At 71.3% G+C, this 57,671-nt stretch carries 37 protein-coding genes (1 of these 37 cut by a window edge); 17 read left to right on the top strand and 20 right to left on the bottom strand.

Translation table 11 applies throughout. The features are described 5' to 3' along the window. Nucleotides 1–108: 108 nt before the first annotated feature. Nucleotides 109–1,917, bottom strand: coding sequence for a signal peptide peptidase SppA (gene sppA / locus WMF39_RS02155; RefSeq protein ID WP_437743896.1), 1,809 nt, complete (start codon nt 1,915–1,917; stop codon nt 109–111). Between the two features lie 343 nt (nt 1,918–2,260). Here sppA and WMF39_RS02150 point away from each other — a divergent pair, with 343 nt between their 5' ends. From WMF39_RS02150 to WMF39_RS02140, 3 genes are all read left to right on the top strand, one after another. Next, complete coding sequence (locus WMF39_RS02150) at nt 2,261–3,952, top strand: ribonuclease J (protein WP_437743895.1); 1,692 nt, start codon at nt 2,261–2,263, stop codon at nt 3,950–3,952. Beyond that, nucleotides 3,949–5,034: a CHAD domain-containing protein gene (locus tag WMF39_RS02145; RefSeq protein WP_437743894.1), complete on the top strand. Its 1,086-nt coding sequence runs from the start codon at nt 3,949–3,951 to the stop codon at nt 5,032–5,034. Before WMF39_RS02150 ends, WMF39_RS02145 begins: the two co-directional genes overlap by 4 nt. 174 nt (nt 5,035–5,208) lie before the next feature. Continuing rightward, nucleotides 5,209–6,312: a hypothetical protein gene (locus WMF39_RS02140; protein ID WP_437743893.1), complete on the top strand. Its 1,104-nt coding sequence runs from the start codon at nt 5,209–5,211 to the stop codon at nt 6,310–6,312. A gap of 68 nt (nt 6,313–6,380) precedes the next feature. Here the strand turns inward: WMF39_RS02140 and WMF39_RS02135 are convergent, their stop codons facing one another. The 4 genes from WMF39_RS02135 to WMF39_RS02120 all read right to left on the bottom strand — a co-directional run bounded on the left by WMF39_RS02135 (nt 6,381) and on the right by WMF39_RS02120 (nt 9,974). Further along, nucleotides 6,381–6,950, bottom strand: a complete 570-nt coding sequence (locus tag WMF39_RS02135; protein WP_437743892.1) for a peptidylprolyl isomerase — start codon at nt 6,948–6,950, stop codon at nt 6,381–6,383. Between the two features lie 161 nt (nt 6,951–7,111). Continuing rightward, nucleotides 7,112–8,323 carry a thiolase family protein gene (locus WMF39_RS02130; protein ID WP_437743891.1) on the bottom strand — a complete coding sequence of 404 codons (1,212 nt, stop codon included), beginning with the start codon at nt 8,321–8,323 and terminating at the stop codon, nt 7,112–7,114. 218 nt (nt 8,324–8,541) lie between these two features. Further along, nucleotides 8,542–9,348: a TPM domain-containing protein gene (locus WMF39_RS02125; protein ID WP_437743890.1), complete on the bottom strand. Its 807-nt coding sequence runs from the start codon at nt 9,346–9,348 to the stop codon at nt 8,542–8,544. Continuing rightward, nucleotides 9,348–9,974 carry a LemA family protein gene (locus WMF39_RS02120; RefSeq protein ID WP_437743889.1) on the bottom strand — a complete coding sequence of 209 codons (627 nt, stop codon included), beginning with the start codon at nt 9,972–9,974 and terminating at the stop codon, nt 9,348–9,350. Before WMF39_RS02120 ends, WMF39_RS02125 begins: the two co-directional genes overlap by 1 nt. Nucleotides 9,975–10,188: 214 nt before the next feature. Here WMF39_RS02120 and WMF39_RS02115 point away from each other — a divergent pair, with 214 nt between their 5' ends. The 5 genes from WMF39_RS02115 to WMF39_RS02095 all read left to right on the top strand — a co-directional run bounded on the left by WMF39_RS02115 (nt 10,189) and on the right by WMF39_RS02095 (nt 15,430). After that, nucleotides 10,189–10,725: an ureidoglycolate lyase gene (locus WMF39_RS02115; protein ID WP_437743888.1), complete on the top strand. Its 537-nt coding sequence runs from the start codon at nt 10,189–10,191 to the stop codon at nt 10,723–10,725. A 14-nt stretch (nt 10,726–10,739) separates the two neighbouring features. Further along, on the top strand, nt 10,740–11,576 hold the full coding sequence (locus WMF39_RS02110) for a TrmH family RNA methyltransferase (protein ID WP_437743887.1): 837 nt from the start codon (nt 10,740–10,742) through the stop codon (nt 11,574–11,576). A 13-nt stretch (nt 11,577–11,589) separates the two neighbouring features. After that, entirely contained in the window at nt 11,590–12,288 is a 699-nt protein-coding gene (locus tag WMF39_RS02105; protein ID WP_437743886.1) for a hypothetical protein, read from the top strand. 211 nt (nt 12,289–12,499) lie between these two features. Further along, a complete protein-coding gene (locus WMF39_RS02100; protein ID WP_437743885.1) occupies nt 12,500–14,896 on the top strand; it encodes a (Fe-S)-binding protein in 2,397 nt (798 codons plus the stop codon). A gap of 378 nt (nt 14,897–15,274) precedes the next feature. Beyond that, entirely contained in the window at nt 15,275–15,430 is a 156-nt protein-coding gene (locus WMF39_RS02095; protein WP_437531283.1) for a hypothetical protein, read from the top strand. Nucleotides 15,431–15,499: 69 nt separating this feature from the next. On the opposite strand, the gene WMF39_RS02090 is transcribed toward WMF39_RS02095, so the two are convergent. Next, nucleotides 15,500–17,863, bottom strand: a complete 2,364-nt coding sequence (locus WMF39_RS02090; protein WP_437743884.1) for an autotransporter assembly complex protein TamA — start codon at nt 17,861–17,863, stop codon at nt 15,500–15,502. 245 nt (nt 17,864–18,108) lie between these two features. Here WMF39_RS02090 and WMF39_RS02085 point away from each other — a divergent pair, with 245 nt between their 5' ends. The 3 genes from WMF39_RS02085 to gspC all read left to right on the top strand — a co-directional run bounded on the left by WMF39_RS02085 (nt 18,109) and on the right by gspC (nt 21,779). Beyond that, entirely contained in the window at nt 18,109–18,696 is a 588-nt protein-coding gene (locus WMF39_RS02085; protein WP_437743883.1) for a ubiquinol-cytochrome c reductase iron-sulfur subunit, read from the top strand. Beyond that, entirely contained in the window at nt 18,693–20,486 is a 1,794-nt protein-coding gene (locus WMF39_RS02080) for a cytochrome b N-terminal domain-containing protein (RefSeq protein WP_437743882.1), read from the top strand. Before WMF39_RS02085 ends, WMF39_RS02080 begins: the two co-directional genes overlap by 4 nt. Before the next feature lie 333 nt (nt 20,487–20,819). Next, on the top strand, nt 20,820–21,779 hold the full coding sequence (gene gspC / locus WMF39_RS02075; protein WP_437743881.1) for a type II secretion system protein GspC: 960 nt from the start codon (nt 20,820–20,822) through the stop codon (nt 21,777–21,779). 26 nt (nt 21,780–21,805) lie between these two features. Here gspC and WMF39_RS02070 read toward each other — a convergent pair whose 3' ends face one another. Beyond that, nucleotides 21,806–23,407, bottom strand: a complete 1,602-nt coding sequence (locus WMF39_RS02070) for a serine/threonine-protein kinase (RefSeq protein ID WP_437743880.1) — start codon at nt 23,405–23,407, stop codon at nt 21,806–21,808. 165 nt (nt 23,408–23,572) lie between these two features. Next, nucleotides 23,573–24,175, bottom strand: a complete 603-nt coding sequence (locus tag WMF39_RS02065) for a hypothetical protein (protein ID WP_012232997.1) — start codon at nt 24,173–24,175, stop codon at nt 23,573–23,575. A 436-nt stretch (nt 24,176–24,611) separates the two neighbouring features. On the opposite strand from WMF39_RS02065, the gene treS reads away from it, so the two are divergent. Together treS and WMF39_RS02055 are read left to right on the top strand one after the other, a co-directional pair. After that, nucleotides 24,612–28,004: a maltose alpha-D-glucosyltransferase gene (gene treS / locus WMF39_RS02060; RefSeq protein ID WP_437743879.1), complete on the top strand. Its 3,393-nt coding sequence runs from the start codon at nt 24,612–24,614 to the stop codon at nt 28,002–28,004. 16 nt (nt 28,005–28,020) lie between these two features. Continuing rightward, nucleotides 28,021–28,599, top strand: a complete 579-nt coding sequence (locus tag WMF39_RS02055; protein ID WP_437743878.1) for a hypothetical protein — start codon at nt 28,021–28,023, stop codon at nt 28,597–28,599. Nucleotides 28,600–28,622: 23 nt separating this feature from the next. Here WMF39_RS02055 and WMF39_RS02050 read toward each other — a convergent pair whose 3' ends face one another. The 8 genes from WMF39_RS02050 to WMF39_RS02015 all read right to left on the bottom strand — a co-directional run bounded on the left by WMF39_RS02050 (nt 28,623) and on the right by WMF39_RS02015 (nt 38,887). Then, nucleotides 28,623–30,254 carry a protein kinase domain-containing protein gene (locus WMF39_RS02050; RefSeq protein ID WP_437743877.1) on the bottom strand — a complete coding sequence of 544 codons (1,632 nt, stop codon included), beginning with the start codon at nt 30,252–30,254 and terminating at the stop codon, nt 28,623–28,625. Nucleotides 30,255–30,829: 575 nt separating this feature from the next. Next, nucleotides 30,830–31,756: an alpha/beta fold hydrolase gene (locus WMF39_RS02045; RefSeq protein ID WP_437743876.1), complete on the bottom strand. Its 927-nt coding sequence runs from the start codon at nt 31,754–31,756 to the stop codon at nt 30,830–30,832. 14 nt (nt 31,757–31,770) lie between these two features. Then, a complete protein-coding gene (locus tag WMF39_RS02040) occupies nt 31,771–31,968 on the bottom strand; it encodes a hypothetical protein (protein ID WP_044963725.1) in 198 nt (65 codons plus the stop codon). A gap of 507 nt (nt 31,969–32,475) precedes the next feature. Further along, nucleotides 32,476–34,122: a fumarate hydratase gene (locus WMF39_RS02035; RefSeq protein ID WP_437743875.1), complete on the bottom strand. Its 1,647-nt coding sequence runs from the start codon at nt 34,120–34,122 to the stop codon at nt 32,476–32,478. 125 nt (nt 34,123–34,247) lie between these two features. Next, the gene (locus WMF39_RS02030; RefSeq protein ID WP_437747938.1) at nt 34,248–35,021 is read right to left on the bottom strand and encodes a thioesterase II family protein; all 774 of its coding nucleotides are present in this window, start codon (nt 35,019–35,021) and stop codon (nt 34,248–34,250) included. A gap of 42 nt (nt 35,022–35,063) precedes the next feature. After that, nucleotides 35,064–36,014: a hypothetical protein gene (locus WMF39_RS02025; protein ID WP_437743874.1), complete on the bottom strand. Its 951-nt coding sequence runs from the start codon at nt 36,012–36,014 to the stop codon at nt 35,064–35,066. A 177-nt stretch (nt 36,015–36,191) separates the two neighbouring features. Then, a complete protein-coding gene (locus WMF39_RS02020) occupies nt 36,192–37,196 on the bottom strand; it encodes a PEGA domain-containing protein (protein WP_437743873.1) in 1,005 nt (334 codons plus the stop codon). Then, nucleotides 37,193–38,887, bottom strand: a complete 1,695-nt coding sequence (locus tag WMF39_RS02015) for a serine/threonine protein kinase (protein WP_437743872.1) — start codon at nt 38,885–38,887, stop codon at nt 37,193–37,195. The genes WMF39_RS02020 and WMF39_RS02015 overlap by 4 nt, the downstream gene beginning before the upstream one ends. A 199-nt stretch (nt 38,888–39,086) precedes the next feature. Between WMF39_RS02015 and WMF39_RS02010 the strand changes: the two genes are divergently transcribed. Further along, entirely contained in the window at nt 39,087–40,583 is a 1,497-nt protein-coding gene (locus tag WMF39_RS02010) for a hypothetical protein (protein ID WP_437743871.1), read from the top strand. A gap of 34 nt (nt 40,584–40,617) precedes the next feature. Here the strand turns inward: WMF39_RS02010 and WMF39_RS02005 are convergent, their stop codons facing one another. The 4 genes from WMF39_RS02005 to WMF39_RS01990 all read right to left on the bottom strand — a co-directional run bounded on the left by WMF39_RS02005 (nt 40,618) and on the right by WMF39_RS01990 (nt 47,382). Next, nucleotides 40,618–42,585, bottom strand: coding sequence for a 4-alpha-glucanotransferase (locus tag WMF39_RS02005; RefSeq protein WP_437743870.1), 1,968 nt, complete (start codon nt 42,583–42,585; stop codon nt 40,618–40,620). Between the two features lie 112 nt (nt 42,586–42,697). Further along, on the bottom strand, nt 42,698–44,569 hold the full coding sequence (locus WMF39_RS02000) for a GAF domain-containing sensor histidine kinase (RefSeq protein WP_437743869.1): 1,872 nt from the start codon (nt 44,567–44,569) through the stop codon (nt 42,698–42,700). 25 nt (nt 44,570–44,594) lie between these two features. Continuing rightward, entirely contained in the window at nt 44,595–45,692 is a 1,098-nt protein-coding gene (locus WMF39_RS01995; protein ID WP_437743868.1) for an FIST signal transduction protein, read from the bottom strand. Between the two features lie 616 nt (nt 45,693–46,308). Continuing rightward, nucleotides 46,309–47,382: a hypothetical protein gene (locus WMF39_RS01990; RefSeq protein WP_437743867.1), complete on the bottom strand. Its 1,074-nt coding sequence runs from the start codon at nt 47,380–47,382 to the stop codon at nt 46,309–46,311. 30 nt (nt 47,383–47,412) lie between these two features. On the opposite strand from WMF39_RS01990, the gene WMF39_RS01985 reads away from it, so the two are divergent. The 3 genes from WMF39_RS01985 to WMF39_RS01975 all read left to right on the top strand — a co-directional run. Continuing rightward, nucleotides 47,413–48,654, top strand: a complete 1,242-nt coding sequence (locus WMF39_RS01985) for a class I SAM-dependent rRNA methyltransferase (RefSeq protein ID WP_437743866.1) — start codon at nt 47,413–47,415, stop codon at nt 48,652–48,654. Between the two features lie 458 nt (nt 48,655–49,112). Continuing rightward, the gene (locus WMF39_RS01980) at nt 49,113–49,694 is read left to right on the top strand and encodes a cupin domain-containing protein (RefSeq protein WP_437743865.1); all 582 of its coding nucleotides are present in this window, start codon (nt 49,113–49,115) and stop codon (nt 49,692–49,694) included. Between the two features lie 562 nt (nt 49,695–50,256). After that, a protein-coding gene (locus tag WMF39_RS01975; RefSeq protein ID WP_437743864.1) for an amino acid adenylation domain-containing protein crosses the window boundary here: on the top strand, nt 50,257–57,671 show its 5' portion. The gene runs 4,159 nt beyond the window's last position; 7,415 of the gene's 11,574 nt are visible here — the first part of the coding sequence; its start codon is at nt 50,257–50,259; its stop codon lies off the right edge, out of view.

The following is a 57,671-nucleotide window of genomic DNA, read 5'->3' as shown; positions in this document are numbered from 1 at the left end:
CCCGCGAGAAAATCCGCCTCTTCCCGGGAACGCGCCTAACCAACCACCAGCTCTTCCATGGAGCCGTGGGCGTGGGCGCGTGCTGGGGCCCCGCCCGGCCGTCGCCATCTAGTCCAGGTCGTCGGCCTCCGCGCAATACGCGAGCACCCGCTCCCCCTCGCAGTGGATGGCGAGCGCCACCTCCTGGGCGATCCCTCGGAGCCCGACGAGCTCGAGCAGCGTGGGCACCGGCGCCGGCAGCAGCGGTGGAGGTGGGATGTACCGCGACGCGCGCACGATGGCCGGCTCGATGGCCGCCGCCTTGGGCCCGATCATCTGGCGCAGCTCGTGGAGCGCCCGCTCGAACCCGCCGAGCATGTCGACGAGGCCGCGCGCCTGCGCGTCGGCGCCGCTGTAGACGCGCCCCTGCGCGAGCGGCTCGATCTCCTCGACCGGGCGGCGGCGGCCGCGGGCGACGACGCGGAGGAACGCGGCATAGATCGCGTCGAGCTCGCGCTCCACCACCGCCCGCTCCCCCGCGTCGAGCTTGCGCGACGGCGAGAACAGGTCGGCCCGCGCGCCGCGCTTCACGACGTCGGTCGAGATGCCGAGGCGCTCGAGCAGCGGACCGAGCGCGAAGCGCGCCGAGACCACGCCGATGCTCCCCGTGATCGTCTGCGGCTGCGCGACGATCGCGTGCGCGGCCGCCGCCACGTAGTAGCCGCCGCTCGCCGCCACGTTCGACAGGCATGCGACGACGGGCTTCACCTCCGCGAGGCGGGTGACCTCGTGGTGGATCCTGTCGGACGCGAGCGCGGAGCCGCCTGGCGAGTCGACGTGGAGGATGACCCCCTGGACGCGCGGGTTCTGCCGCGCCGCGCGCAGGCTCGCGACGAGCCGCTCCTCGCTGGCCAGGGAGGCGCCCCGGAAGCGGGCGCGGCTGACGATCGCGCCGTGCACCTCGATGACGCCGAGGACGGGCCGAGGCCACACCGGCGTCATCGAGAGGGCGCGCCGCGCGCCCAGGTAGCGGCCCGCCGCCACGAGGCGGCTCTTCGAATGCCGCGCGGCGGCGCGAGCTCCTGCGCCTCCTCCACCCGATGCGCGGTCCGCGTTATCCGCGCCGATCTCGGCGCGGCGCGGCGCCGCGGTCGCGCAGGGGAGCGACCCCGCCGCGAGCATGTGCTCGAGCTCGTCCTCGTACGCGACCGCGTCGACGATGCCTCGCGCGACGGCCTGCTCCGCGCCGAAGGGGGCCTCGTCGATCCACAGCGCGGCCGTCTCGCGATCGACGCGGCGCCCCTGGGCGAGCGCCGCGGTCAGGTCCCCGAGGCGCCCGTCGAGCAGGGCGCCCACCTGCTCGCGCTGCGCGGCGCTCATCGTGTCCCGCACGAGCACCTCGCCGGCGTTCTTGTACATCCCCTTCGCGAACACCTCGGGCTCGACGCCGACCTGCTCCAGGGCGCGGCGCACGTAGCGGCCCTCCACCGCGAACCCGAGCGGCGACACCATCGTCTCGGGCCCGACGACGATGGCCCGCGCGGCCGAGGCGAGCAGGAGCATCGTGGTGTCGGCGCCCATCGGCAGGTAGGCGACGATGTCCTTGCCCCCCGCCCGGATCTCGAGGAGCGCGTCCCGCAGCGAGGCCGCCACCGCCGGCCCCGCGTGCACCGACCGCATCCGGAGGAGCAGCCCCGCCGGGCGCGGATCCTTCATCAGGTGCTTGCCGAGCTCGCGGACGCGCTCCACCGAGAGCGGAGCCCTCTTCCTCGGACGCCACGGGAGCGCGAGGCGGACCCGGGGGGGCTGCAGGTCGACCACGCGGCCATCGATTTCGAGGACGACATACCCGCCCCGGGGTGCAGCAAACGCCCAGCGGAGCGCGCTGACGGGGAGCAGCAGCAGGCGGAGGAGATTGACGAGCAGGGCAGCGATCACCGGAGGCTCCTCGGAATCAGGGGATGGGCGACGGAAAGGCGGCTCGGCGTCCGCCGGCGGTCACGATGGGGTGGGGGGAGACAGGGTGTGCAGGAACCGGTCCGCGCGGCACGAGATCCGGTGGTGAGGTCGGCGCCGCCTGGCCCCGGCGGTGGAACTGGAAAGAGAGAGCGTGACGCAAGGGGCCACCCTGTGGCTACACTGTCGCTCCAAGTTTCGAAGGGGACGGCGAGCCGATGTGGGTTACGTCTTGAAGAAGTCGTCCTCTCTCTTTCAGACCAGCTCAGCAAGCCGCGGGCCGTAGGCCCCCGGCGCCCTGGGTGGCAGCCCCCCTCCACCAAACGTGCATCCCGAGCAGAGCGCCCCCGCCCCGAGCCAGCTCCCCCCGCCAGCGCCGTCCACCCTGCGGCTCGTGCCCCTCGGAGGGCTCGGCGAGGTGGGGATGAACTGCCTCGCGCTCCAGCAGGCCGATGGGCTGCTGCTCATCGACTGCGGGGTCACGTTCCCGAGCACGGACCTCGGCGTCGACGTGTATCACCCGCGCTTCGATCACGTGCTCGCGCTCCGTGATCAGGTGCGCGGCATCGTGCTGACGCACGGCCACGAGGATCACATCGGCGGGCTGCCGTTCCTCCTGCGTCACCTCGACGTCCCCGTCTGGGGCCCGCCGCACGCGCTGGAGCTTGTGCGCTACCGGCTCGCGGAGCACGCGCTCGAGGACAAGGTGCGCCTGCTGCCCACGCAGGTCGGGCGCGAGGTCGCGATCGGCGGCTTCGTCGTGGAGCCGCTCCGGGTGACGCACTCGATCGTCGACGCGACGGCGCTCGCGATCCACACGGCCGCGGGGCTCGTCGTCCATACCGGGGACTTCAAGCTGGACCCGACGCCGCTCGACGGCGAGCCGACCGACGAGGCCCGCTTCCGGGCGCTCGGCGACGCCGGCGTCCGGCTGCTCCTGTCCGACAGCACCAACGTGGACTCGCCCGGCGAGGCGGGGAGCGAGCGCGCCGTCGCCCACGCGCTGGCGGAGCTCGTCGAGACCGCGCCGGCGCGCGTCGTGGTCGGCGTCTTCGCCTCGAACGTCCAGCGCCTCCTCGCCCTCGGTCAGGCCGCGATCCGCGCGCGCCGCAAGATCTGCCTGCTCGGCCGCAGCGTGCAGACGCACGTGCGGGCCGCGCAGGCCGTGGGGAGGCTCCCGTGGCCGAGCGACCTGCTCGTCCCGCCCGAGGTCGCCTCCTCGATGCCGCGCGAGCGGCTCCTCGTCATCGCGAGCGGCACGCAGGCCGAGCGGGCCTCCACGCTGACGCGGTTCGCCTCGGGGACGCACCCGCTCCTGCGCCTCGAAGAGGGGGATCGGGTCGTGCTCTCGAGCCGCGTCATCCCGGGCAACGATCGCCCCGTCGTCGATATGATGGCCGGGCTGCTCCGCCTCGGCGTCGAGCTCGTGACGTGGTCGACGGATCGGCGCGTCCACGCGAGCGGGCACGCGCACCGGACGGAGCAGGCGCGCATGATCGACCTCACCCAGCCGCGCAGCTTCCTCCCCGTGCACGGCGCGCTGCACCACCTGACGCGGCACGCGGAGCTCGCGCGGGAGCGCGGCGTGGCCGAGGTGCTCGTCGCCGAGAACGGCCACGTCGTCGAGATCGGCAAGGCGCAGCCGCTCGGCCGGAGCGGCCGGGCCGTCACCGGCCGGGTGGCGACGGCGGGCGGCGAGGAGCTCGGGGAGGAGGTCCTCCGGGAGCGAGCGAACCTCGGTCGCTCCGGGGTGGCCTTCGTGTCGCTGGTCGTCGATGTGCACGGCGCCCTCGCGGCGCCGCCGCAGGTCCTCGCCCGCGGGGTCACCGGGGAGCTCGAGGGCGGCGCGCTGAGGGCAGCGGCGCGCGCGGTCGCGCAGGCGGTGAACGACTGCGAGCCGCGCGCGCGGCGCCGCGACAACGACATCATCGAGATCGCCCGGCTCGCGGCGCGCCGGACGCTCGAGGCGAAGCTCGGGAGGCGCCCGCTGGTGACGGTGGCGCTCACGCGCCTGTGACGCCGCTCGAGGGGAGCCCCCCGCCCTCGGGCGACGATGGCGCCGGAGCCAGCGACGGCGGCGGCGCGAGGCTCTCCGCGCGAGATTTCCTGGATCCAGTGCTGCTCTCCCACATCGAGCGCGTCCGCGCCGATGCGCGGCGCGTCGTCGCCGCGAGCGAGCAGGGCGAGAGCGCGGAGCCGGACGCGGAGGCGGTGCACGACTTCCGGGTCTCGCTTCGCCGGCTCCGGACGCTGCTCAAGCCGGCGCGACGCATCTACGGCACGAGGCGGCTCCGCCCCGTGGCCGAAGGGCTCCGTGAGTTCGCGCGTGCGACCGGCGCGCTGCGCGACGAGGAGGTGCTGCGCGAGACGCTCACCGCGCTCGATCTGGACGAGGCGGCCCGGGCGGCCGTCGCAGGATGGGTCGCGCAGCGCGCGCGCCTCGAGCGCGAGGCGAGGGCCCACATCGTCGAGCTACTCCGGCAGGATCGCCCGGGCGGCGCGGGCGCGACCCAGGCCGACGCGCCGGCCGCGGGCGACGCGGGCGCGGCCCAGGCCGACGCGCCGGCCGCGGGCGACACGGGCGCGACGCAGGCCGACGCGCCGGCCGCGGGCGAGCGGCTCCGGCTGGAGCCTCACCTCGCGCGCCTCGAGCGGCGCATCTCGCGCCGGAAAGCGAGGAAGCGCGGCGCCGAGGCGCTCGCGAGGCGAGCGATCGGTGATGCCCTGGACGACGTGCGCGCGCTCGCCGCGAGCGACCCGGGCGACGGCGCGGCCATGCACGCGCTCCGGATCCGCTTCAAACGGCTGCGCTACTCCGCCGAGACGTTCTCGCCGCTCTTCGGAGAGCGCGCCGAGCGCACCGCGAAATCCGCGTCACGGATGCAGCGCCGCCTCGGCCAGCTGCACGACGCCGACGAGGCGCTCGCGCAGATGAGGAGCGCGGAGGAGCTGGCGCCCGACGCGCGCGCGGCCGTCATCGAGGCGCTCATCGCAGAGCGGGCGCGGCTCGCTCACAAGGCGACCGAGGAGCTCGCGCGGGAGCTCGAGACGCTCACATCGCTCTGGTCGGGCGATCCCCGCGCGCTCCCGAGCGGATGACGCAGCGCACGGGGCGCGGTGCAGCAAGGAGCGCCGCAGCAGGCGCGCTTCGGACGGGGCGAAGGGTCACCGGGATTGCCGGCTGCGGAGCTCGCCGTGCGGGCGGGCGCTTCGTGGTACCGTCGGTCGGGCTCCTTCGAACCGAGGCGAAGCCCGCCGATCCCGGAGGTCGTGTTGCGCCGCTCTGCCTTCCAAAGCGTCACCGCGCTCGTCGCTCTCCTCGCGGCGAGCGCCTGCACCCAGGACTTCGACCAGTTCGAGCCCGAGCTCTTCCCGGCGCCGTCCGGGAGCGGCTCCGGCGGGGCCAGCAGCTCCGGCGGAGCTGGAGGAGGCCAGACGGCGGCTGGGAGCACCACGAGCAGCAGCAGCAGCGGCGGCGCCGGCGGCGGCGAGCGGTGCACCAACGGCGAGGATGACGACGGCGATGGCGCCGTCGACTGCGCCGACGACGACTGCGGAGGGTTCGCCTGCGTCGCCGTGCCCGAGGACTGGCAAGGGCCCGGCCTCCTGTACCAGGGCCCCGAGGCCGCGGACGTCGCCTGCCCCGAGGGCTTCTCCGAGCGGGTGGACGTGGGCGGCCGCGATCCCCTCGACACACCCGCGACCTGCAGCCCGTGCGCGTGCGGCGCGCCGACCGTGGAGTGCGAGGCGCCCGCGGTCACGGTGTACGTGGACGGCGCGTGTGACGGGGGGAGCGCGACGCTGCCGGTGCAGGCGGAGAACTGCATCAACCTCGGCGACTTCCAGCCCGGCAGCTACAGCGGCGAAGCGCCCAACGTGGATTCGGCGGCGTGCGCCGCGTCGGGCGGCGAGGCGATGTTGCCGCCGCCGCGCTTCGGTATCGAGGGGCTCGTGTGCGCCCCCGGGGCGGACGCCGGCGGATGTGAGGCCGACGAGGCCTGCGCCCCGCGAGAGATCGATGCGCCGTTCGAGCAGGGCGTCTGCGTCTGGCGCGACGGCGAGCGGAGCTGCCCCGAGGGGTTCGGCGAACGACACGTGTTCGCGAGCTCGATGGTCGACAACCGCGGCTGCACGCGGTGCACGTGCGGCACGGACGGCGTGCGCTGCGCGGCGACGCTGACGCTCTTCGAGCAGACCCGCTGCCGGGGGCCCGCCGAGACCGTGCCGTTCAACGGGGACTGCGTCGGCGATCCGTCCCCCGCCGCCTCGGTGTCGATCGAGGTGACCGGAAGCGGCAGCTGCCAGCCGCGCGGCGGCGACCCCAGCGGCGAGATCGAGGAAGGCGACGACAGGATCACCGTCTGCTGCGCCCGCTGAACGAGCGAAGCACCGCGCTGGCCGCGCGGCGCTGAACGGCGCCGCGCGGCGCGCAGCGCGCAGCGCGCCTACTGCCGGAAGATCTCGACGCGCTCGAGGACGACGTCCTGGTTGGGCCGATCGCGCGTGGTCGCCACGTTGGCGATGCGGTTGACGATGTCCTGCCCGCTCACGACCTTGCCGAACACCGTGTGGCGGTTGTCGAGGTGCGGCGTCGGCCCGTCGGTGATGAACCACTGCGCGCCGTTCGTGTTCTTGCCAGCGTTGGCCATGGAGAGCACGCCGGCGCCCTCGTGCCTCAGCGAGGGGTTGAACTCGTCGGCGAACTTGTACCCGGGGCCGCCCGTGCCCCAGAGCTGCGCCTTGTCCGAGTAGCGCGAGAGCGGGTCACCGCACTGGATCATGAACCCCGAGATCACGCGGTGAAAGCGGACGCCGTCGTAACAGGGCGTCCCCTGCATCCCCTGGCCGGTCTTCGGATCGGTCCAGTTGATGGTGCCCATGGCGAGGCCGACGAAGTTCTTGACCGTGTTGGGGGCGCCCTCCTCCTCGAGCCGGACCGTGATGTCACCGAGCGAGGTCTTGAGCCGAGCGTGAAGCTTGCCGGTGCCGGGCACGTTGATCGGGGGGAATTCCATCAGGCCTTCTCCTTATTCTTGGCCGCCGAGGCGGCGCCGTCAGTTCTTGGCCGCCGAGGCGGCGGCATCAGCCGAGGGAGGTGAGCCGCTGGCCCCCCTTCCTGCGTTCTGCTGCGGCGGTCTTATCTCATCTGGCGCCGCGAACGAGCGGCGAAATGACCTCACGCGCGCTCGAAGAGCGTCGCTATGCCCTGGCCGACGCCGATGCACAGCGAGGCGACCCCGACCTTGGCGCCGCGCGCGCGCATCGCATGCACGAGGGTGCACGCGATGCGCGCGCCCGAGCAGCCGATCGGGTGCCCGAGCGCGATCGCTCCGCCGCGGACGTTGACGCGCGCCGGGTCGAGCTCGAGCGCGCGCGAGCACGCGAGCGCCTGCGCCGCGAACGCCTCGTTGAGCTCGAAGAGGTCCACGTTGGGGACGCGCAGCCCGGTCCGCTGGAGGAGCTTCTTCACGGCCGGGATCGGCCCCTCCCCCATGAGGTTGGGATCCACCCCGGCGGTCGCCGTCGCGATCACCCGCGCGCGCGGCGTCGCGCCGGCGGCCTGCACGGCGTCGCCCGAGGCGAGCAGGAGGGCCGCGGCGCCGTCGTTGAGGGGCGACGAGTTGCCCGCCGTGACGGTCCCGCCTTCGCGGAAGGCCGGCTTGAGCTTCGACAGCGCCTCGAGCGAGGCGTCGGCGCGCACGCCCTCGTCGCGCTCGAACAGGACGGGCTCGCCCTTCTTCTGGTGGACGAGCACGGGGACCACCTCGGCGGCGAAGCCCCCCGACTCCCAGGCGAGCGTGGCGCGCTCGTGGGAGAGGAGCGCGAACCGATCCTGCTCGTCGCGGCTGATGCCGTGCTTCTTGGCCACGTTCTCGGCCGTCTCCCCCATCGACTGGAGCTCGAACCGCGCGGCCATCTTCGCGTTCGGATAGCGCCAGCCGAGGGTCGTATCGTAGACGGTCGGCGCGCTCCGATCGAAGCGCTCGGCCTGCTTGGGCATCGTGAACGGCGCGCGCGTCATGCTCTCGACGCCCCCCGCGATCGCGCAGTCGGTCTCTCCGGTGGCGATCATCCGCGCGGCGTCGGCCACCGCCTCGAGCCCCGAGCCGCAGAGGCGATTCACCGTGACGCCCGGGACCTCGTAAGGGAGGCCGGCGAGCAGCGCGGCCATGCGCGCGACGTTGCGGTTGTCCTCTCCGGCCTGGTTCGTCGCGCCGAAGACGACGTGATCGAGGCGCGGCGCAAGCGAAGGATTGCGACGCACGAGCGCGTCGAGGACGTGCGCTGCGAGGTCGTCGGGGCGAACCGTCGCCAGGGCGCCGGCGTAACGGGCGATCGGGGTCCGGACAGCGTCGACGACGAAGACAGGGCGCAGGGCAGCAGCCATGACGAGAGCGTAGCGTCGCCTGGTCAGCGCGCAGCGGGAGATCGCGCGCGCCCTGGAATCTCCGATCGGTTCGACCCGCGCCGCGCCGGCGTCGATGTCGTGTGTGCCCGCCCGGTCACGCCAGGGGTGAGCACAGCGGCCGATCGAAAGGCCGGCGCGGACGCCGACCGATCGGCCCGATCCGTCCTGCACAGGGTGAAGAGGCGGCGCGCAGCGGCTCAGTAGCTATCGCTGGATCCGCCCCCGCCGGAGCGACCGCCGCCGCCGCCACCGAACCCGGACCCGCCGCCGCCGCTGCGGCCGCCGCCGCCACCTCGGAAGAGGATCGCCTGGAGGACGAGCCACAGGAACCAGCGGAAGGAGGGCGAAATCAGCGCCAGCACGAGCGCCGCCACGATGGCGATGACCGTCACGCCGACCTTGATCGGCGAGACCGGAGCGGGCGCCGGCCGGGCGTCGGGCGCCGGGCGCCGTTCCTCCTCGGGTGTCCCGGCGACGAGCGTCCTGGCGATCTCTGCCGTTCCCTGGTCGATGGCGTCGCGGAATCGATCCTGCCTGAGCAGCGGGTTGATGGTCTGCCGGATGATGTCGTTCGACTGGAGATCCGTGAGCGCGCCCCCCACGCCCTTGCCCGTCTCGATCCGGACGCGCCGCTCGTTCGGGGCGATCACGAGCAGAACGCCGTTGTCGGCCCCGCGCTGGCCGAGCTGCCAGGTGTTGAAGGCCTCGTAGGCGACGTCCTCGATCGTCTCGCCTTCGAGGGATCCGGCCACGAAGGCGACGATCTCGAACCCTGTCTCGCGGCGGATGCGATCGAGCTTCGCGTCGAGAGCGCGGATGTCGGGCGGATCGAGCCGCCCAGCGGTGTCGATGACGTGCCCCGTGAGCGCCGGCGGCGTGAAGTCGGCCAGGGCCGGCCGCGCGACGAGCGCGCAGACCAGCGCGAACGCGGCCGCGACGGCCCTGGCCACGGCCCGCAGCCGCGCCCCGCTCGTGCCGACCCGGCGCATCGCCGCGCCCCTCATCAGAACGAGACCTTCGGCGCCGACTGGACCTCGGGAGAGGCGGTGAAATAGACGCGCGGCTTGAACGGCTGGCCCGTCGCCTTGTTCACCACCTGGCCCCGGATCTTCAGGAGCTCCGCGTTGTACTCGCGCGCTGCCTGGTTGTACTCCTGGCGCGCTCGGAGGATCCGGTTCTCGATTCCCTCCAGCTGGACCTGGAGGCTGTGGAAGCCCTGGTTCGCCTTGAGATCAGGGTATTGCTCCTGCACCATGAGGAGCCGCGAGAGCGAGCCGCTGAGCTGCTCCTGCGCCTTCTGGAAGGCCTGCACCTTCTCCGGATCCGTCAGATCGTCGGCCTTGAGCTGGACGCTGGTCGCGCGGGCGCGCGCCTCGGCGACGCTCGCCAGCGTCTGCTCCTCGTGCTTGGCCGACCCCTTCACGACCGCCACCAGGTTCGGGACCAGGTCGTAACGCCGCTGGAGATCCGCCTCGAGATCGGACCATTTCTGGGCCGCGATCTGATCTTTCTCGACCAGCACGTCGTAGCGCTGGCAGCCGACGACGGACGTCATGACGGCGAGCACCGCCAGGAACAGAGAGGCCACCGCGAGGCGCTTCCGAAATGTCGATTTGTGAACAATCCGCATGACTGGCTCCAGGGTCGCTTGCATCACCCGTCGGGTAAGCGTCGCGAGGCGCCCTGCAAAACCCGGCCCCATGGCGCTCGCGGCGGGCTGGCGTGCTGCGGCGCGCCCGCGACGTGATACCCTTTCCCTGTCGTGCCCTCGGCCGGCGCGCCCCATGCACCGCGCAGGAGAGCCTCAGGGAAGCCACACGCGTGGCAGGCCGCCACAGCCGCCCATGACGATGAGCCACCGCCCGCGCATCGCAGCCCATTCGCTCAGCCCCGCAGCTTATGCGCCGTATGGCGACATCCTCATGGCCTCGCCGCACGGCGAGCCCGGCAGGCCTGCCAACCAGGGGACGGCGCGGCGCTTCGATCACCTCGCCGCGATCGAGAACCTCCGCCCCGGGCACGCCTCGCTGAACGTCTCGGTGTTCCGCTGCGCCCCGCGCTCGAGCTTCCCGCTCCCGATCGCCCTGCTCGAGAAGCACCCCGGCTCGACCCAGGCGTTCGTGCCGATGAGCGCGCGGCGCTACCTCGTCGTCGTGGCCCTCGGCGGCGACAGGCCCGAGCTCACGACGCTCGGCGCCTTCATCGCCCACGGCGCCCAGGGCATCACCTATCGCCCCGGCGTGTGGCACCACCCCATGATCGCGCTCGACGCCGAGGCCGACTTCGTCTGCCTGGCCTGGGAGGACGGCTCTCCCGGCGACTGCGCCGTGGTCGAGTACGCAGAGAGCGAGCGGATCGCGGTCGCGATCGACCTGCTATAGAGGCGCCCCCCGCCATGCGCCGCTCGACCCCCAATTGCTCGTTCGTCGCGCAGGAGCAGCGAAGGCTGCTCGCCGCGCTCGACTCCCTCGACGTCGCCGACGTCGCCCGCATCCTCGAGGAGTTCGTCACGGACGAGCGCAGGGCCCGGCTGCGCGGCGTCATCGCGGCGCGGCTCGACGCCGTCACCGTGGCCATGGATGCGCCGCACGATCCGCACAACGGGGCCGCCGTGCTCCGCTCCTGCGACGCGTTCGGCTTGCAGCGCCTGCACATCATCGAGCGGGCCGAGCAGTTCCTGGTCTCGAACACGGTCTCGCGCGGCTCCGAGCGCTGGGTCGACGTGCGCACGCACGTGACCACCGAGGCCGCGATCGCCGCGCTCCGCGCCTCGGGGCACGAGCTCGTGGCGACCCACCCGGAAGGCGAGCTCACCCCGCGCGACCTCTCGAGCATCCCCCGCCTCGCGCTGGTGCTCGGCAACGAGCGCGACGGCATCCGCCCCGACCTGGCCGCCGCCTGCGCCCGCGCCGTGCGCGTCCCCATGCGCGGCTTCGCGGAGAGCCTCAACGTGAGCGTCACCGCGGCGATCCTGCTCGAGCACGCGACGAACGGCCGTCCCGGCGACCTGCCGGAGCCCTACCAGATCACGCTCTATGCGCGCGCGCTGGTGCTCACCGTCCCCCACGCGGCGGAGATCCTGGCCGCGCGGGGCATGCACCTGCCCCTGCCCCTCGGAGGAACGCCGCCCCCTCCCCCGAAGCCGCGCGGCCCCAAGCCGCGGAAGCCGCCCGCGCCGCCCACGCTCGAGACGCGCAGCGCCGGCGCCCCGCGGGAGCCTGAAGGCGGATAACATGCAGCTCCCCATGCGAAGCCCCGGTCCCCCGCGGCGCGAGCCGCGCGCCCGTCGCGCCGCGCCGCGCCCGCCGGCGCCTCACGGCCTCCGCGAGCGCCTCGCCCGCGCGGCGATCGACGTCGCGCGCGTCGCGCGCGGCGCGACCGCCCTCGCCCTGCTCCTCGCCGGCTGCATCGAGGTGCCGCCGCCCCCGCCCAGGCCGCCCCTCCAGCCGAAGGACATCAAGGTCCCCGAGGGCGTCGGGCTCGAGATCGCCTGCACACCGACGGGGGTCGAGCTCTGCTTCGACGCCCGCGACAACAACTGCAACGGCGTGATCGATGAGGGCTGCGGGCTCCACACAGGGATCCTCCAGTTCACGATCGCCTGGGAGGAGCCCGAGGCCGACGTCGATCTCAACGTCTATGACCCGGCGGGAGAGCTCGCCCGCGTCGGGGAGCCGACGGCGAGCGGCCTCATGAAGGACCGCGACTGCCCGCGCGTGAGCGGCGAATGCCAGGAGCAGAACGTGGAGAACGTCTTCCTCACCGAGGGCGAGCCGGCGCGGGGCCGCTACCGCGTCGTCGTGCGGCTCGACAAGCTGAACGACGCGACGGCCCCCATCCGCGTCCGCCTGAGCGCGCGGGTCGGCCAGCGCTCGTACAGCATGGCGCTCGATCTGTCTCCCTCCGCCGCGACCGAAGAAAAGAGCGTCGAGTTCACGCTCTGAGCCGCTCGCGGGGCGCGCGCCGCCCGCGCCCCGCCGCCGCGCGAGGAGCCCCCAGCGCGCACCGACGTATCCGCCCTTGCAAGAACAGAAATCCGGCGAAGGCGCCCCGCGCGCTCCCTCGCCGCCGCGCGGTTGACGTCCGGCAGTCGCCCACCTTAAAAGATGTGGCCATTTTACACCTGGAGACGCCCCGCGAATGAATCCCACGTGGATGCTCACATTGCTCGTCGGCCTCTTCGCCGCCTTTGCGTGGAGCGCCAACCGGCGTTGGCAGCTCCTCAAGGTCGGGCGCGGGGAAGACCGGCTCGACCGGATCGCCGAGCGCCTCAAAGGCACCTGGGAGTACGCCTTCCGGCAACGGAAGATGGGTTACTACCCGCTCGCCGGGCTGGCGCATAAGCTCATCTTCGTCGGATTCCTGGTTCTCCTGCTCCGGACGCTGATGCTGTGGGGGCGCGGCATCGACCCGTCGTTCGATCTGTGGATCCTGGGGCACGAGCCGGTGCGGCTTCCGGGCATCGGCGCGGTGCCGCTCGGCGGAATCTACGAGTTCGTGAAGGACGTCATGGCCACGCTGGTCGTGATCGGCGCGCTCGTGTTCATCTACTACCGGGCGATCAAGCGCGAGCGGCGCATGACCCTGTCCGGCGAGGGGCTCCTCATCCTCGGCATCATCGTCACGATGATGGTGAGCGACATGCTCTATGACGGCGCCTCGCTGGTGCTCCACCACCGCTGGTCCACGGCGGCGTGCGGCCCCGCGGACGCGGCGCTCTGCGAGCGCGTCGCCACCGTGACGGCCCCGTTCGCGGGCGTCCCCGCGGACCCGGCGGCGCTCCGCTGGCACCTGTTCCCGGCCCCGGCGGGCTCGCTGTTCGCCGTCCTCCTGAGCGGCGCCAGCCCGGGGACGCTCGTCGTGCTCGCGCACATCGGGTTCTGGACGCACGTCACGCTGGTGCTCGTGTTCCTGAACCTGCTCCCGCACTCGAAGCACTTCCACATCATCACGTCGATCCCGAACGTCTTCACGCGCGACATCGAGGCGCGCGGCCGGCTGCCGCTCGTCGCGGGCAGCGCCGAGGCGATCGGCGAGATGGTCATGAAGGCGGCCGAGGAGCCCGAGAAGGCCGCCCCGGTCGGCGTCGCGCGCATCGAGGACTTCACCTGGAAGGCGATCCTCGACTTCTACACGTGCACCGAGTGCGGCCGCTGCAGCGACAACTGCCCGGCCCACAAGACGGGCAAGATCCTGAGCCCCAAGCAGCTCACCCTGGACCTGCGCGATCACCTGTACGGCCGAGAGGGGGAGTTCATCAACAGGCCGGGCGGCGCGCGAGGCGAGCCGCGCGCCGACGGCCACGCGGCCCAGGCGAACGGGCAGGCCACCGACGGGGCGGCGGCGCAGGACGGCCAGGCAGCGGAGGCGGCGGAGACGGCGGAGACGCAGGAACGCGCCGAGCACGCGGAGCAGGCGGCCCCGGAGAACCCGGTCCCGGTCCCCGAGGTCGCGTACAAGCCGGTCGACCTCGTGGCGAACGTCGTCCATCCGGACGTGCTCTGGGCCTGCACGACGTGCCGGGCCTGCGAGGAGCAGTGCCCGGTGATGATCAGCTACGTCGACAAGATCGTCTCCATGCGCCGCCACCTTGTCCTCGTGAAGGGCGAGTTCCCGGCGGAGCTCGGGAATCCGTTCAACGCGATGGAGGTCAACGGCAACCCCTGGAACCTCGCGCGCATCGACCGCGGCAACTGGGCCGAGGGGCTCGAGATCCCGACCATGGCCGAGAAGCCGCAGGCCCCCGTGCTCTACTGGGTCGGCTGCGCGGCGAGCTACGACGACCGCGCGAAGAAGATCGCCCGCGCGACCGCCAGGCTCCTGAAGGCCGCCGGCGTCGATTTCGCCATCCTCGGCCAGGAGGAGACCTGCACCGGCGATCCGGCGCGCCGCGCGGGCAACGAGTACCTCTTCGCGATGCTCGCCGAGCAGAACGCCGCGACCCTGAACGGCTACAAGGAGCAGGGCGGCGTCCGGAAGATCGTCACGACCTGCCCCCACTGCTTCAACACGCTCGCGAACGAGTACCCCGACTTCGGCGCGAAGTTCGAGGTCGTGCACCACACCGACTTCCTGCTCGGCCTGGTCGCCGAGAAGAAGCTCGTCCCCAGCAAGCCGGTCGAGGGGAAGGTGGTCTTCCACGACTCCTGCTACCTCGGCCGCTACAACGACGTGTACGAGCAGCCGCGCGACATCCTGAAGCGCATCCCCGGGTTGCAGCTCGTCGAGGCCGAGGGGTGGAACCGGCAGAAGGGGCTCTGCTGCGGCGCCGGCGGCGCGCAGATGTGGATGGAGGAGCAGAACAAGGACCGCGTGAACGTCAAGCGGACACTGCAGCTGCTCCAGACGGAGGCGAAGACCATCGCGACCGCCTGCCCGTTCTGCCAGACGATGATCACCGACGGCCTCAAGGATCAGTCCAAGGAGGAGTCGATCCGCCAGCTCGACGTGGTCGAGCTGCTCGAAGAGAGCTGCGCTCTCGACCGCTCGGCCGGCAGCCGCTCGGCCGCCGTTCAGGACGCCGCCGAGACGGCCGCGTCCGCCAGCGCCTGATCCGCCAAATTCCGCCACCATTGCACGCTGGAGCGGTACGTCATGCAGGCCATGACGCGCCGCTTCAGCGTGTTCGCCTACATGTGCGCCCTGGAGCAGGCCTGATGGTGTTCAGGCACAGCCTTCTCGTGCGTCCCGTCTCGGCCTGAGCTAGATTCGGCCCTGCCGCCGGAGGTGGATGTGATTGAAGGCGCTCTGAAGGGGACCACGAACCTGGACCCCTGCCCTACGCCGGAGGGGACCGCAAGTGCGGATTACCGGCTCACAGGGACACTGGCCCATACGATTTGCGTCTCGGTCGACGCGATCGCCGACAATGCGCTGCGCGCGCGTCAAGCAGCCTCAGGCGCAACCGAGCTCCGCTGCGACGTGTGCAACGTGGCCATCACGGGGGAGCCCCACGGGCGCGGCCTCTACGTGTGGTCGCGCGGCGACGAGCTCCGGTTCGAGGAGCCTGCCCTCTGCTGCCTCTGCTCGGTCGCCATCGGGATGACCGCGCTGTCCGCCTGGAACGTCGAAGAAGAAGAGGGCTGATCGCCCGCGGCCTGCCCGAAGGCGCGGGCCCCACCGCCCTCCGGCGCCCGCCGGACGGATCACCGCACGTCAGAACGCCTCGCCGATCGCCAGGTTCACGGCGATGGGCAGCACATCGAACAGCTTGCCCGGGGGCCGCTCGTCCGCGGGCCAGCCTGCTGCTTCTGTCTCATTGCAGACGCCGAGCACCTGCAAGCAGGGGATGCGGTAGCCGACGTCGAAGCGCAGCGGTCCGACCGGGGTGACGTAGCGCAGCCCGAAGCCCGCCGAGAGGTGCAGGCGCTGCGCTCCCGAGCGGAACAGCCGGTGCTCCCGGGTGACATCGCCGGCGTCGGCGAAGATCACCGTACCGAGGCTCTCGCCGAGCGGTATCCGCAGCTCCAGGCTCGTCTCCCACAGCAGACGGCCTCCGATGGGGACCAGCGGGGCGTCCTCCTCGTCGGCGCTGTCGCCGGCTGTCAGGCTCGGCACGCGGGCGTGCGGGCCGACCTCGTTGTACCCGTATCCGCGGTTGCTGGTCGCGCCGCCGCTGAAGAACCCGCGGAACTGCATCAGCTGAAGGTCGGCCCCCACGTCTCTCCGGCAACGGTCCCTGTCCAGGCCCGCGAGGGCGTCGCACTGGGCAGGATCCACGGAGGCGTCGCCGTAGTCGCCCGTGAACAGCCACCCGGTCATCAAGCGGAAACCCAGCGTCCATCTCCTCGAAACAGGGAAGTAGGCGCGAAACTCGGGCTGAAGGCGGATGTCGCGCGCGGAGTGAAACCGCCTGTCCCGCTCGTCCTGCGCCTTCTCGCCGACCAGGGCCTCTGCGATCGCGGTGTCGAACGCCAGATAGCCGGCCAGCTGCGTGTCCAGCGCGATGTAATAGCCGTGATGGGGGGTGACCCTGTCGGGCTTCCCCGCCTCGTTCAGCCGGCGGTCATAGGACACAAGCGCCTGGAGGTAAGGGATGAAGAGGGTCCCGAACCCGGAGGGCAGCCGCGCCGAATTGTAGGTGAACGGGCTGTTCAGCTGGACGTTGTAGAGGAGGGCCGCGTTCAGGTCCGATTTCAGGAAGGGCCGCTCGACGCCGATGGAACCGACGTACTCGCGGTAGCCGACGATCGCGTGCTCCGGAGCCTCCTGGGCAGCCTCTGGTGCAGCTCCTGACTCCCCCTCGCCGGCGCCCCCCTTGTCCGGCTTGGTGCAGAACTCACCTGTCTGGGGGCAGTAGAGCTTGAACGAGCCGCGCAGCACCGCGGCCGTGCGCCGCTCGATCGCCCCGGGCTGGCGGAGCTCGGACCGGAGCTGGATCTCCGGCAAGAGGCGGAACGTGTCCCCGAGCTCCTTGCCGAGCAGGTTCGAGAACTCCACCGGATAGAAGACGAGCCCCGGCCGGGCCTCGATGCTGAAGCGGCGCAGCCCCCCGAGGAAATTGCGATCCTCCCACCCGGCGACGAGGTGCGCCTCGACGCGCGAGCCGACCTCGGCGCCTCCGCCGAGCTTCACGGCGCGCAGCGCGGACGGCTGCACGGAGAAGGTCACGGGGACGACAGGGTTCCTGGGCTGTCCGGGCGGCGCGAGCTCGGGCTTCACGGCGACGGAGCCGAACACGCCGAAGTCGGCGAGCGCCTGCTCTGCGTCCGCCAGATCCGCGGTCGAGAAGCGCTCGCCCTCCTCGATGCCGATCGCCGTCCTGACGGGCCCCTCGGGCAGCTCGCCGAGCCCCTCGAGCTTGACCTTGCCGAACCTGCACTCGGGGCCGAGCTCGATCGTGTAGCGGATCCGCGCCTCGTTCTTCACGAGGTCGACGTCGACGTGCCCCTCCACGTTCGCGTAGGCGAAGCCGCGATCCGTGAGCACCCGGAGCAGGTTCTTCTTGAGCTCCTCGTAACGAGCCTCGTCCAGGCGCTCGCCGACCTTGAGCTCGTCCTTCGCCTCGGTCACCGGCCGGCCGATGTCCCTGCCCTTCTCCAGGGTCCAGTCCCGCCACGCGAGATCCACCGACGCGATCTTCACCGGCGCGCCCTCGGAGACGACGATGCGCACCCGCACGCGCCCCTCCTTGCCGGGGCCGCCGAAGCGCTGCACCCGCGCCGCCCGCACCCGCGCCCCGTAGAACCCGCGCGCGCGGTAGTACCGCTCGATGCGGGCCAGGTCCCGCTCGAGGACGAACCGGTCGAAGCGCTCGTACTCGACCGTGAGCGCGTCCCAGACGCTCAGGATCGGCACGGGCTCGAGCGCGCCGCCGAGGAGGCGCGAGCTCTCGGCCGTCGCGATCCGCGCGGCGAGCTCGTCGCCGCTGATCACGTCGTCGCCGTCGAACGAGACGTCCTCGATGGCGCACCCGCTGAGGTCGGGACGCGTACACGCTGGCGGTTGACGCGAAGCGGCACACGCGGAGGCCCCGAGCACGGCGAACATCACGAGCGCTGCGGCGACGGGACGAGGCATCGGGACCTGGACAACTGAAAGAGAACTTTCGGCTGTGCCGGCCGAAGCGCAATCGCCCCGATGTGCGCGATGGCGAGGATTCAACGTTACGCCTGTGTTTTCGATATGCTGCGTCCGCTTCGGCCGCCGGGGGCCCCGCTCCAGTCTGGGCGGCCTTCGAACAGTGGCGCGAGCGAGGGAGAGCCTACGAGATGGCAGAGCCGACGCAAAAGGAACCTGGTGCCGGTGGGTACCTCGGACATGGATTGCCGCACGAACCTGGGCCTCACGGGGTGCCCGCGAGCGCCGGCGCGCCGTCCGCGGGCCCGGCCCCCGAGGAGCGGCGTGGCGCCCTGAAGGCGCTCGTGGCGATCGGCGGTCTGGCCTGCGCCGGCGCGATCGCCGTACCGGCGGCGAGCTTCATCGCGGCTCCCGCCGCGGGCAGCGCCGGCGCCGCGGGCGGGCGCGAGCGCTGGGTCCGGGTCGGGCGCCTCGCGGACCTCCCGCCGGGTGAGCCGCGGCGGCTCAAGGTGATCGGCGAGGAGCGCGACGCCTTCACGGTCGCGAAGGACCAGATGCTCGGCGCGATCTGGGTCATCCGGGAGGGCGAGAAGATACGCGCGATGAGCGCCACGTGCCCCCACCTCGGCTGCGGGATCGATCTCAACGACGACAAGAAGAGCTTCAACTGCCCGTGCCACGCGTCACGCTTCGGCCTGTCGGGTGCGCCTGAGACGGGGCCGTCCCCGCGCCCCATGGATCCGCTCGCGACGCGGGTCGTCGATGGCTGGCTCGAGGTGGACTTCCGGCGCTACCGTGACGGGGTCGCCGAGCTCCAGGAGATCGCAGGATGAGCCTCGGCGACTGGCTGAACGAGCGCATAGGACACCGCGAGCCGCTGCGCCGGTTCCTCGACGCGCCGATCCCCGGCGGCGCGCGCATCGGTTACGTGTGGGGAGGCGCGCTCGCGCTGCTGCTGCTCGTCGAGGTCGTCACGGGCGCGCTGCTCATGTCGGCGTACGCCCCGAGCGCGACCACGGCGTGGGCGAGCGTCGCGCACATCAACTTCACCCTGCGCGCCGGGTGGCTCATCCGAGGCCTCCACTACTTCGGAGCGCAGGCGCTCGTCATCTTGATCGCGATCCACGTGGCGCGGATCGCGCTCCACGGGGCGTACCGCGCGCCGCGCGAGATCGGCTGGTTTTTGACCCTCGGCCTGCTCGGCGTGATCCTCGGCTTCACCTTCACGGGCAACCCGCTCCCGTGGGACCAGGACGGCTACTGGGGCGCGCGCGTCGAGACGGGCATCATGGGCTCGGTCCCGGTGGTCGGGTCGTTCACGCAGCAGCTCGTCATCGGCGGGAGCTCGCTCGGCCACCTGACGCTGACGCGGCTCTACAGCCTGCACGTCTTCGTGCTGCCGGCGGTCATGGCCTTGCTGCTCGCCGCGAGCTTCGCGCAGTTCCGCAGGCACGGCTTCGGCACGCCGCACGGCGCCGACCTCGGCAAGGCGGATCGGTTCTACCCGAAGCAGCTCGGCCTGATCCTGCTGGCCGTGGCGCTCGTGCTGGTCGTCGTGTTCGATCTCGCGGCCATGGGGCACGGCGCCCCGCTCGAGGCGCCGGCGGATCCCGTCAGCGACTACAACGCCCGCCCCGCCTGGTACTTCCGCCCGCTCTTCGAGCTGCGCAAGTACTTCCCTGGCTCGCTGGAGCTCATCGCGACCGTCGGCCTGCCGGGGGTGGTCGGGCTGTACCTTGCCCTGCTGCCGTTCATCGACAGGAAGCCCGGCCCGCTCCGCGCGCGGCTGCCGGCGCTCGCGCCGCTGTTCTTGATCGGCCTCGGGGCCGTCGGCCTGCTGGGGAAGTCGTTCGTGAAGGACGCGAAGGACGAGGGCTTCCAGCGCTCGGAGGCGCAGAGCGCCGCGCGGACCGCGCGCGCGGTGGCGCTGTTCAAGCAAGGCGTCCCGCCCGAGGGAGCGCTCGCGATGCTCCGGAACGACCCGGAGACGCGGGGCGAGGACCTCTACAAGAAGGAGTGCGCGAGCTGCCACCGGCTCAACGATTTCGGCCCGCCGAAGGACAAGCAGACGGCGCCGGACCTCACCGGGTTCGGGACGAAGGCCTGGGCGCTCGAGGTGCTGAGGGATCCCGACGCCGACCACCTCTTCGGCAAGACGGCGTTCAAGGAGATGATGCCGTCGGCGGTGAAGCCGCCCGCGGATCCCGAGGCGGCGAAGGTGTTCACGCCGATGAGCGCGGCCGACCAGGAGACGATCGCCGCGTTCCTCGAGGGGCAGGCGCGCGGGGAGCCCGGCGCCGGGACGCCCGGAGAGAAGATGGTCCGGCAGCGGTGCACGAGCTGCCACCGGCTCGACGGCAAGACCGACGACGAGGAGTCGGCCGCCCCCGAGCTCCGCGGCTGGGCCTCGGTCGCGTGGATCGAGGCGCAGATCACGAACCCCGGCAGCGGCAAGGCCTACCCGCCGGCCGCGATGGCGAAGGACCTGGAAGGCCACATGCCGGCGTTCGAGGAGAAGCTCGCCGCGAACGACCGGAAGGTCCTCGCCGCCTGGGTGTACCGCCGCGGCCGCGGTGAGCCCGGGACGACGGTCGCCGCCAAGGCGCCCGACAAGAAGCCCTGAGCGAGCCGCCCGCCGGCGCTCGCTGCCCCGCCCTTTCCTCCTCTCGATCCCCCTCTCGATGAGCGCCGCCGCGGCGCGCGCGCGGCTCGTGGACGCGCGCCGATCCGTTCGGGTCAAGGCGCGCGCTCTGACAGGCGCTCGCGCGGGCGCTCCGGCGCGACGGGCCGGCACGCGCGGTGCTGCGCGTCCCGAGAGGGAGGGTCGGTGGCGACATTGTGCACGGTCGCCTCCACGCCGGCGTGCGCGCGGCGCTCGCCTCGCGCGCACGCTGGCGTGCGCGCGGCGCTCGTCCCGCGCGCGGGCGGCGATCGAGCCCCAGAAAGAGCAGGACCCGTGGACCTGGATGCGGCTGTGAAGCACCACTTCCTGTGGATCGCGGGCACGATGATCGCGTCCGCCGCCTACTTTCAGGCGTCGGGGGTGTCTCACTTGATCGGGAGGACGATCATCCCGGACAGAGCCACAAGGCTCTCTTCCACGCCCCCTGCGTCCCACCGCGCGCTGCGCGACGGCCTCCACGCGACGAGCGCTGAAGCGATCCTCCAGCGCAACCCGTTCGACTCGGCGACGGGGCCGCTCCTCCCGCCCCCGGGCGGCGCTCCCGAGGAGCGCGCGCCGGCGGCGCACGGCGATCCGTGGAGCGATCCGACCTGTGACGCCGGACGCGTGGTGCTCATCGCGGCGTCGCAGGACGCCGCGTGGTCGTTCGCGGCCATCGAGGGCCCCGACGGGCAGACGCAGCTCCGCCGGCTCGGCGGCGACGCGGCGGGAGGCACGCTCACGCGCATCGCGTGGGACCGCGTCTGGATCACCGCGGGCGGCGCCCGCTGTCAGATGCAGCTCGGGAAGCTCGGGAAGAGCGCGCGCGAGGAGGCGCCCGCGCCGCAGCCCCGGCCTCAGGCGAGGCCGGTCGGGAGCGACAACAACCTGAACTCGATCCCGCCGGAGATCGCCGCCCGCATCCGGCGGGTGAGCGCCACGGAGTTCAACGTCGACCGCGCGGCGGTCGATCAGATCCTCGAGCAGCAGGCGCTCCTCATGCGCTCCGCCCGGGTGATCCCGGAGCGACGAGGAGACCAGGTCGTCGGGCTGAAGCTCAGGATCAGGCGAGGCTCGCTGCTGGAGACGCTCGGGCTGGAGAGCGGAGATACCCTGAGGTCGATCAACGGCTTCGACGTCACCGATCCCCAGAAGGCGCTGGAGGCCTACGCGCGGCTCCGGACCGCGAACCGCCTGTCCGTCGCGATCGAGCGCGGCGGACAGCTGATGACGGTCGACTTCAACATCCGCTGAGGACCTGGGCCGGGCGCGCGCGGAGCTCAGCCGAAGGCGTCGACGGCCGCCCTGGCCGCCTGGCCCGAGAGCGACGGCGGCGCGACCGCCTCCCACCACGCCGCCGCGTGCTGCTCGGTCCAGTCGGCGTCCATGCGGAGCGCGGCGAGCCGCTCGGACAGCTCGCGCGCCGACTGCGGCCGCCGCGCGGGGTCCTTCTCGAGGCAGTCGAGCACGATGCGGTCGAGCGCGGGCGGGATCGCGCGCGCCGCGCGCTTCGAAGGCGCGACGGGCGCCTCCGTCGCGTGGAGCAACATCGTCTTCATCGCCGTCTCGGCCTCGAACACGAGGGCGCCGGTGAGCAGCCAGTAGGCGACGCACCCGAGCGCGTAGATGTCGGTCCGGCCGTCGATCGGGCGGTCGCCCAGCACCACCTCCGGGGCCATGAACGCGGGCGTGCCGGTGATCGCGTTGTCCGCCGTCAGCTTGGAGGGATCCGCGTCTTTCCTGCGCTGGGCCACCAGCCCGAAGTCGAGCACCTTCAAGAAGTCGAGATCTGCGCCGTAGCGGCACAGGAAGAGGTTGGCGGGCTTGATGTCGCGGTGCACGAAGAAGGCCTTGTGCGCCTCGTGGAGCGAGTGGCAGGCCTGCCGGAGCAGGTGGACCACGCGCGCGGGCGGCTGCGGGCCGTCCAGCTTGACGAGGGTGTCGAGGTCCATGCCGTCGAGCAGCTCCATCACGTAGTAGAACGACCCGTCGCGGGCGACGCCGAAGTCGAAGATGCCGATCGTGTGCGGCGATCGGAGCGCGGCGGTCGCCTGCGCCTCGCGCTCGAACCGCGCCTTCGCGTTGCCGTTGCTCGATGGCTCACCCTGGAACGCCTCGGGCCGGATCAGCTTCACGGCCGCGGGGCGGGCGAGCATCCGGTGCCTCGCCCGCCACACCTCGCCCATGCCGCCGCCGCCGAGCCGCTCGACGAGCCGGTAGCTGCCGAGCTCCCGCGCCGCGTCGAGCTTGCGCCCGAGCCCGAAGACGACGCGCGACACGAGGACGGAGAGCGCGAGCGCGATGACGCTCGGGAAGAAGCGGCGGAGCATCGCCTCGTACGAGGGCGGATCCATGAAGCCCGAGCGGACGAGCACCCAGAGGCAGGCCGGATCGGTGAGGATCGCCAGCGTCGAGGTGAACAGCGTGCGCACGCTCGGGGCGGGGACGATGATGGGAAACATGAGCACCCAGACGGCCACCGGCGGCCATCCCGGCAACACCGGCCCCTCCGGCCACGGCTGCGCGTTGGAGATGACCGAGAGCAGCGCGGCGCCCAGGATCTTGTAGGCGAACGAGAGATCGACGATCCGCGGCGGCGACAGGAGCCCCTTCCGCGCGATGACGAAGAGCGCGGCCGAGACCAGCATGAACGGCAGGAAGACCGCGACGCGGATCGGGTACGGGCCGAGCTCGAGGCCCGGGAAGATCTCCGACACGAGGAAGCCGAGGGAGCCCGCCACGATCGTGCAGAGCGCCATCCACGCGACGCGCCTCGTCGCCTCCTGCTCGAGGTCCGGGGGGAGGCGCGGCGACAGCCACTCCCAGCGCGGCCTCGCGCAGGTCTTGCTGGCGTCGGGGCCGAGGAAGACGGTCTCGCTCATGGAGTCGCGCGCGCGGCCCACGGCCGCGTCGGTCTGCTCTAGGGGAGGAGGAAGGCGGCGGGAATAGAAGAGTCGCGCGCGAGGCGCACGCCTCTCGGCACGCGCACGGCCGGGCGTCTTCGCGTGCGGGCGGACTCGGCCAGCCCGCGCGGGGGAGCGTTACTTTTACTTGATGAAGACCTGCGCGGCCGCGATCCCCGCGCCCTTCGTCGCCTTGAGGATCACCTTGCCCGGACCGCCGATCGGCAGGGGGTTCTTCCAGCAGCCGGAGGCCTTGCCGCCGAGCGTCGCCGCGGCGCCGGTGGTGCTGTCCTGCGCGAGCACGACGGGCGGCAGCGCGGGCGCGGGCTGCGACACGAGCTGGATGTCGAGCTCCTGGACCCCGAGGCCGATGCCGACGACGGTGTAGCACTTGCCGGGCGAGATGTTGATCTGCTGCTCGAGCGCCTGGCCCTCCTGGAACTGCCCCGCGAACGGCCCGCCGTCCGGCTTCATCCCCGGGGCCTCCGTCGTGCCCATCCCTTGCAGGATCGGCGTCGCGGCCACCGCGGCGACCGGCGGGATCGGCGTGGCGGCGGAGCCCGCGGGCGCGGCGGTGGTGGTGGGCGTGGGCACCGCCGTCGCCGGCGTGGTCGGCACGGCAGAGGCGCACCACTGGCCCGGAGGGCACGGGTTGTTGGGGTCGATCGTCGGCTCGGGGGTCGACGAGCACGCGAGCGCTCCGAGCGCGGCGAGGGAGAGCGGGAGTACGTGGAAGACACGCATCATGAGAATGCTCCTTCGATGGGCATGAGCTCGCCCGATCGCAGAACGAGTGCCAGCGCTTCTTACACCGGCTGCGGTTCGACGTGTGGGCCGAGCTCACGAAGCAGCGATCTCGACAGCGCGCGGGGTGCAACCCGAGCGCAAACGAGCGCAACCGGATGCAAGCCGAACGCAACCGCGCCGCTTTGCGCCCCGCGCTTGGCGTGCTACCGAAGTCGGGCACGCGTGGTCTTGCAATCCCGAGTAGTTAAACTATACACGTGATCCGCGTCATCTGCGTGGGGACGGCAGTGCGCGCCCAGTGGCGGACTCCGCAGCGTGCCTTGCCTCCCTGGCCACCTCTGGCCCGGGTGGCGTGCTCACGCCGCACAGGGCCCGAGCCGCTGCATCCTGTGCGCCCGGCGTCGTCGCGCGGACAACGCGCATCGCCGGAGCAGCCATGAGCCAGGATCAAAAGCCCCCTCCCGCCGAAGGCAGCGCCCTCTGGTACAAGGACGCGATCATCTACGAGGTCCATGTCCGCGCGTTCAGCGACTCGAACGCGGACGGCATCGGCGACTTCGAGGGGCTCGTCGACAAGCTCGATTACCTCCAAGATCTCGGCGTCACCGCGATCTGGCTCCTGCCCTTCTACCCCTCGCCGCTGCGCGACGGCGGATACGACATCGCGGACTACGCCAACATCAACCCGTCTTACGGGACCCGGCGCGAGTTCGCCCGCCTCCTGCGCGAGGCGCACCGCCGCGACATCCGCGTCATCACCGAGCTCGTCCTGAACCACACCTCGAACGAGCATGAGTGGTTCCAGCGGGCGCGGACCTCGCCCAAGGGCTCGCGCTGGCGCGATTTCTACGTGTGGAGCGACACGCCGCACCGCTACAAGGACGCCCGGATCATCTTCAAGGACTTCGAGACATCGAACTGGGCCTGGGATCCGGTCGCCAACGCCTATTACTGGCACCGCTTCTACTCCCACCAGCCCGACCTCAACTTCGAGAACCCGGACGTCCACGCCGCCGTCTTCAAGGTGGTCGACTTCTGGCTGGAGATGGGCGTCGACGGGCTCCGGCTCGACGCCGTGCCGTACCTCTACGAGCGCGAAGGGACGAACTGCGAGAACCTGCCGGAGACGCACGAGTTCTTGCGGAAGCTCCGGCGCCACATCGACGCGAACTTCGCCGATCGCATGCTCCTCGCGGAGGCCAACCAGTGGCCCGCCGACGCCGCGGCGTACTTCGGGAGCGGCGACGAGTGCCACATGAACTTCCACTTCCCGCTCATGCCCAGGATGTTCATGGCGGTCGAGCTCGAGGACAGCTTCCCGATTGTCAACATCCTGAAGCAGACGCCCGTTGTCCACGAGACCTGCCAGTGGGCGACGTTCCTCCGGAACCACGACGAGCTGACGCTCGAGATGGTGACCGACGAGGACCGGGACTACATGTACCGCGTCTACGCGCAGGAGCACACGGCGCGCATCAACCTGGGCATCCGCCGGCGGCTCGCCCCGCTCATGAAGACGCGGCGCAGGATCGAGCTGATGAACGCGCTGCTCTTCTCGCTGCCGGGGACCCCCGTCCTCTACTACGGCGACGAGATCGGGATGGGCGACAACATCTATCTCGGCGATCGCGACGGGGTGCGCACGCCGATGCAGTGGAGCGCCGATCGGAACGCCGGATTCTCCAGGGCGAACCCGCAGAAGCTCTATCTGCCGATCATCATCGACCCCGAGTACCACTACGAGGCGATCAACGTCGAGGCGCAGCAGCAGAACCCGGCTTCGCTCCTCTGGTGGATGAAGCGGCTCATCACCCTGCGCAAGCAGAACAAGGTGCTCGGCCGCGGGACGATCGAGTTCCTGCACCCGGACAACAGCAAGGTGCTCGCGTTCATCCGCGCGCACGCGGACGAGCGGCTGCTCATCGTCGCGAACCTCTCTCGGTACGCGCAGCACGTCGAGCTCGATCTCGCGCGCTTCGAGGGCATGGTGCCTGTCGAGCTGTTCGGCAGGAGCCGCTTCCCGGAGATCACGAGCCGCGGTTACTCCCTGTCGCTCGGTCCGCACGACTTCTTCTGGTTCGCGCTGGAGCCGGCGACGCCGGCGATCTCCGCGGGCGACGCCGAGGCGCCCGCGATCGCGACGAAGGGCTCGTGGCGGACGCTCCTCTCCCCGGAGGGGCGCAGGGTGCTCGAGCCGGCGCTCGGGAAATTCATCGCGGCGCGGCGCTGGTTCCGCGGCAAGGCGCGCACGCGGCGCGCCACGACCCTCGCGGACGTCATCCCGATCCTGCGCAGCGAGCAGACCGCGGCGGAGCACTACCTCCTGCTCGCGCGCGTCGAGTACACGGACGGCTCGCCGGAGACGTATGTCGTGCCGATCGGCTTCGCCACGGGCGACTACGCGCGGACGCTCGCGACGCGCGCGCGTCACGCGGTGATCGCGGACGTCACGATCCGCGATCCCGAGCCGGAGAGCGCGGCGGCGCCAGAGGGCGTCCTCTACGACGCGCTGGCGACCCCGGAGTTCGCCGCGCTCGTCCTCGCCGCGATCCGGGCGCAGGGGGTCGCGACGGGCTCCGTCGGCGAGCTCCACGCGCTGCCGCTCGGGACGACGCTCGAGACGCTCGGCGCCGAGAGAGAGCTCCCGGCGCGCATCTCCGAGAGCGAGCAGAGCAACACGACCATCATCTACGGCGACAAGCTCCTCCTCAAGATCTTCCGGCAGGTCGAGGAGGGCATCAACCCGGAGCTCGAGATCGGCCGGTTCCTGACGGAGCACCAGTTCCCTGCGACGGCGCGGCTCGCCGGGGCGATCGAGTACCAGGCCCGCGGTCGCGAGGCGACCACGGTGGCGATGCTCCAGGAGTACGTGCAGAGCCAGAGCGACGCGTGGACGAGCACGCTCGAGGCGCTGAACCGCTTCTTCGAGCGGGTGCTCGCCGACGAGGAGACGGCGAAGGGGGGCGCGCCGCCGATGCCGGCCGGCACGCTGGTCGACGCGTCGCGCGCGACGCCGCCGCCGCTCGTGAACCAGCTCATGGGGACCGAGATCGTGAGGATGCGGCTGCTCGGCGAGCGCACAGCGCAGCTCCACCTCACGCTCGGCAAGCACAGCAAGGACCCCGCGTTCGGGCAGCAGTCGTTCTCGACGCTGCACCAGCAGTCGATCTTCCAGTCGGCGCACGGCATGCTCTCGCGCACCTTCGCGCTGCTGAGGAAGCGCGAGCGCTCGCTCCCCGAGAACGTGCGGGAGCAGGTGTCGGCGATGCTGCCGCGCGAGGCCGAGATCAACGCGAAGCTCCAGCAGATCGTGTCGAGGAAGTTCGACATCCCCCGCATCCGGACGCACGGCGACTTCCACCTCGGCCAGGTGCTCTCGACGGGCGACGACTTCATCCTGATCGATTTCGAGGGGGAGCCGGCGAGACCGCTGAACGAGCGCCGCTACAAGCGCGGCCCGCTCCGGGACGTGGGCGGGATGCTGCGATCGTTCGACTACGCCGGCGCCTCGGCGCTCCGGGACGCTCGCCTCCGGCCCGAGGACGTCGCCGTCCTCAAGCCGTGGACCGACGCCTGGGTGACGTGGATCTCGGCGAGCTACCTCGCGGGATACATGGAGACGGTCGCGCGCGCTCAGGCGACCGCCGAGCCGCGGACCGACGAGACGGCGCCGTACGTGCCCGCGAGCGACGCGGACATGGTGCTCCTGATCGACTTCTACATGCTCGAGAAGTGCATTTACGAGGTCGGCTACGAGCTCAACAACCGGCCTGACTGGCTGGACATCCCGCTGCGCGGGCTGGAGCGTCTGATCACGCCCAGAGCATAGGAGCGCTGGTGGCGCGATGATCCGGCTGGAGCTCGCGGGCATGCATACGCGGTTGCACTCGACGTTGTGCGGCTCATGCCCGCAGGGCCCGACGGGTTGCTGCGCCAGCCCGCCGGGGGTCGAGTGGTCGGACATCGGGCGGATCGCCTCGCTCGGCGGCGTTGACTGGCTGCTCGAGCAGATGGCCGCGGGCAACCTGCGCCCGGGCCAGCGCGGCCTGCTCATCCTGCGGGTCGAGCCCCAGGGCAGCGATTGCGGAGCGCTCCCCAAGAGGTGCGCTTTCCACGGTCATGAGGGCTGCACCATCCCCCCCGAGCGGCGCGCGGCGACGTGCAACTACTATGTTTGCGATGACGCCTTCGCGCACGGAGGCGAGCCTCGCGGGGACCCTGAGGCGCTGGCCGGCCGCAAGGCGCATGACGCGCTCGTGGATCTCTACGGGAGCTGGGATCTCGAGCTCGCCGACCGCATACGCGAGCGCTGGCCCGACGGGCCTCCATGGAACCTCGATTTCCTCGACTGGCTCGGTCGAGAAGTCCGCCGCCTCGCCGCCAGGGCAGCGCCCTCCATGCGGGTCCTCCGGGCCGGCACCTGAAGTATCCCCCTCTGACCGCCGCTCTAATTTGAAGGGATTGCGCTGACGTCCTGACGCCGGAGCGCGACGGTGCGCTCGACGACGTCCGACGCGGAGAGCTGCAGGAAGATCGACACGTCGACCCAACCGGCCCTGGACACCACGACGACCTGCATCCCTTGAGGCAGCTCGACGCTGAGGGGCGTCTTGCCGAGCATGGTCCCGTTCCAGCTCACGTTCGCGTCCGCGGGCTCGCTCTTGATCGTGACCTTGGCCTTCAGCGGGCCCGGTTCGAGCGCCGTCGCAGCCGTGGACACGGCAGCAGGCTGCTCCGACGCGACGGGCTCCAGCGAGCGCTCGCGGAACATCACGAAGGCCCCCGCGGCGAGCAGCGCGACCACCCCGAGCACAGAGGCGAGATACCCACGCTGCCGCCAGGACGAGGCGCGCCCCACCGTCGCGCCCAGGCTGCCGGGATCGACGGCCGGGGGCTCGTGATGATGGTGGGCGGGGAGGCTGTGGCTTTGATCGCTGAGGAGGGGTAGACCGGCCGCGGTCGCGGAGGGCCACATCGAGCGGTTCATCCCCATGACCATCGAGGCGCGGGGGAACTCTCCGACCATCGAGGCGCGCTGGATGTCGCCCGCGACGTCCAGCGAGCTCAGGTATTCGAACTGCGCGGTGACCTGCTGGCGCACGAGCGCCCTGCTCTCCGCGAACATCTCGAGCACGTGCGCGCCGAGCTGCTCCGTGCGGACGTCCTCGCCCGAGCCCCGCAGGTAACTCTCCAGCGCGTCGCCCATCTCCTGCGCGGTGGCGAACCGTCGATCGGGATCCCGCTGGAGGGCCCTCGCCACGATCTCATCGAGCGCCGGGTCGATGTCCGGCACGACGGCGGAGAGCCGCGGGATGTCCCGCGTGAGCAGCTGGTGCATCACGGCGACGTGGTCGCCATCGAACAGCCGCCGCATCGCCAGGAGCTCCCAGAGCACGATGCCGATGGCGAAGAGATCGGCCCGCCGATCGACGTCGGCGCTCGCCATCGCCTGCTCGGGCGCGGCGTAGGCCATCTTGCCCTTGAAGGTTCCGCTCTCGGTGTGCGCCGCGTTGAGGGCCGCCTTCGCGACGCCGAAATCGACGATCTTCACAGCTCCGTCGTACGTGACGAAGATGTTGTGGGGCGAGACGTCGCGGTGCACGATGCCGAGCAGACCGCCATCGAAGTCCGCGAGCTCATGCGCGTAGTGCAACCCGCGCAGCGCCTCGACGATGATCCTGACCCACGCCCCCCGCGTGAAGCTCGCGGCGCCAGGACAGCCGCTCACCACCGCCCTCACGACGTCCTTGAGCGGCTGGCCCTCGAGGTACTCCATCACGATGAAGTACCCGCCGCTCTCGCCCCCGATCTCGTAGGTCTGAACGACGTTGGGGTGATTGAGCCGGGCCGAGAGCTTGGCCTCGTCCAGGAACATCAGGACGTAGCGCGGGTCATCCGCCATCCCGACGCGGAGACACTTCACAACAACGAGCTTGTTGAACGACCCGGGCCCGCGGGAGACGGCCAGAAACACATCCGCCATCCCACCACGACCCAATTTTGCAATCAGGCGGTATCGACCAAGCAAGCTGTTGCTCGCTTGCTGGGTCGAAGAGATGGTTTGGCCGCCTGAATTCACGACATCCCCCGCTATAAGAGCTTAATTAGCCCGTTGACCTGGAGTTTGCAAAGACTTTTACGCCTGGAAACAATCCGCGCCCCCTGTAGACGCGTGCCGCGTTGCTCCATCGCCTGACCATCCATCGTGATGTCTTGGCGCAGCGCTCCATCGCCGGATTGCTGCGCAAGGGCACCCCTCCCGGGCGGCAGATGTCATGGTCCTAACGAAATGGCGCCGATCGAACCGGTACGCACGTGACCACACCCACCGGGTGCTCCTGTCGGCACACCCGGTGTTCCGCCACCGCTCCATTGTACACCAGGTACTTCAGGAGCGGTGGAACTGGATGCGTGTCGCAGGTCGATCCTTGAGACCCCCTCGGGGTCGCGCGAAACCAGCGGAGCACAGGCCCGCTGACACCAGAAGGGGCCAGTCAGTAATGGCGCATACATGTTCGGCGTCGAGGGCGGCGGCTCCTGAGCGGACCGTACGACCTCGGCTTCCCTGCGGAGCCGGGGGGCTCCGCAGGAAATCGACGTCCGCCCTGCGCGGAGCTCCCTACAAGGCTGTCCTGGTCGTTCTGCGGAGGAGAGCTACCAAGGGTCCTGCGCCCAGAACCTGCGCACGACATCGAGCGTGGCGTCGAGCTGCTCGAAGTGCGGGAGACCCAGCGTTGGCGCGATGCGGGCGGCCTCCACGCGGGCGTTCTGCTGCGTGAGCTCGGCGAGGCGGTCGAAGCGCGAATACGGGTCACGGTCGTGGAGGACCAGCGTGGCGACGGGCAGGCGCGCATAGAGGAGCTGGAGAGCGTCGTCCGTGAACAGGGTGCCGGCGATGAACGCGAGGGGGGCCCGGTGGGCGAAAGGCTCCTTCGATGCGCGGACGGCATAGTCGACAAGGCCTGGATCCGGCGCGCCGACGAAGCTCTTCTTCAGGAACCAGCGAATGCTGGGCGGCGCAGCCAGCACGCGAAAGAGCGCCTCCGCGGCGTAGGGGACGCGCGAGACAGCCCGGAGGAGGGCGCTCGCGCCGGGAGATTCACGGCCGAGCCCCGTCGGGGAGATGAGCACGAGGCTGTGAACAATGCTCATCTCCTCGCAGGCGACGGCGGCGGCGAACTCCGAGGAGAGGGAGAGCGCGATGACGTCGGCGCCGCCCGGCGCGCGGACCACGTCCGTGAGGAAGCGGCGCAGCGCGGTGCGGTAGAGCTCGCGATCGTACACGCGGTCCGCTCGCTCCGAGAGGCCGAAGCCGGGAAGATCGAGCGCGTAGACCGGCCGCTCGCCGCGGAGCGCATCGAACAGGGGCGCCATCTCCCTGGACGAGGCGGCCGCGTCGACCCCGTGCACGAGCACCACGGGGCGCCCCGCAGCGCGGGCGTCCACGTAATAGGCGAGGCGCCCCGCGCTCCACGTGTCGACGTGCCGCACCTCCGCGTCGAGCGCAGGGGCGAGGGGCGCGCGCTCCGCGGGGCGGAGCGCGCTCGGCACGAGCCGATCGACGAGCCCATCGAGGCTCATCGCGCGTGCGCTCGTCACGTCTCCCCCGGCGGCAGCATCCCCTCGTTATCCGCGCGCTCGAGGTCGGCGATGCTCGGATTCCTCGGCGCCGGACGCGACTTGACGCCGCCGTCGCCGGGCCTCGCCTCCTGGCCCGCGTCGCTGCGCTTCTCGCGCTCTCGACGCTCTGCTTGACCAGCGATCTCCTGCGCTGCGCGCACCAGCCGGTCCAAACGATCTACCTCCAGCTGATGGCGAGATCCATCGGGACCACCGTGCCGATCCTCGAAACGGTGGTGCCCAGCGTCAGCGCGGCCATGAGACACCGTGCGATCAGGTCGAACTGTCATGCTCCGCTCCTTCCGCACGAGGTCAAAGCACGGACCGTGCCCCCGCGGGCCGCGGCCCCAGCAGCGCTCGTCGAGCCAACACCGGGCTGAACAGGCGCCAAGACGCCTCGAATGTGACCATTTGCCTCGGTCACCCTCGTCGATCCGGGTGACGGCAGCAGGGAAAGCCGGTGTCGAGCCGTATCACGAACGGATGGAATCGGGTCCTCGACGCCGATCCGGAGGGGACATGGTCGCCAGTCAACCTCGCTTTCGCTCCACCGCCGACGCGGACGCGGAGTTTGCGCGGGTCCTGGAAGGTCTGGCACGGTTGGAGAGGGCGGCCGGCGCCGCCGCCCCGGCGCTGGAGGCGGAGGGGAGCTGCCCGGCCGCGATTCCGGGCTCCGGACGTCAGCCGGCGACTTCGAGCTTCCGGCCGGCCGGCTTGTTGATGTCGGCGAAGAAGTCGTTGCCCTTGTCGTCCACCACGATGAAGGCGGGGAAATCCTCGACCTCGATCTTCCAGACCGCTTCCATGCCGAGCTCGGGGTACTCGAGCACCTCGACCTTCTTGATGCAGTCCTTCGCGAGGCGCGCGGCCGGACCGCCGATCGAGCCCAGGTAGAAGCCGCCGTGCTTCTTGCACGCCGCGGTGACGGCGGGCGAGCGGTTGCCCTTCGCGAGCATGACGTAGCTGCCGCCGTTCGCCTGGAAGAGGTCGACGTACGCGTCCATCCGGCCGGCCGTGGTGGGGCCGAACGAGCCGGAGGCGTAGCCCGCGGGCGTCTTCGCGGGCCCGGCGTAGTAGACCATGAACTCCTGCAGGTAGCTCGGCATGCCGTCGCCGCGATCGAGGCGCTCCTTGATCTTCGCGTGCGCGATGTCTCGCGCGACGATCATCGGGCCGCTCAGCGAGAGCCGCGTGCGGATGGGGTACTTCGAGAGCTCCGCGCGGATCTCGCTCATGGGACGGCGGAGGTCGAGCTTCACGACCTCGCCCTCGAGATCCGCGTCCGTGGTGTCGGGCAGGTACTTCGCGGGATCGGCCTCGAGCTGCTCGAGGAAGATGCCCTCGCGCGTGATCTTGCCGAGCGCCTGACGATCCGCAGAGCACGAGACGGCGATGCCGACGGGGCACGAGGCGCCGTGGCGCGGCAGGCGGATGACCCGGACGTCGTGGCAGAAGTACTTGCCCCCGAACTGCGCCCCGATCCCCGTCCGCTGCGCGAGCTCGAGCACCTTCTGCTCGAGCTCGCGGTCGCGGAAGCCGCGCCCGCGCGCGTTGCCGTCGGCCGGGAGCGTGTCGAGGTAGCGCGCCGAGGCGAGCTTCGCGACCTTGAGCGTGTACTCGGCCGACGTGCCGCCGACGACGATGGCAAGGTGGTATGGCGGACACGCCGCGGTGCCGAGCGCGCGGATCTTCGCCTCGACGAAGGACAGCAGGCTCTCCGGGTTCAGGAGCGCCTTGGTCTCCTGGTAAAGATAGCTCTTGTTCGCGGAGCCGCCGCCCTTCGCCATGAACAGGAGCTTGTAGGCGTCGCCGTCCGTCGCGAAGATCTCGATCTGCGCAGGGAGGTTGTCGTTCGTGTTGACCTCCCGGTACATGTCGAGCGGCGCGAGCTGCGAATAGCGCAGGTTCTGCGCGCGGTAGGTCTCGAAGACGCCGCGCGCGATCGCCGCCTCGTCGCCGCCGCCCGTGAAGACGAGCTGGCCCTTCTTGCCCATGACGACGGCCGTGCCTGTGTCCTGGCACGACGGGAGCACGCCCCCCGCGGCGATGCTCGCGTTCCTGAGGAGCTCGAGGGCGACGAAGCGATCGTTCGAGGAGGCCTCGGGATCGCCGAGGATCCGCGCGAGCTGCGCGAGGTGACCGGGCCGGAGGAGGTGGGCGATGTCGCGCATCGCCTCGCGCGCGAGCAGGGTGAGCCCCTCCGGCTCGACCTTGAGGAACGTCGAGCCGGCGGCCTCGAAGGTCGAGACATGGTCGCGGCTGACGAGGCGGTACGGGGTCTCGTCATGGCCGAGGGGGAGCATGTCCTGGTACTGGAAATCGGTCATCGTTCGGGTCTCCGGGGAAGCATAGAGGCAGAGAGGCAGAGAGGCAGAGCGGCAGAGCGGCTGCGGGGTCCCTCCTTCTTTGCATGGCTCCCGCCCCGGGCTCAACACCCACCCAGCGCCGGCCGTCACGCGGGGAGCGCGCGCTCGACGTCGCCGAGGACGGCCGAGATCGACCGCAGGAGCGGCTCCCGGGCGCTCCGCAGGAAGAAGTGTCCGCCGGGGAACATCTCGACCCGGAAGGCCCCGCGCGTGTGATGGCGCCAGCCTTCGAGATCGGCGCGGCCAGCGCGCTCGTCGTCGAGGCCCCCGAACGCGGAGATCGGACACTCGAGCGGGGCCCCCGGGACGAACGGCTCGACCTCGTTGACCGCGAAATCCGCGCGCAGGACAGGCAGGAAGAGCGCCAGGAGCTCCGGGTCGCGCAGCACCTCGTCGGGCGTGCCCCCCATGCGGCGGATCCGCTCCAGAAACTCGGGCTCGGGCAGGCCGTGGAGCGGATCCGAGCCGCGAACGTGAGGCGGGCGCCGGCCCGACACGAAGAGGTGGCGCGGCAGCGGTGCTCCCCGGCGGCGGAGCTCGCGCGCGAGCTCGAAGCAGACGAGCGCGCCGAGGCTGTGGCCATACAGCGCGAACGGCTTCGTGAGCCATGGATCGAGCGCGGCGGCGAGGGCCTGGACGAGCGGCGTGAGGCGCTCGAACGGCGGCTCGCTCATGCGCGCCTCCCGGCCGGGGAGCTTGATCGCGCAGAGCTCCGTGTGCGCGGGGAGCTCGCGCCACCAGGCGCTGTAGATCGACGAGCCGCCGCCCGCATAGGGCGCACAGAAGAGTCGAAGCCGGGCAGCAGGGTTCGCCCTCGGCACGCCGACCCAGGGGTCGCGGCTCGGGCTGGAGGTCGTCATCACGGGGCGCTCAGCGTAGCTCGCCCCTCCGGCGCTCGCTCCCTACCATTTGCTGCCCAGGGCGACGCGGATGGTGGCGACCTTCCCCTGATCGAGGCCGAAGCCGAGGTCGTCGTCGAGCGCGACCAGCGCGCCGACGCGGGTGAAAGAGCCCTTCACGAGCGGCTCCCAGCCGACGAACGGCTCCGCCGCGAGCTGGGCTGAGTTGCTCGAGGAGAGAGGGAACGCCGCCTGAAGGCGCATGCCGATGCCAAAGTTCCCGAACGGGCGGAACTCGATCTCGTTTCCCTGCTCGATCACGGTCTTCGTGTCCTCCCCGTCCCGGGTCGGAAAGAAGACCTGACTCGCGAGGTCGTGGGTGAAGAACAGCACCTTGCCGACGTTGATCTCGGTCCCGACACGCGCCCGGAAGCCCCAGTGCGCGAGCAGCACGCGCTGCGCATCGAAGTAAGCCCGCGCGGGGAAGTTCGCCACCGACGCGACCTCGAGCTCCGCGCCCGGGTGCGGGTGGAGCGGGATCGTCAAGCTCATGCCGCCGAAGAGCGCGAGGATGGGAAGGGCGTTGGCAGCGTAGTGGAGGCCGAACGTGGGATTGCCGATGAAGAACTGGCTGTAACCTGCGCTGCTCGTGAACCGCCTGCCGAACAGGTCTGTCGACTGGGGGCCCGAGACGTCGCCGTAGGCGAACGGGATCTCCGCGTCGAGGTGGAGACCCGCGAAGAGCTTGTACTGGGCGGCGGCGGTGATGGCGACGCCGAGCCGCGACGACTCCTCGACGGAGGCCTCTTCGCCGCCCGCCGCCGCGATCTCCCGCTGGTAAGACGAGCTGAGGACGTCGATCTCGAAGCCGAACCGGCCCCCCTGGCTCTTCGCCCAACGCTCCTTCGTCTTGTCCGTGACGGGCTGCCGCGGCGCCGCCTCTTGCGCGAGCGCAGGCGCGGCCAGGGAGAGCATGAGGAACAGGGTCCCAAGAGACGCTTTGGTCGTGCTCACCTGGTGTCTCCCATCTCGTTCTCGACTCGCGGGCAGCGCGGGCGATTGACCACCTTGTCGCACCGTCGCCGCACGGGAGGCCCCCATGACCGCGGCGATCGCCCGGATCAATGCAGCTCCAGCGCGCTGGATGCAAGCGTTTTGACCGTCGCGACCCTGCGACGCTCTGCGTCGGTCCTAGAAAGAGCCCGCGAGCTCGAGAGACGCCGGCGCGATCATGAGCCTCACCGGAGGAGATGACGCGCGCTCTCCATCGCCGCGCTCCGGGCCTGCACCAGCGACAGTGAGGTAGATCGAGATGCCGCCGGCGAGCACGGCGGCGCCCGCGAGCAGGTCGGTGGTGAGCGCGAGCGCCTCGCTCCTCGCCCGCGCTCGCTCGACGGCGCGGGCGGCGCCGGGATACCGATCGAGCTCCGCGTCGAGGTCCCCGGAAGCGCCGAGCGCGAGGACCCCGGTGGCGGCCGCGCCCACGGCGAGCGCGCCGGTCGCGAGCCAGGGGAGCACGGGCACGCTCCGCTGCTGGCGAGGCGCGCGGTCCATCCGCAGCGCGCCCGGCGGCGCCGGAGGCGGAGCCGGCGCACCGCCCGCGCCCTCGCCGGGGTCCCGCAGGGCTCGCGCTTCCGGGAGCGCGATCTTGAGCTGAACGTGATCGCCGCCGGCCACGTCGACGACCCTCAACACGGCCGGGCGGCCCGGCGCCTCGGCGACGATGCGGCGGCGCCCGGCGCTCATCAGAAGGGGCTCAGGGAGCGGCGTCTTGCCCGCCGGCACGCCGTCCACGGAGATCTCGACGTCCGGCGCCGAGGTCGAGATCTCCACCGTCGCGACGCGGCTCCGCAGGACGGCGATGTCCCGCGCCACCTCGGCCCGCCGGCCGCCCGGGATCCGCTCGCCACCGTCGGCGAGGTACTTCTCGAAGGCGCGCAGCGCGCAGGCGTAGTCCTTGAGCTGATAACACGTACCCGCGATGTTGTAGAGCACCTGATATGCGGGCGCGAGCTCGTAGGCGCGGCGAAACTCGGTGAGCGCAGCGCCATAATCCACCTCGTTGTAGAGCTCGACGCCTCGCCGGAAGCGGGCGTCGGCCTCCTCGGTCTTGTTACCGGCAGGCTGAGCGAACGCGCCGAGCGGGGCGCTGAGCACGATCGCGGCGCAGAGGGCGAGCGCTCTCGGGGTTTTCATCGGGCGTACGGGCTCTCCAGATCGATCCCCCGCTTCGGCTTCTGCTCGGCAGACGGCGGCGCGGGCGCGCTCGACGGCGGCGCGGCGGACGCAGGCGGCGCCGTGGCGACGCCCACCGGGGGGCTCCGACCGATGGGGGCGAGTCTCCCTGGCTGCGCTTCCGGTTCGCTCTTCAACGCGAGGCTCAAGAAGAGATCGTTGCTCGCCGTGACCTTCTCTTCCTGCGCGAGGAAACCCGGCGCCTCGGCGCGGATGACGTGCGCGCGGCCATCCCTGGCGAGGCGGCCCTCGTAGGCGCCGGTCGACATCGGCGAGCCGTCGATGGAGACCTTCGCGTCGACCGGCGAGACGCGGACGACGAGGCGGATGGCCTCTTCCTGCTTCGGAGAGGGCTCCGCCGCAGGCTGCGCGGCGACCTGCGCCTTGTGGTGATCGCCCGCGGCGATCCTCCATGGCTGCGCGCGCAAGACCCCGACGCTCACGGTTCCGCCGATGGCGACGAAGGTGGCCGCGATCATGAATATCGTGCGGTTCGGGCGCGCGGGGCGCTCCTTCGCGCCGGTCATGCTGACCGAGGGCAGCATCGAGCTCCCGTCCGAGGAGGCGCTGACCGCCGCAGGCGCAGTCAAGGTCGGCGTCATCGACATCGGACCGGCGCTCAGCTTCGGCAGGTCGGGCGTCAGCGTGACCCTCGGATAGCTCCCGGTCCAGCGCACGCCGCGCAGCTGCTCCTCCACGACTTGCTTGATCCGCGCCCGGTCGTCCGCGAACTGGCCGGCCACGATCTCGCCGGCCTCCCGCGCGGACATGCCCCGGTGGCGCTCGCCGAGCCAGCGCTCGAGATCCGCCTGCAGCTCGGCCGCGGAGGCATAACGGTCCTCGAGCGCGGGCGCGAGCGCCTTCTGGCAGATCCGCTCGATCTCGGGGTCGAGCTCGACCCTGGACGCCTCTTCCGCGAGCCTCGGAACCTCTCCGATGGCGAGCCGCCCGAGGATCGCGAGGTCGTTGAAGCCCTTCCACATGCGCCTCCGGGCGATCGCCTCCCAGAGGATCACCCCCACCGAGAAGACGTCGGAGCGCCGGTCGACGCGCTCTCCGCGCGCTTGCTCCGGCGACATGTACGAGACCTTGCCCTTGAGCGTTCCGGTGCGCGTCTCCGTCAGCGAGTCGGCCGCCTTGGCGATACCGAAGTCGACCACCTTGATCACGCCATCATAGGTGACGAAGATGTTCTGCGGACTCACGTCGCGGTGGACGACGTGGATGGGTGTTCCGTCGAAATCGCGCAGGTTGTGCGCGTGATGGAGCCCGGCCAGCGCGTCGCACAGGACGCGAACCTGGAGCGGGAGCGGCACCTTGTCGTGCCCCATGCGGGAGCGAATGCTGCCGAGCGGCTGGCCGTCGAGGTACTCCATGGCGATGAAGAAGCGCGCTCCCTCGTCGCCGACCTCGTACGTCTGAACGACGTTCGGATGATTCAATCGGGCCGCGAGCCGCGCCTCGTCGAGGAACATGGCCAGGATGTCGGCGTCCTCCACGAGCTCGGGCCGCACCCGCTTCAGCACGACGAGCTTGTTGAATCCCACGGGGCCCTGGGCGACCGCGAGGCAGACGTCGGCCATACCTCCCCTGCCGATCTCGGCAATCGGGCGATATTTCCGCCAACCATTGGGATCGCTGGGAGCGCTCATTCGACCTGTGCCGGATCGATCCCCCGAGGGAGGCCAGCCCGGCCCGGAGAATGCCCGCGACCTGTTACCTCGAAGCGGCCGTCATGTGACGTTCTCGCGAATGCGATGGCCTGTCAGAGACGGTTTCGCCACGTCCCTGTCGGCCGGACAGCGCGGCCCTGCTTGACAGAGACGATTCCCTTGCCATCGGGTGATTGCAATGAACCACAAGCGCAGCCCCGTCGATTCACCACCTGCCGCCGCCCTCGCGCTGGCCATGGGCGCGCTCGCCACGAGCGCCCTCGCGTGCTCGCTCATCATCGAGCAGCGGGATGTGCAATGCACTTCCGACGCGGACTGCGCGCAGTTCGACGGCGCCATCTGCAATCGCGCGGACAGCATCTGCGTCCCCTCGTCGAGCGGCTCAGCCGGCGGCGAGGGCGATGACCCGCCAGGCGGGTGCGCGGCGGCCGACAAGCCGACCGTCGAGATCACCGGTGATATCACGGAGGATTTCACGCTCAAATGTGACAAGAACTACATCCTCAAGGGCCAGGTGAACGTCTCGGCCGGGGCGACGCTGACCATCGAGAAGGGCACGACCGTGCTCGGCGAGACGAACCCGCAGGTCCCCGCAACGCTCGTGGTGCACCCCGGATCCAAGCTCATCGCCGTGGGCACCAGGGATGAGCCCATCGTGTTCACGAGCAGCAAGGCCCCGGAGGATCGCATGGCCGGCGATTGGGGCGGCGTCCTCCTCCTCGGCAACGCGCCGACCAACCACGTGGACGCGAACGGCGCACGCACCCCGGGCCAGATCGAGGGATTGACGAACAACGGGCGATACGGGGGCATCGACGAGAACGACTCGAGCGGCACGCTCAAATACGTGCGCATCGAGTACTCCGGGGTGAAGATCGCGCCGAACAACGAGATCAACGGGCTCACCCTCGGCGGGGTCGGCAGGGGGACGATCATCGATTTCGTCCAGGTGAGGCACGTGTCCGACGACTGCTTCGAGTTCTTCGGGGGCACGGTGAACGCAAAGCACCTCGCCTGCCAGTACAGCGGCGACGATGCCTTCGACTGGGACCAGGGTTATCGCGGAAAGCTCCAGTTCCTCGTGGCGCAGCAGGACCCGAACGTCGCGGAGGAGACGAACGGGTTCGAGGGGGACAACGACCCGCTCGCGCTCACGCCGGCGCTCGAGCCTCGGAGCGAGCCGACGATCTACAACGCGACGCTCTGCGGGAAAGGCGTGGACGTGGGCAAGGAGCAGTACGGCATCCTCCTCCGGCGGTCGACGAAGGCGAACATCGCCAACACGATCGTCACGGGCTTCGAGTCGGGCCTCGACGTGCGCGACCCGGATCCCGAGCAGAACATATCGAGCTCGATCTTCTTCAATCTGGTGAATGACTTCGCCTACGCCGAGACGAGCGACGGGACAGGCATCCTCCAGGACGACGACGGCGGCTTCGATGAGATCGCGTTCCTGAGCGAGCCCGATCGGAAGAATCGGGAGGAGGACCCGGGTATCCAGGGCTGCTTCGACCCGTCCGCGCCCGTGTTCGGTCCCGCGACGTCCCTGACCAAGGACGCGGTCGTGCCGCCGGACGGGTTCTTCGACGCGAGCGCCGCGTTCATCGGGGCGTTCAAGGATGCGAGCGACACATGGGCCACCTCGGGGAAGTGGGCCGTGTGGAGCCCGAACTGAAGTATCTTCCCGGATTCTTCGGGGGAATTCTCGGCTAGCGCGGGCAGCGTTCCAGCCGCCGGGCGAGGTTCCCGCGCTCCACCGACTCCGCGCCTCCCCGCGCGCGCAGCGCGAGCGCGAGCGCGCGCGGGAGATCGAGGGCCGCGCCGCGCGCGCGCATCTCCAGATAGGACCGCTCGTAATCGCGAGGGACCCGCAGCGACCAGTTGTGGTCGCCCACCGTCCCGGGCGTGTTGTAGATCTCCTTCATCCCGAGCAGATCGGCGAAGAAGACCATCACGTTCGACGCCGGGCTGGCGAAGAGGTCGGCGAGCTTGGCCTGCGCCAGCGCGCGAGGGTCGGACGCGAGCGCGCGCGCCATCGCGCCCTCCTCGGCCGGCGAGGGCGCGAGGCGCGTCGCCAGGTACGCCGCCTGCCGCCCCAGCGCGGAGGCGCGCTCCCAGGTGTCGAGGAGCCTCCAGAGCGGCGGCGTGTCGTGGGTCCCCACCATGATCCAGTCGGCAGGCGCGGCGTTCTCGCTGCGATAGACGTCCTTCGGGTTGTCGAGATCGGCCTTCTGCGTGACCCGGAAGCGCCCCAGCCCGTGCCGATCAAGGACGGCCCCGAGCGGGAACGGGAGCGTGCTCAGGACCTCGCACACGACGTCGGAGATGGCGCGCCCGCGGGCCTCCGCGCAGCGCGCGATCGTGTCGAAAATGACGCTGTAGCGCCCGACCTGCTCCGGAGACAGCGAGGTGACCCAGCCGTCGGCATACCGGGGCACGGCGCGGTTCAGCTGCCCGGGAGAGACGATGGCGTACCGCGCGAGCAACGGGTGCTCCGGCTGGTCGGGCGACGAGAAGAGCCGCGCCCCGCCCTGGACGGCGCGGAGCGGATCGGGGGCGTCGGCCGCATAGACCCAGGGACAGACGAGCCCGTGCGGGTGATCGAGGCGCACCCCGTCGAACTCATCGAACATCTTGTCCATCCGCGCCCGGACGAGCGCGAGCCCGCCGGACGACGCATCCGCGTACTGCGCGGGATCCAGGACAGGGTAGCTCCACACCTGGCCCTCCGGGTTGGTGCGGCTCGGCGGCGCGCCCATGAGATACCCCCTGAGGAAGACCGATTGATAGGCCCAGGCATCCTGAGGCGAGTAGCCTATCTGCAGATCGCCGTAGAGCTTGAGCCCGAGATCGGCCGTCACCGAGCGGAGCGCCGCGTGCTGTTCGTGCGCGAGGAGCTGGCAGAACGCGTAGAAGCGGAGCTCGTCGCGGTACCGGTCGAGGAGCGCTCTCCTGCGCTCCCCGCACGCGACCACCTCGCCAGGGCCAGGCGCATAGAGGCGTCGGTCCAGCTCCGGCTCGCCAGACCAGCCGTGAAACCAGCCGCTCCGGTGCTCGGCGCAGAGCGGGCCGTAGAGCCCGTCCCTCTCGAGCCACGCCGCGTTCCGCCGCGTAAAGGCGTCGAGGCGGCGCTCGAGGTCGGCGAGCTCGCCGAGTTCGCCGGGCTCGCCGCGCCTCCGCCGGCCCTCGAACGACGCGTACGCCTCGCGGAGCGCGGCGCGCTGCGCGCGGTAGGCATGGCCGTGCTGCGCGCGATCCTCGCTGCCGGGAGGCCGCCCGGCGACGATCTCCCGGAGCGACTCGGGGCGGAGGAGCGCGCCAGAGGGGCCGTCCTCGACCAGCCGCGCGAGCGCGATCGACAGCGTGCTCCGCGAGAAGATGGTGCCGTCATACGGAGACGCGTTGTCGGCAGAGGTCTCCCCCTGCGGCCCCAGCTGGACGCCGTTGAAGCCGAGATCCCGCGCGAACCGGAGGAATCGGCGCCCCCCCTCGGTATTCGGGGACCCGCGCCCGATGTCCTCCGCGTCGTCCGAGGGAAAGCTCGGATCGTGGATCGCGAGCACGAGGTTGCGGATGCCCAGCAACCCGAGCGCGGCCTCGACGAGCCCCCTCTCGTCATCGCCCCATCGAGCCTGGACCGGCGCCGCATCGCCCCTGTCGTTCCCGACGTCCTTCATCGTGGCAAGGTATAGCGATGAACGGATCGGACCGCCAACGCGCAAGACGAAGAGACCCTCCTGCCTCGGTGATGTGATTACACCGCTGTACGGCAAACCCCGAATGCCGCTGTCAGGCCCCGAGGCGCGTGCCAGCCGCGACTGCCGAGGTCGCGCTCGTGGTCTCCACCATCGGCAGCGTGAAGAAGAACGTGCTGCCCTCGCCCACCTTGCTCTCGACCCAGATCCGCCCGCCGTGCACCTCGACGAGCGCCTTCGCGATCGAGAGGCCGAGCCCGGTGCCCTTGTGGGCCGTCTCCTTCGCCTGCCAGTAGCGCTCGAAGATCCGCGCCCGCTGGTCCTCCGGGATGCCCGGGCCGGTGTCCCGCACCGAGAGGCGCACCTCCCGGCCCCACGGCTCGGCCCGGATCGCGACCTCGCCGCCGGCCGACGTGAACTTGATCGCATTGCCGACGAGGTTGGCGATCACCTGCAGGATCCGCTCGCGATCGCAGAGCGCCCGATCGACGCCGAGCTCGACGCTCTGCTCGAGGCGCAGCGACTTCTCCGCCGCCTCCTCCCGCAGGAGCTCGATGGCGTCGCCGAGCAGGCCAGCGACGTCGTGGGGCACCGGCTGGATCGAGATGTGGCCGCCGTCGAGCTTCGCCAGGTCGAGCAGATCGCGGATGAGGCGGTTCATGCGATCGGCCGCCTTCTGGATGCGCTCGACGGGGCGCCGCACGTCGACCGCCTCGTCCGCGCCCGGCAGCTTCCGGCGCAGGAGGCTCGTGTTCATGACGATGGTGGCGAGCGGGCTCTTGAGATCGTGCGACACCACCGCGACGAGCTCCTCCCGGGCCCGGATCGCCCGCTGCGCGCTCTCGTACAGCCGCGCGTTGTCGATCGCCAGCGCGGCCCTGCGCCCGAGATCCTCGGCGAGCGCCCGGTCCTCCACGCCGTACATCAGATCGTCGCGGCCGGACGCGATGGTGAGCACGCCGAGCATCGTGCCGCGCGTGACGAGCGGCACGGAGATGTAACGCCGGAGGCCGAGCTCCAGGAGGAGCGCCTCGCTGGCCGACACCGGCGGCTCGCTGTCGTACGAGCCGCGCTCGCTCTCCGGGGCGAGGGGCGCGCCCGCGACCTCGCAGAGCGCCGCCTCGCCCGTCTCCAGCACGCGCGCGACGCCGGACGGGAGGACCGAGTCCATCGGCGTCTGGCCCTGCAGGAGGCGCGCGAGCTCGCTCTTCTGGGGATCGGCGTGGACGACGACCGCGCGCCGGAGCATCGCCTCGCGCTCGATGATGTCGACCATGCACCAGTCCGCGACGAACGGGACCGGCAGGCGCGCGACGCGCACCAGCGTCGCCTCGTAATTGAGCGAGCTCGAGAGCAGCCGGCTCGCCTCCGAGAGGAACGCCGCGCGCCGCTGCGCCGCCTCCGCCGCCGCGCGCCCCGCCTCCGCGGCGGCGAGGTTCCGCGCCCGCTCGCGCTCGTTCTCGATCATGCGGGCGTAGAGCAGGCGGTGCACCAGCGCCGTGCGGAAGGTCGCCGTGAGCCGGCGCATCATGCCCCGGTACCGGGGCGCGAACGGGGGCTCGCTCTCGAAGCAGAGGAGGAGGCTGGACGCGCCGCTGTCGCCCTGCCCCTCCAGCGAGAAGTGCCACGTCACGAGCCCGGGCCGCGCGAGCTCGGGGTACGGCAAGGAGAGGCCCGCGCCCCCGCCGGTGGGCTCGCCCGACGCGGCGAGCGAGCGCGGCGGGATGGGCAGCGCGCGCGAGCTCGCCGACAGGCCGGCGGCGTCGAGGAGCCGCGGCGCCCGCGGGGCCGGCTCGACGAGCACGAGCACCGCGATGCAGCTCAGGCGCTCGGCGAGCCGCTCCAGGAAGACCCCCATCGACTGGTGCGGATCGAAGAGATCGAGCGCCGCGACCGTGAGCTCCTGGAGGACGCTGAGGAGCGCCAGCCGTTCCTCCTGGATCTCGTGCTCGTCGCCGCTCGCCATGACAGGGCTCCAACCGCTCCTGCGCTCAGGCCCCCAGGGCGAGCACGACAGCGGTCTTGTTGTGAAACTGCGGTACCCCTCGGCCCAGCGTACCGACTTCTCCAAAGGTCAGACATCCCATCACCGGGACGCTCTCGCCGAGCTCGCTCTCGAAGGTGGTCAGCTCGTCGCGCACCGTGTCGCCGAGCATCATGCACCGCGAGATGCAGTCGAACACGAACGCGCCGGCGATGGGCCCAGCCACCGCTTCGCGCGCCGTGGTCGCGGCCTCGCGCGCGGCGCCGACGAGGCCGATGGGGTCGCCCTCCATGACGCGGATGAGGCACCCGTCCGGGACCTCGCCGACGCAGTAGAGCCCTCCCGGCGAGACGACGCGCAGCGGGTCGCGGATGACGTGCTCGCCGTCGGCCTGCGGGATGCCGAGCGGGTGGGTCATGGCGAACGTGGCGAAGCCGTCGATGTTCACCTGATCCCCCCTCGCCCGCGCGGTGCGCTGGTAAACCGAGAAGGCGCCCTCGTACTCGAGCTCGGCGAGGACCGTGCCCTCGGCGCGGGTGACCATCGTGGGCGGGCCATACGGCCGGAAGCCGTGGCGGATGCCCGTCGCCATGCGCGCCGGCGAGTCGATCGCGACCACGACCACGCTGTCCGAGTAGGCGCTGCCGCCCGCGAACTGCGCGGTGCGCACGAAGCGGAGGTTGTCGCCCGCGCCGCCGCCGGCCCAGACGACGCCCGTCCCACCGACCTCGACCGCGCCGCGCACCACGTCGGCGGCGTTGCCCGTGACCGCGTCCGGCAGCACGATGAGCGCGCGGCTCCACCCGGGAGCGACGGACGACGGAAACTTCTCGAGGGCGCGCGAGGCGGCGAGCACGCCGGCGCGCCGCCCGTCCTGGCTCACCGGCTGCGCGACCCCGACGCCGACACGCACGGTCTCCGAGGCGACAAGCCCCACCACGAGCCCTTGCCGGAGCAGCCGGCTGCCGGCGAAGACCCCTGCAGTGCAGCACCCCGCCCAGGGGACGCCCGGCAGCTGGCTCGTCACGGCCGCGGCGAGCGCGTCCGCGTCGTACTGGTCCGTCGATAAGACGAGGGCGAATGCCGGTCGCGCCACATGCTCCATGCGGGAAGACCCGCGGAGCGCCGTCGCCACGGCCTCTGAAGCAGCCTCTCTCGGATCCGCCGCGGAGCTCGCCCCGACAAATACCTGTGTCGCCATGTTCCCTCCCCCCCTCGGAATTTCGGCACTCGCGTTATACTGGAGATTCATCCGATCGTCACGGCGGGTGATTGTCACGTGATGTCATCCGTACAGGGCGCTCCCGTTCGTCGAGCGACTCACGATTTTCCCGGCGCGACGCTCCTTGCCGAAGAGCCAGGCAGAGCCGTGAGGAGGCCCGCGAAGCGCTGATCTGCGAGGAGAGAGGGAGGCGCCTGAGACCGAGGGGGCAGGTCCCTCATCCTCCGATAAGACAACGCGCGCTGCAAGCTCGGCAGACACGCCGGACACACTCGAGTCGGCCGTACAGGAGCAATCGGGGTCTTGCGCAAATACTGGACAACACGGCATCACACGGCAGGATCGTGGCATTGCGAACCGCGCTCGATGGGGCCTTGATGCCCGAGGCGGAATCAAGGCGAGTCCACAGCGCGCTGCCAGGTGAGGCGTGGTCGTTCCGTCCGACGAGAGACGGTGAACCCCGGAACCTCGCCGGTAATGGGATGATTCGGAAACGAGCTCAGGGATTCGCCCGCAAGAGCGAGTACGTCAGGGGGTGCCAGAACCCGCCCTGCTCCGCCCCCGGAGCGGCCCCGACGGCGACAAGCACGAACCCCTGACCGTCCCCGATGTCCGCCGCCGGCACGTCGCTGCTCGCCAGGATCTCGCGCATCGGCACCGACGACGTCACCATCCCTTCGATGGGATCGCGGGTCTCGATCGCGACCTCGTCGAGCGCGCCGAGATCGCTCACCGAGAACCCGGTGGACGGTGGGAACGGCGCGATCGCGCCGTAGGAGAGGTCCTGCGCGAGCGTCACCCCGGTCGCGTCCTCGCGCCCGGGCGTCAGCTCCACATGGACCACCGGCGTCGCCGCGCTCGCGTGCGCGACCTGCAGGCTCACCCTGTCGAAGCTCGTCCGCCGCGACATGGCGACCGCGACGAGGCCGGCGGTCGGGGTGTCGATCGTGTAGGCGTCGCCGCAGCCTTCCTTCTCGCTGGCGTGTGTGTGCCCCTCGCCGCCGAGGCATCCGGTGGCGACCACGAGGAGGCTCTTCTCCTCGGCGAACACGGGCGCCGGGAGCACGGGGAGCCCCGCGGCCACGATCGGGGCCGCGCTCTCCGCGGCGAGCGCGAGGATCTCGGCGCAGTCGAGCCCCTCCGTCGCGCGGAGGTCGCCGGCGATCACGTGCGCGCGCAGGCTCGTCCCCTCGGGGATCGCCGCGCCGAGCGGCTCGACCTCCTGGGCCCGGGCGAACGCGAGGCCCGCGGCGGCGCCCGGCCAGGGGTCCACGCCGGCGCCCGTCCCGTCGGGGTACGCGAGGAAGCAGAAGCGGACCGCGTCGTGATCGCTGATGCCGTTCACCACCGTGAGCTTCGTCGGCCCCGGCGGCTCGACCGCGCCGCCGCCCGCGCCCGTGGTCGTCGTCGCGCCGCTCGTGGTCGCTCCCGGGCCGCCGCCGGCGCCGGAGGTGCTCGCCCCGCTCGATGGATCCCGGCCAAGGACGCCGTGGTCCTGCGTGCAGGCTGCCGCGACGGCAAGCGAGATCCCCCCGAGGCAGGCCCATCCGGACGAACGAACTCGGTGCAGCACGCTGCGAGCTTACCGTGCTAGGCGGGGTCGATGCGGGTCCATCTCACCGCGCCAGCCGCCGCCGCCGTCCGCCGCGGCCACCCATGGGTCTACCGAGACGGCATCGCGGACGGCGGCGGGCACGGGAGCAAGCGCGGCGAGGGCAAGCGCGGGGAGCGCGCGCACCGCGGCGGCGCCGCGGCGTCGGGCGACGTCGTCGAGCTGTCGGCCGAGGGGGCGCCGTTCCTCGGGCGAGGGCTCTGGGACGCGGACTCGGCGATCGCCGTCCGCGTCTTCCAGCGCACGCAGGCGCCGCCGCTCGACGAGCGGGCCATCGCCGAGCGGCTCGAGCGCGCCTTCGCCCTGCGCGACGGCTGGTTCGACGGCCGCGACACCACGGCCTACCGGCTGTGCAACGGCGAGGGGGACCGGGTGCCGTCGCTCGTCATCGATCGGTACGACCGCGCCGCGGTGATCCGCCTCGACGGCGACATGCTGGCGCCCTGGCTCGATCGCCTGCTCCCGCACCTCGCGCGCGCGCTGGGCGCCCGCGGCGTGCGCTCGATCGGCCTGCGCGCGCGCGCGTCGGCGGCGGGCGAGGACGCGGACGGAAAGAAGCTCGCGCACCTGCACGGGCCGCCGCTGCCGGATCGCCTCTTCGTGAGGGAGACGGGGGTCGCGATGGAGGTCGATCTCGCGCGCGGGCAGAAGACGGGGGCGTTCCTCGACCAGCGCGACAACCGCGCCCGCGTGCGCGCGCTCGCGGCCGGGCGCCGGCGCGTGCTGAACCTCTTCAGCTATGCGGGGGGCTTCTCGGTGGCCGCGGCGCTCGGCGGCGCGGGCCGGGTCACCTCCGTCGACTCGGCGTCGGCCGCGCACGCGTCGGCGCAGCGCACGTTCCGCGAGAACGGCGTGGATCCGGCGGCCCACGAGTTCGTGACGGCGGACGCGTTCGACTTCCTCGAGAAGGCCCGCGCGCGCGGCGACCGGTACGATCTCATCATCTGCGACCCGCCGAGCTTCGCGCCGAGCGAGCGCGCCAAGCCGCGCGCGCTCGGCGCCTACCGGCGGCTGCACGCCGCGGTCGCGCGCGTGCTGGATCGAGGTGGCGTGTTGTGCGCGGCTTCGTGCTCGAGCCACATCACGGCGGAAGACTTCCTGGCGACGCTGGACGACGCCACGCTGGAGCGGGACGACCTGCGGATCCGGGCGATCCACGGGCAGCCGGAGGACCACCCGACGCTGCCGGCGTGGTGGGAGGGGCGGTATCTGAAGTTCGTGGTGCTGGAGTGACGCGCTGACACGCCCGCCGGTGACGCAGGCGCTGCCGGCCTAGCGGAAACGGCTGTCCCTGGAATTCGCTAATGACCACGGCGCTGCCGGCGCAGCGGAAACGGCTGTCCCTGGAATTCAATGTCGTTCACAAAGACATGACCGACAGGCGCCGGGGCCGTATCGGCTTCACCGTCCGGCGCTCCGCGGGATCGGCGGCGTCGCGTCTCGACGCTTCCGAGCTCCTCCAGAGATCGGCCTTCCCGGGCCACGCTACTACACTGGCCCAGTATTGTCCATTGCTCAGCCAACACACGGCTCACGCGCGTCACCCCCGTGACGCGCGACCATAGCGAGCGATAAAGTCGATTCGAAGCAGGGAATCGATCGAGCGTACCGCCATAGCCCGCGGTATCTTTGGAGAAGAGCCGCGCCGAGCGGTCCAGGAGCTCGGACGCGGCAGACAAGAGGGATCTATCATGACGACGCTGAAGATCACCCCGGAGCAGATGCGCTCGCGCATCGCGCGGTTCGGCGAGCTCCGGGCTTACGTGAATCACACCGTTGACACCAGCATCCCACAGGAGGCGTTCGACGCCGTGAACCCTCCTCTGTATCTCCTGATGGCGCACGCGGCGGGGGACGCGCGCGAGGGGGCGGGGCCGGCCATCGTCGGCCCCAAAGGCATGAGCGTGGGCATCGTCAGCTGCAGGCCTGGCGACAAAGTCCCTCTGCACGCACACCGTCGCTCGAGGGAGGTATTTCTGTGCCTCACTGGACGCTTCGCGCTGCGCTGGAACGAGGGCGCCACGGACGAGACAACGCTCGAGCCGTTCGATATGATCGACGTGCCCGTGGGCGTCTACCGGCAGTTCGAGAACGTCGGCCAGGAGCCCGGGCTGCTCCTCGCCATCATCACGGACGAGCGCGAAGACGAGCCGGGCGACATCGTCATCGCGCCCGAGGACAGGGCGCGCTTCGCCGAGCGCTTCGGGCCCGCAATCCTGGAGAAACTCACGGCGACGACTGGTATGCTCTTCACCGATCCTCCCACAGAGTAGCGCCTGCCCTCGCGGTCCATCCGCGGACAGCCCCCGCCGAGCCACGGAGGCGCTGGCTGCTCAGGGCCAGACGCGGTCCCCTGCCGGCGCGGGCGCGGCGCCGCGCCGCGCCGACCAGAGCAGAGCGCGTCACAGATGAACTTGTTCGGGCAGGGACTCGGGCGGGAACTCGAACATGATCGAGATGAGCCTTCCGCTCGTCGCTCGAACGATTTCGATCATTCCGCTTGGCAATGCTACGATAAAGGATCATTATTAATTCTGTAGACCAAGAAAAGGTGTCGCCGGGGGAGGCGAAGCCGTCGAGTTCTCGCGTGATGGTTCCGTGACAGGCGTACGCCTGATGCGCGCTCGGGAGTAGGAGCGCGCTCGGGAGGAGGAGCGCCATGTCACCGAGGACATCGCTGAGCCGACGTCCGGCGCGCGAGCGAATGGAGTGCCTGACAACCTGCATGGGTGCGCCTACGCGGCGCGCGTGAGCCCATTGCAAGGGCCTCTCCGAACGCTCGGAGCGGGAGGAGGGAGGTGCTCTCTGACATCAACGGACAGGAGGGCATGCGCCATGGTTGAGCTGACTTACGCGCCACTTTCCTTCGAGCAAGAGACGAAATGGCTCCTTGCTCGAGTCCATGGTCCCGCGCCGGTCATCCATGAAGGCGGCGCGGCCTGGCTCGACGGGGATCTCGATGTACCCAGGCTGCGCCGCGCCATCGAGGAGATCGCGGCGCGCCACGAGCCGCTCAGGACCTCCTTTGTCGAGCGCGACGGAGGGCCCGCGCAGGTCGTCAGGCCCGCGGTGGCGATCGACCTCGGAGAGGTGGATCTGGCCCCGGACCTACAGCCCACCTCGGGCGAGGCGGCGCTCGCGGCCGCCCGCGAGGAGGCCGCTCGCCCCTTCGATCTAGAGCATGCCCCGCTCTGGCGGGTGACGCTCATCCGGGCGCACCAGCATCGCCACCTGGTCGCGCTGTCCATGCACGGCCTCGTCTGCGACGGCGCCTTCAGCGTGGGGCTGTTCTTCTCGGAGCTCTGCGCCCTCTACCATTCCATGACGCCTCCGGCGCTGCCCATGCGTTATCAGGACCACGTCCGGCGGCAGCTCGACCGCGCCGCCGGCGATCGCCTCGACGCGCGGCTCGACCACTGGACACGGGAGCTCGCCGGCGCGCCGACTGCCCTGGATCTTCCGACGGACCGGCCGCGGCCCGCCGTGCATGCCTTCGACGGAGGGTCGGTCGAGCGCGCGCTCGATCGATCGCTCCTCCTGCGCCTCGAAGCGGCGGCCCGGGACGAAGGAGCGCGCCTGTTCACCGCGCTGCTCGCGGGGATGCTGGCTGTCCTGCACCGGATCACCGGCGAGGAGGATGTCTTGATCGGCACGCCCCTGCCCGGGCGCGATACGCCGGACGTCCGGGAGCTCATCGGCCTCTTCGGCGGCCCGGTGATCGTGCGGGGCAGGTTCGGCGCACAGCCCTCGTTCCGACAGCTCCTGCGCCAGGTACACCGCTCCATCGAGGAGGGCAGAGCGAACAGCGAGGTTCCCGCCAGGGCGCTGCTGGAGAAGCTCGCCGCGCCGCGCGACCCGGGCCGCACGCCGATCGTCCAGGTCCTCTTCGCGGCGACGCCCCCCAGCCCCCCGCCGTGCAATGGGCCGCTGCTGACGCTGACCCGAACGGACCTCGAGCTGCCGTACGTCGCTCATGATCTCGTGGTGAGCGTCGAGGACGCCGCCGAAGGGGTCGTCGCGAGGCTCGATTACCGCCGCGATCTCTTCGAGCAGGCGACGGCGGTCAGGCTGCTCGAGCACTGGCAGGCGCTGCTCGGCGGCGCTGCCGAGGCCCCTGATCAGCGGATCTCGGATCTGCCTCTCCTGTCGGCCGACGCGCGGCGGCAGCTGCTCGTCGACTGGAGCAGCGGCGCGGCGACGGCCCCGCCGCGCGAGCTGGTCCACGAGCAGGTCGAGGAGCAGGCGCGCCGCGCCCCTTCCGCCGCCGCGGTGGCGTTCGAAGGCGAGCGGCTCACGTATGCCGAGCTGGATCGGCGGAGCAACCAGATCGCCCACCTCCTCAGGAAGAGCGGCGCCGGGCCTGGCGCGCTCGTCGGCATCTGCCTGGAGCGCTCACCGGACATGATCGTGGCCGCGCTCGGCGTGCTCAAGGCGGGGAGCGCGTACGTCCCGCTCGACCCGGCCTATCCGCCGGCTCGGCTCGCGTTCATGCTGGAGGACGCGAAGGTGTCGGCGCTCCTGACCAGCGACGACCTCGTCTGCCGCGTGCCGAGCCGCGGGCTCAGCGTCGTTCGCCTCGACGCGGATCGGGCGATGCTCGATCGCGAGCCCGCGGACAAGGTGCCTCCGGCCGCTGGCCAGGCGCCGGACGACCTGGCGTACGTGATCTACACGTCGGGCTCGACGGGCCGCCCGAAAGGCGTGCTCGTGGAGCACCGCGGGCTCACCAACCTGGTGGCCTGGCACAGGCGGCGGTTCGCCCTGTCCAGCACGGATCGAACCACCCTCATCGCGAGCCCGGGCTTCGACGCCTCGGTCTGGGAGATGTGGCCCTCGCTCTGCTCCGGCGCGTGCCTGCACATCCCCTCCGATGCCCTCCGCCGCTCGCCCCTGGAGCTCCAGCAGTGGCTGCTCGAGCAGCAGATCACCGTCTCCTTCGTCCCCACCCCCATCGCCGAGGAGCTGCTGCGCCTCGACTGGCCCGCTCGCTGCTCCCTGCGCGCCCTGCTCACCGGCGGCGACAGGCTACGGCGCTGGCCTCACCACGCCATCCCCTTCGAGATCGTCAACAACTACGGCCCCACCGAGGCCACCGTCGTCACCACCTCCTGCGCCCTCCCCAGGGACGCCCACGACGACCGCGGCCCCTCACGCGAGCCGCCCATCGGCAGGCCCATCGACAACGTGCGCGTCTACGTCCTCGATCCCCGACGCCAGCCCGTCCCCGTCGGCGTCCCCGGCGAGCTCTACATCGCCGGCGACGGCCTCGCCCGCGGCTACCTCCACGACCCGCAGCTCACAGAAGACCGCTTCCTCTCCGACCCCTTCTCCTCCGACCCCGGCGCGCGCATGTACCGCACCGGCGACCTCGTCCGCTGGCGGCACGACGGCGACATCGAGTTCCTCGGCAGGCTCGACCACCAGGTCAAGATCCGCGGCTTCCGCCTCGAGCTCGGCGAGATCGAGGCCGCGCTCAGGCAGCACCCCGCCCTCGACGACGCCGTCGTCCTCGCGACGGACGACGCCCACGGCGACAAGCGCCTCGTCGCCTACGTGGTCCCGACGAGCGGCGACGGAGCCTCCGCGCGAGGAGTGGAGGGAGTGGAGGGAGTGGAGGCGTCGCCGGCAGCGCTCCGCGCTCACCTCCTGGACAGGCTGCCCGAGTTCATGGTGCCGTCCACCTTCGTCGCGCTCGACGCGCTGCCGATGACGGCGAACGGCAAGGTCGACCGAGCGGCGCTCCCGGCCCCCGGCCCCGCGCGGACCGCGCTGGCGCACGCCTTCGTCGCGCCTCGCTCTCCCGTCGAGCGGGCGCTCGCCGGGATCTGGCAGGAGGTGCTGCGGCAGGAGCGCGTGGGGGTGCATGACAGCTTCCTCGAGCTGGGCGGCAGCTCTGTCCATGCCGTGCGGCTGCTCTCCCGCATGCGCAGCGCGCTCGGGGTCGAACTCGCGTTCCAGGAGCTCTTCCGCCGCCCGACCATCGCCGAGCTCGCGCCCCTCGTGAGGCAGGAGCCCGCGGCGCGCGGGGCCGAGCGCGCGATCTCGCCCGTCCCGCGCCTCGGGCCGCTGCCCCTGTCCTTCGGGCAAGAGCGCCTCTGGTTCCTCCAGCGGCTGGCGCCGGAGAGCCGGGCCTACAACTGCTTGTTCCCGTTCCGCCTGCGCGGGCGCGTCGATATCGGAGCGCTGGACAAGAGCCTCCGCGAGCTCGCGCAGCGGCACGAGATCCTGCGGACGACCTACGCGGAGCGCGACGGGCGGCCGGTCCAGATCATCGCCCCGCAGAGCTCGTTGCAGCTCAACGTGATGGATCTCCAGCACCTCTCCCCGGAAGAGCGGGAGGTCGCGGCGCACCAGCGCATCAACGCAGAGGCGCAGACGCTCTTCGACCTCGAGCGAGGCCCCCTGCTCCGGGCTTGCCTGCTCAAGCTCGGGCCGGAGGACCACATCCTGTGGCTCCACCTCCATCACATCGCGACCGACGGCTGGTCCATCGAGCTCGCGTTCCGCGAGCTCGCCATCCTCTACGACGGCCACCGCGGGGGCGCCCCCGCGGCGCTGCCCGAGCTCGCGATCCAGTACGCCGACTTCGCCGCGTGGCAACGCGAACAGATGAGGGACAGCGCCCGAGCAGAGCTGCTCGCCTGGTGGAAAGAGCGGCTGCTCCACGCGCCCCCCCTGCTCGAGCTGCCGAGCGATCATCCGCGGCCGGCGATCCAGAGCCTGCGCGGCGCCACCGTCTCCTTCCGGATCGACGCGCCGCTCGTGGAGCGCCTCGGGGAGCTCAGCGCCCAGCGGGGGATGACGGTGACGATGGTCCTCATGGCCGCCTTCGCCGTCCTGCTGCACCGCTACACGCAGCGCGACGACCTCTTGATCGGAATGCCGAGCGCCAACCGGGCGCGCATGGATCTCGAGGAGATCATGGGCTTCTTCGTGAACATCGTGCCCCTGCGCGTCGATCTGTCCGGCGACCCGAGCTTCGACGAGCTGCTCCAGCGGGTGCGGCAGCTGTGCCTGGAGGCCTACGAGCACGACATGCTGCCCTTCGATGTGCTCGTGCAGGAGCTGAGGCCCGAGCGCAGCCCGGGCTACAACCCGGTCGTGCAGATCGCTTTCGCCCCGCAGAGCCCGGCGGAGCGCGATCTCGCGCTCGCCGGGGTCGAGGTCCGTCCCATCGAGGCCGACGCCAAGAAGACGATCTTCGACCTCTCGCTGTACTCCTGGGAGAGCCCCGACGGCGTGACGGGGATGCTCGAGTACAGCACCGATCTCTTCGATCGCGCGACGATCGAGCGGATGGCGGAGCACCTGCTGACGGTGCTCTCCACCGCGGCCTCGGGGCCGGATCAGCCGGTGTCGTCGCTGCCGCTGCTCACGCGCGCCGAGCAGCGGAGGCTCGTGATCGAGATGAACGACACGGCGGTCGACCCTCCAGGGGACCGGTGCGTCCTCGACCTGTTCGAGGAGCAGGCGGCGCGCGCGCCGCATGCCTTGGCCGCCGTGGCCGACCGCGGCTCGTTGACGTACGGCGAGCTCGATCGCCGAGCGAACCAGCTCGCCCACCGCCTGCGCGAGGCCGGCGTGGTGCCGGGGACGGCGGTCGCGATCCACGCAGAACGGTCGCTCGCTCTCCTGGTCGGCATCGTCGGGATCCTCAAGGCTTCCGGGGCGTACGTCCCCTTCGGCCCCGAGAGCTCGAGCGAGCGGCTGGAGCTCATGCTGAACGACTCCAGGGCGCCGGTGCTCATCACCGGGGCGCGCCTCGCCGACCGCATCCCTGCGTTCGGCGGCGTGGTGATCCGCCTCGACGCCGACGGGCGGGCGCTCACCGGGCAGCCTGATTCGGCGCCGCCGAGGAGCACAGGCCCCTCCGACCTGGCGTACGTGATCTACACGTCGGGCTCCACGGGCCGCCCGAAAGGCGTGCTCGTGGAGCACCGCGGGCTCACCAACCTGGTGGCCTGGCACAGGCGGCGGTTCGCCCTGTCCAGCACGGATCGAACCACCCTCATCGCGAGCCCGGGCTTCGACGCCTCGGTCTGGGAGATGTGGCCCTCGCTCTGCTCCGGCGCGTGCCTGTACATCCCCTCCGATGCCATCCGCCGCTCGCCCCTGGAGCTCCAGCAGTGGCTGCTGGAACAGCACATCTCGGTCTCCTTCGTCCCCACCCCCATCGCCGAGGAGCTGCTGCGCCTCGACTGGCCCGCTCGCTGCTCCCTGCGCGCCCTGCTCACCGGCGGCGACAGGCTACGGCGCTGGCCTCACCGCGCCATCCCCTTCGAGGTCGTCAACAACTACGGCCCCACCGAGGCCACCGTCGTCACCACCTCCTGCTCGCTCCTCCGGGGCGCCCACGACGACCGCGACGCCTCACGAAAGCCGCCCATCGGCAGGCCCATCGACAACGTGCGCGTCTACCTCCTCGACCCGCGCCGGCAGCCCGTCCCCGTCGGCGTCCCCGGCGAGCTCTACATCGCCGGCGACGGCCTCGCCCGCGGCTACCTCCACGACCCGCAGCTCACAGAAGACCGCTTCCTCCCCGACCCCTTCTCCGACGCGCCCGGCGCGCGCATGTACCGCACCGGTGACCTCGTCCGCTGGCGGCACGACGGCGACATCGAGTTCCTCGGCAGGCTCGACCACCAGGTCAAGATCCGCGGCTTCCGCCTGGAGCTCGGCGAGATCGAGGCCGCGCTCAGGCAGCACCCCGCCCTCGACGACGCCGTCGTCCTCGCGACGGACGACGCCCACGGCGACAAGCGCCTCGTCGCCTACGTGGTCCCGACGAGCGGCGGGCAGCCCGCGGAGCACGACGCGAGCCTCCAGGCGGGCCACGTCACGGAGTGGCGCGCGCTGTACGACGATACCTACGCGAAGGACACCGCCGTCACCGATCCGGACCTCGACACGACGGGCTGGAACAGCAGCTACACCGGCGCGCCCATCGAGGCGGCGGAGATGCGCGCGTGGCGCGATTTCACGGTCGAGCGGATCCTGTCCTTCCAGCCGAAGCGGGTCTGGGAGATCGGCTGCGGGACAGGCCTCCTTCTCCTGAAGACGGCGCCCCGCTGCGAAGCCTACCTGGCGACCGACTTCTCCGAGCAGGCCATCTCCCTGCTCCGCCCCAGGCTCGCCGCCAGGGGGTACACGCACGTGACGCTGGCGCGCCGCGAGGCCAACGACTTCAGCCACGTCGAGCCCGGGAGCTTCGACGCGATCGTCCTCAACTCGATCGTGCAGTACTTCCCCGGCGCCGACTACCTGCGATCGGTGATCGAAGGCGCCGTCCGCTCGACCGCTCCCGGCGGGCTCGTGTTCATCGGCGACGTGCGGAGCCTCCCCCTGCTCGAGGCGTTCCACGCGTCGGTGCAGCTCCACCGGGCGTCGCCGGATACAGCGGCCGAGGAGCTGCGTGGCCGGGTCCGGCGGGCGATCTCGATCGAGGAGGAGCTCGTCGTCGCGCCCGACTACTTCCGCGCCCTGCGCGGCCAGATCCCGGGCGTGAGCCACGTGGAGATCTGGCTCAAGCGCGGCCACGGCGCCGAGGAGATGACCCGCTACCGGTACGACGTCGTGCTGTTCGTGGGCGCGGCGGCGGAGCCGGCCGCGATCGCTCGATCGATCGGCGGGCCGGCGCCGGCGGACATCGATGAGATCGAGCGGTCGCTGCGGGAGGACCGCCCCGAGGCGCTGGAGGTGCTGGGCATCCCGAACGCGCGCGTGCACGCGGACGTCGCCCTGGCAGCGGCGCTCTCGACGGCGAGCGGGACCAAGGAGGACCTCTGCGCCGCGGGCCCCGCGCGCGCCGGCGCCGCGATCGAGCCGGAGGCGCTCTGGGAGCTCGGCGGCAGGCTGGGCTACGCGGTCCGCGTCACCTGGTCGCGGACCGGAGGCCCGGAGCGCATGGACGTCCTCTTCGAGCGCGACGGGGATCCGCGGAGGCCGCGCGCCCTCCTCGGCGCGAGCGCCGCCGAGGGACAGGCGCGCTCGCCGCTGGTCAACGACCCGCTCCGCGCGAAGCAGGCGCGCGCGCTCCTCCCGGCCCTGCGGGCGTTCCTCGCGGCGAAGCTCCCCGAGTACATGGTCCCGGCGATCTTCGTGAAGCTCGACGCGCTGCCGCTCAACGCGAGCGGGAAGGTCGAACGGCGCGCGCTCCCCGCGCCCGAGCGCCCGACGCCGAGCGCTGAGCCCAAGACCGCCGCGCCGGCCTCGGACATCGAGGCGGTCCTGAGCGAGATCTGGCGCAAGGT

The organism is Sorangium sp. So ce1504, from assembly GCF_051521635.1.
In the GTDB taxonomy this organism is placed as follows: domain Bacteria; phylum Myxococcota_A; class Polyangia; order Polyangiales; family Polyangiaceae; genus Sorangium; species Sorangium cellulosum_B.
The sequence above is the reverse complement of the archived record's forward strand: the minus strand, read 5'-3'. Positions and strand labels throughout refer to the sequence as shown.

Bases quoted from the DNA above. Each gene is read 5' to 3' on its own strand.
- WMF39_RS02135 (WP_437743892.1), bottom strand. From the start codon at position 6,950: ATGGAATTCCCCCCGATCAACGTGCCCGGCACCGGCAAGCTTCACGCT.
- WMF39_RS02130 (WP_437743891.1), bottom strand. From the start codon at position 8,323: ATGGCTGCTGCCCTGCGCCCTGTCTTCGTCGTCGACGCTGTCCGGACC.
- WMF39_RS02125 (WP_437743890.1), bottom strand. From the start codon at position 9,348: ATGAGGGGCGCGGCGATGCGCCGGGTCGGCACGAGCGGGGCGCGGCTG.
- WMF39_RS02120 (WP_437743889.1), bottom strand. From the start codon at position 9,974: ATGCGGATTGTTCACAAATCGACATTTCGGAAGCGCCTCGCGGTGGCC.
- WMF39_RS02115 (WP_437743888.1), top strand. From the start codon at position 10,189: ATGACGATGAGCCACCGCCCGCGCATCGCAGCCCATTCGCTCAGCCCC.
- WMF39_RS02110 (WP_437743887.1), top strand. From the start codon at position 10,740: ATGCGCCGCTCGACCCCCAATTGCTCGTTCGTCGCGCAGGAGCAGCGA.
- WMF39_RS02105 (WP_437743886.1), top strand. From the start codon at position 11,590: ATGCGAAGCCCCGGTCCCCCGCGGCGCGAGCCGCGCGCCCGTCGCGCC.
- WMF39_RS02100 (WP_437743885.1), top strand. From the start codon at position 12,500: ATGCTCACATTGCTCGTCGGCCTCTTCGCCGCCTTTGCGTGGAGCGCC.
- WMF39_RS02090 (WP_437743884.1), bottom strand. From the start codon at position 17,863: ATGCCTCGTCCCGTCGCCGCAGCGCTCGTGATGTTCGCCGTGCTCGGG.
- WMF39_RS02080 (WP_437743882.1), top strand. From the start codon at position 18,693: ATGAGCCTCGGCGACTGGCTGAACGAGCGCATAGGACACCGCGAGCCG.
- WMF39_RS02070 (WP_437743880.1), bottom strand. From the start codon at position 23,407: ATGAGCGAGACCGTCTTCCTCGGCCCCGACGCCAGCAAGACCTGCGCG.
- WMF39_RS02065 (WP_012232997.1), bottom strand. From the start codon at position 24,175: ATGATGCGTGTCTTCCACGTACTCCCGCTCTCCCTCGCCGCGCTCGGA.
- treS (WP_437743879.1), top strand. From the start codon at position 24,612: ATGAGCCAGGATCAAAAGCCCCCTCCCGCCGAAGGCAGCGCCCTCTGG.
- WMF39_RS02055 (WP_437743878.1), top strand. From the start codon at position 28,021: ATGATCCGGCTGGAGCTCGCGGGCATGCATACGCGGTTGCACTCGACG.
- WMF39_RS02045 (WP_437743876.1), bottom strand. From the start codon at position 31,756: ATGAGCCTCGATGGGCTCGTCGATCGGCTCGTGCCGAGCGCGCTCCGC.
- WMF39_RS02035 (WP_437743875.1), bottom strand. From the start codon at position 34,122: ATGACCGATTTCCAGTACCAGGACATGCTCCCCCTCGGCCATGACGAG.
- WMF39_RS02030 (WP_437747938.1), bottom strand. From the start codon at position 35,021: ATGACGACCTCCAGCCCGAGCCGCGACCCCTGGGTCGGCGTGCCGAGG.
- WMF39_RS02020 (WP_437743873.1), bottom strand. From the start codon at position 37,196: ATGAAAACCCCGAGAGCGCTCGCCCTCTGCGCCGCGATCGTGCTCAGC.
- WMF39_RS02015 (WP_437743872.1), bottom strand. From the start codon at position 38,887: ATGAGCGCTCCCAGCGATCCCAATGGTTGGCGGAAATATCGCCCGATT.
- WMF39_RS02010 (WP_437743871.1), top strand. From the start codon at position 39,087: ATGAACCACAAGCGCAGCCCCGTCGATTCACCACCTGCCGCCGCCCTC.
- WMF39_RS02005 (WP_437743870.1), bottom strand. From the start codon at position 42,585: ATGAAGGACGTCGGGAACGACAGGGGCGATGCGGCGCCGGTCCAGGCT.
- WMF39_RS02000 (WP_437743869.1), bottom strand. From the start codon at position 44,569: ATGGCGAGCGGCGACGAGCACGAGATCCAGGAGGAACGGCTGGCGCTC.
- WMF39_RS01995 (WP_437743868.1), bottom strand. From the start codon at position 45,692: ATGGAGCATGTGGCGCGACCGGCATTCGCCCTCGTCTTATCGACGGAC.
- WMF39_RS01985 (WP_437743866.1), top strand. From the start codon at position 47,413: ATGCGGGTCCATCTCACCGCGCCAGCCGCCGCCGCCGTCCGCCGCGGC.
- WMF39_RS01980 (WP_437743865.1), top strand. From the start codon at position 49,113: ATGACGACGCTGAAGATCACCCCGGAGCAGATGCGCTCGCGCATCGCG.